Here is a 57,671-nt window from a genome sequence, read left to right on the forward strand (position 1 = left end):
ATCGATGATGGGATAAAGTCCAGATTTGAACTATAGCGAATTACGGTCAGGCTTGCCATCCGGGGCATCAAAACGCCCCTATATAGACAGTGGGCAGGCGCGCAGCCTTGGGCTAGAATAGGCCCCCAGTTCGCCGGGTCAGCCCGGCCACCCTTAAACCGAAAAGCCAAGGAGCCCGGCCCCCATGACCTACGTGGTGACTGAATCTTGTATCAAATGTAAATACACGGACTGTGTGGATGTGTGTCCGGTAGACTGTTTTCGTGAAGGTCCTAATTTTCTGGTGATTGACCCTGACGAATGTATTGACTGCACACTTTGTGAGCCAGAATGTCCGGCCGGAGCCATTTTCCGCGACGATGACCTGCCCGAAGGCCAGGAAGAATATGAAGAAATCAATGCACGTCTCGCCAAGGTCTGGCCGGCCATTATTCAGAAAAAACCGGCGCCGGAAGATGCCGATGCCTGGCTGGAAGTGAAAGACAAACGAGGCCTGCTCGAAGAGTGAGCGCGGATAGCGCTTCTGCTGCACTGCGTTCGCAAAGCTTTCACCGTCTTCTCGGTCTGGTGCGCCCCCACCGGGGACGTGTCGCCGTAGCCATGTTCTTTATGGTGATATCTGGTGCGGCCATGGGTGCCATGGCTTACATCATCAAACCCGTGCTGGATCGGATATTCATTGATCACCAGGTCAGCATGCTGGTCTGGCTGCCCTTAGGGGTCATCCTGATCTACGCGGTCAAGGGTATTGCCGATTATCTCCAGGCCATCAATCTGGCCCGGGTGGAGGAAGAGGTTTTACGCGGTCTGCGGGAAAACCTCTTCGGCCACACCCTGCGTCTTCCCCTGGAAGTCCTCATTGATCACAGTCATGGCAGCACCCTGTCACGGATGAGTCTGGATCTGACCCTGCTCCAGCAGGGTCTCTCGGTGCTGGCGCGCTTTTTTCTTTCCAGCTTCCAGATTGTCGCCCTGCTTTTCGTGGTGTTTTACATGAGCTGGAAGCTGGCGCTCATCAGTCTCATAACTCTGCCCATCGCCTTTTATCCCCTGATTCGCTTTGGTCAGAAACTGCGCCAGAGAGGCAACTCCCAGCAGGAACAGATGGGTGAAATCATGGATCAATTTTCGCAGAGCCTGCGCGGTGTGGAAGTCATTAAAAGCCAGGGGGGTGAGCCTTTCGAGGCCAGACGCTTTGGTCAGCAGGCCCGGCACTATTTCGAATTGATGATGCAAATCGCCCGAATTCAGAAAGCCACCGTGCCGGTCATGGAAATGATCGCTGCTCTGGGGATTGCCGCCATCATCTACCTGGGCGGCAGTCAGGTCGTCAATGGCAACATGAGCACCGGCGCCTTTTTCAGTTTTTTTACGGCCTTGGGTCTGATTTACGAACCTCTGCGACAACTCTCTTCCGCCAACAATCAGTTACAGCAAGGGTTGTCAGCCGCAGACCGGCTTTTTGCCTGGCTGGATCAACCTTCGGAACAGACTGTCAGCACCACTGAACCACGTCCCTGGGGGACCTGGCAATGTCACGACCTACGCCTGCAACTGGGCCAGGAATCCATCCTTCAGGGACTGGATATTTGCATTCCACCGCTCAGCACCACCGCCTTTGTGGGCCCCAGTGGCAGCGGCAAAACCAGCCTGATACGGGTGATTCTGGGCCTGCTACCGGCCAGCAGTGGCCGCATTACAGTGGCGGGAATGGATAAAAACCAGATCCCTGCGGGAGACTATCGGAGTTATTTCAGCTTTGTAGCGCAAGAGCCGGTTTTGTTCAGTGGCAGCGCCCTCAGCAATATTGCTTACGGTGAGGACACTCCCGATCCTCATCGCGCCGAAATTGCTGCCCGGCAGGCGCATGCCTGGGATTTTCTGGCCCTGAGTGGCGGACTGGACAGTCCCATCCAGGGGAATGGCGCGAATTTTTCCGGAGGTCAGCGGCAGCGTCTGGCCATTGCCCGCGCACTGTATCTGGATCGCTCCGTGCTGGTACTGGATGAAGCGACCAGCAATCTCGACAGCGAAAGCGAAGAACGCATTGCTGAAACTCTCGCAGAATTGCACGGCAAAAAAACCATTCTGATTGTCGCCCATCGACCCCGCACCACCCGTCTGGCGGATCAGATCATTCGGCTGGAACGGGGAAAAGTGATTTCCTAAGATTGATCCGTCTGAAATCTGTGGTGAAGGGTGCATATTTTCAGCTCCCTTGTCCCTCGCCTGTTGTTCTAGGGCTCATCCTGCTGTCAGGAGAGAACTCGCCCTGCGGGCTCAAACAGCTCTCCTGACGGGCGCAGGATTTCGCCAAGAACAACAACGGCGCAGGCCAAAAGTCGCTGAAAATATGCACCCTTCACCACAGATTTCAGCTTCGCTCGTTCAATCACACCCCCGTACCACGGCTATGACGCATTTGCGCAATAATTGCCTGCAGTTTGGCATCCCCCTCCGCATCAGGATGTGGTCCATAGCGCTGCAGGGAATAGTGCTGCAACAACTGATTACGGAGCGTCGAATCAAACGGTAATGTCCCACAAAAAACGCTTTCCTGGCCAGGACGAGCATCTTTCAAACCGAGACCATGCAGTGCTTCTATGGCCCGGTGGCGCCAGTAATCATGGGCATTTGTATTTCGCGTTGCCTGTCTACGCCGATACCAGACCCATAGCAGGACCAGGCCAAGCAGCGCGAAAATTCCCACTATCACGCGCCAGGCAGGTTGCTGCGCACTAAATCCGGACCAATGTCGTGGAGAATGCAGGATTTTCTGACTGGAAGTCTGGCTGCTTTGGAAAAAGTGCAAAAACTGCAACCCGGCAGAAGTCCAGAGTGATCGTTGTTTGGCCGGGGTCAAATCAATGACGGTGTTAATCCATTCCCACTGCAGCCAGTCCCATACCCGCTGTGCTGCCGGAACTTCATCGGCGGCAAAGGCCCCGCTATTCCCGTTACTATTTAGTCCAGTTGCCGCAGCCGCTGGCGTGGCATCCAGGCGTACCCAGCCTTTTCCGGCAATCCAGGCCTGTACCCAGGCGTGGGCCATACTCTGGCGCACCAGCCAGTAATGACCGACAGGATTATATTCGCCACCATGATAACCGGTAACCACACGTGCAGGGACACCATCCAGACGCAATAAAAGCGCGAGGCCTCCCGCATAATATTCACAAAAGCCGGTATGAGAATGCAGCAGAAAATCCGCCATCGTCTGCCCGTGCGGATAAGCGGCTGGCGCCTTCAGGCTATAATGAAAGGATGGCCCCCGAAACCAATGCATTAAATGTTCAATAGTTTGATTAGGAGTATGACCTGCCAGACTTTTTGCCAAAGTCACAATAGCCGATGGCGTAGTTGCCGGCACCTGCAGAGCGGCTTGATGCACGCCAGATCTGAGGCTTAGAACACGGCTGGCACCTGACCAGACCACGTAGCGCAGTGGCAGAGAGGGAGGCTTCTGCAACTGCATGACGCCATCCCATAGTTCGTGATGCGCCAAAGGAATTTGCCAGCGCCGTGGGGATGACAAGGCGAAAAGATAAGAGCTATCTCCAGGGCTGATTACAATTTCCTGACGGGTGAGCGGCCCCGCTGGTAACTGGTCCGGATTGTCTGATTGCACATCTCTTGTAGAGCGTTTTTCAGCAGGTGGATCGGGCTCCCAGGTGGTCCCTTGGTCATGCCACAAAATCGCGCCCACCCAATATAATTGCTCAGGATTTTCCGGCCTGGGAGTGATCTGGGCACGAAAGGCCACTGCCGGATCCTCGGCCAGACGACTGATCTGATCTGGTGCCAAATCGGGACTGAATCCGGAACGCGCACTCCCCTGGGGCGGAGCCCAGGCCCAGAGCGGTGTCGGCGTACGCGGTAGGAGCAGAAAAAACAGCCCGGTCATGGGTAGCAAAAACACCATGAAAGCCAGACTGAATACCAGCATATAACGAAAATCACGGCCCTGCAGGGCGACACTACCCCTTGCGCTGGCCGCATCGGCCAAGGGCTGCCAAAGTAAACCCAACAGCGCCAGATAAAGGGTAATCAGCAGATAAATACCCAGTAGGACATCGACACGCAACCAGGCCGCCAGCCCCATACCCAGCAGCACCAGCGCTGCTACCTGATAAAAATCCCGCTGGGAACGCATTTCCAGGGCTTTCACAGCCAACAGTACCAATACCGACTGGCTGGCTATGGCCAACCAGTTACCCCAGCCGGAAAGTACAAAAGCCAACAGTAGAAACAGCAAACCTCCAACCAGACGCAGACGACCGGAAAACCAAAGCGGGTGTTGTTTCCAGGAGCCATACAATCCCAGGCCTGTAGCGCTCAACCACAGCACAATGGCCCAGATGGCCACCTCGTGGCCCAGCGCGAGCAGAACCAGCAAGCCCATCAGTGCAGCCAGCAAGGGCCCGACGTTCTGCGCAGAAACCAATGAGGTGGCTTTCCTCATTGCCAGAATCGCCAGTGCCTGAGCCAGCCGCCTCGCTCCTCCGTGGCAGCGCTCGAAGGAGGCAGGGGTAGATGCTGGGCCAGCATGCGCAAGGCATCTTCTCGTTGGGCGGAGCCTTGACCACTTTTACTGCCCGCTGGCATAAGCAACTGCCATGACCAACCCAGATTCCAGGCTTTATCCAGTGCTGCCCGAAAAATTCGCAGGCGTTGCTCCGGTGGAAATGCCAGCCAAAAAGGGGATTCCCAATCCAGCAATACCTGTTCTTGTCCGATTTTTTCCTGCTCTCGGCCGGGAAAATGCATGATCCCGGGAAGATTTCTGGACCAGTCTACGCGTCGCCAGATAATCTGATGCAAACTTTCTCCAGAACGCCAGTTACGGATCCAGAGAAAATCCCCCTGCCCGCCGGCTTGGTCTGAAGACGGGAGCTGTTCGCCCGAATTTTGAGTCATGGCCATGTCTTCTCCACCCGCAGGTGCAACCCAGGGCAGGTCTGCATCGGGAATGTTGACCTGCAGGCCCCGCCACACAAAAGAAAAGGGGAAGGCGGAACCCATCTGCAACAAGGGCAACAGCGGCTGGCCGCGTCGATCCGGACACCAGCGCAGTGCGACCAGTGCTTCCTGACGACCCCCTATGCGGGTTACGGTCTGCCGGGATGCACCCAGTCGCAGTTCCAGCAACCATAATGGCCAGGGTCGACCATTACGCACGCGCAGCAATACATCTCCGCTCTGTTCCGCTGTCAGAATCTGCTGCGGTTGCAGGACCACATCCACGCGCCAGATATTGGCCATAGCCACAAAACCCGACAGCACCATGAGGGACAACATCATCGAAACCAGCAGAAACAAAACATTATTGCCGGTATTGACGGCCGCAAAGCCCAGCGCCAGCGTCAAGCCGACAAATACTTTGCCTGGGCGGGAAAGACGCACCTCCCGGCGTTTACGCTTCATGACCCGCTTAAAAACGAATATCCAGACCCCAGGCTTCTTGTCCCAGTAACACGGCCAGATCATCACCGGCTAAATTCGCCGTGGAAATCAGACGATGTCCCAACACCGCCAGGGCGACAGAACGCAAATCATCGGGCGTCACATAATCCCGTCCCGCCATAAAAGCCCAAGCCTGGGCAGAGGCTTTAAGCGCCAGCAAAGCACGAGGTGAAAGGCCCATCCGCAGACGTTCGTCGTTGCGCGAGCACCGGGCCATGTGCAAAAGCATATCTTCAATTTCCGCGCTGAGAAAAATGGCAGTAACCGCATGTCGCCAGGCTTGCAATACATTGCGATCCGCAACAATCGGCAAATCTTCAGGGCGCTGGTTTTTCCCCTGAAGCAACAGGCGTTCCGCCTCGCGACCGGGATATCCCAGAGAAAACCGCAGGGTAAAACGGTCCAGCTGGCTTTCCGGTAAAGGGAAAACCCCGGCGTGTTCCTGGGGATTCTGGGTGGCTATGACAAAAAATGGATCAGGCAAAGCCATGCTTTGACCATCCGCAGAAACCTGCCCTTCAGCCATAGCCTCCAGCAAGGCCGATTGACTGCGCGGAGAGGCCCTATTGATTTCATCCATGAGCAGCACCCCATGGAAAACCGGGCCGGGATGGAAAACAAAAGTTTGCTGGCGCGGATCAAAAATACTGCTGCCGAGGATGTCTCCCGGCAACATATCAGCGGTCATCTGGACGCGCGCAAAATCCAGACCCAAAAGTCGCGCCAGACCCAAAGCCAGCGTGGTTTTACCCACGCCGGGTACATCCTCGACGAGAATGTGTCCACCCGCCAAAAAGCCCGTAAAGGCAAGGCGTATGGCTCTTTCCTTACCCAACAGAACCTTCGCCAAAGCGGTCAGCAACTGCTCTGGCTGGACTGCTGCCCGCAATACTTCACGGGGATGGGTTGTCATTCCGGTGCTGCCGATACGTCCAGCCTGCGGGCGGCCAGCGCCTCATCCAGTCGACCCACCGGCAAATGATGGGGGGCTTCCCGCAGCAATTCCGGCTGCTCCAGCGCTTCCTGACGAATCTGCGCCATCACCGCGACAAAACGATCCAGCGTCGCCTTGCTTTCGGTTTCGGTCGGCTCTATAAGCAAACATTCGGGCACCAATTGTGGAAAATAAATGGTCGGAGCATGTATCCCAAAGTCCAGCAGCCGTTTTGCCACATCCAGCGCACGAATCCCTGTGGCTTTGTGCAAATCACTCACTGACAGGATAAATTCATGACTGGCACGACGCTCCGGGAAAGCCGCCTGATAACCCAGGCGCTGCAGTTCTTTAAGCAGGTAGTTGGCATTGAGGGCAGCATAGGCGGATACCCGCCCTACACCGCTACGGCCCAGTCGCCGAAGATACGCATGAGCACGCAGCAATACGCCGATATTTCCACCATGTGCACTTAAATGACCAATACTTTGTGGGAGATCTTTGGCACCCATCCAGCGCAAGGCCCCATGCGGCTCTTTCAAAACCGTGGGCAGTGGCAAAAAGGGCTTGAGGCGTTCCTGCACAGCCACAGCACCGGCCCCCGGTCCACCCCCACCATGGGGAGTGGCAAAGGTTTTGTGCAGGTTCAGATGCATCACATCAAAACCCATCTGACCGGGCTGAACCCGGCCAAGAATGGCATTGAGGTTGGCACCATCATAGTAAAGCAGGCCCCCGGCGGCATGCACATGGTGGGCAATTTCTGCAATACGTCTTTCAAAAACCCCCAAAGTCGAGGGATTGGTAAGCATGATTCCCGCGACATCCGGACCCAGGTGAGCATCCAAGGCGGCCATATCCAGATCACCATCGGGCAGGTTGGGGATTTCGATAACCTCAAATCCGGCCATTTGCGCACTGGCTGGATTGGTACCATGGGCCGCCGTAGGAATCAGCATCTTGTTGCGCCCGGCATCGCCCCGTGCTCGATGATAAGCGCGAATCATGGCCACGCCAGCCAGCTCACCCTGGGCGCCTGCCGCCGGAGTCAGACTCACCGCAGCCATGCCCGTTGCCGCAGCCAGCCATTCCTGCAACTCCCAGAGAACCTGCAGCAAACCCTGCATGGCGGGGGCCGGAGTATCAGGATGCAGACGGGCAAAACCAGGTAATGAAGCCATGGCATGGGCAATACGCGGATTATATTTCATGGTACAGGAACCCAGTGGGTAAAACTGGGTATCAATAGAAAAATTTTTCTGCGACAAGCGGGTGTAATGCCGCAAAACATCCAGTTCGGAAGCATTGGGCAAATTCAGCGGTGTTTTGCGGAGTAAATCTTCGGGTATATCAGCGGGCATTTTGGGTACCGGCATATGATGATCATGGGCAAAAATGCTGTCATTCACGGTTTCTGTCACAGCTGGATTCATTGGGCCTCCAGAACGCTTTTCAGCGCATCCCGATAAGTCAACAGGTCGGCTTCTTCCAGTAATTCCGTCGTACACACCAGCAAATCGCCCGGTTCACCCATTTCCCATTCACGCAAAGGAATACCCGCGAGCAGCCCATGGCCCAGCAGAGCATCGCGAACCACCGTGGCGGGCAGCGGCAGGCGCACGACCCATTCATGGAAAAAAGCACCCGCATAGGGGAAACTCACCCCCGGCAGTGCGGCCAACCGCTCGCGTAATTGCCGGGCGCGGGTATGGCAGAGGCTGGCGATTTCCTGAAGACCATGACTGCCGAGCGTCGCCATATGAATGGTGGCAGCAGTGACCATCAAGCCCTGATTGGTGCAGATATTACTGGTAGCCCTACCCCGCCGGATGTGCTGTTCACGCGCCTGCAGCGTCAGACAATATCCTGTACGACCCTGGGCATCGACAGTTTTGGCGACCAGACGACCCGGTAATTGCCGGACATGGGCTTTGCGGCAGGCAAGAAATCCAAAATAGGGCCCCCCTCCAGTCAGCGGAATCCCCATGGGTTGGCCCTCACCCACAGCCATATCAGCGCCCTTCCCGCCCCAGTCGCCGGGAGCCTTCAACATGGCCAAGGCCAGCGGATTGACTACTGCAATGGTTAACAATCCCCGGGCATGTGCCCAGTCTGTCAGCTTGTCCACCGGCTCCAGCATGCCAAAGGCGTTAATCTGCGGAACAATCAAAGCCGCTGCATCGCTCGCATCGCCGGGAATCTGCAACGTGCCGCTGATGGGATCATAAGGCACTGATTGCAGAAGGATATTCTGCATGCCTAGCACCGTATCCAGCACGCTGCGCCAGCCGGGCAGAAGATTCTCCGGCACCAGAATGCTTTTTTCGCTCCCTTGAATGCGTAGGGCCATCAGACAGGCTTCTGCCAAACCGGAGGCGCCGTCGTACAAGGACGCATTACTGACTTCCAGGCCAGTCAGGCGAGTAATGAAACTCTGGTACTCATAAAGTACCTGCAAGGTACCCTGACTGGCTTCCGGCTGATAAGGCGTGTAAGCAGAGTAAAATTCGCCCCGAGCGGCAATTTCCCAGACAATCGCGGGAATATGATGCGCATAGGCACCGCCGCCAGCAAAGCACAATAATGGTGCATTCGCCCGGGCCCGGCCTTCAAGCTCCCGGCCCAGGGCCATTTCGGACAAGCCTTCCGGCAGCACCATGTCATGAACCTGCAAACTGGATGGAATTTCATCAAAAAGCGCATCCAGACTATTCACGCCAACGGCAGCCAACATCGCCGCCGTTTCTTCCGCATCATGGGGAATATAAGGCATTTCCGCTTACGCCTCCGCAATGGTGTCGTAAGCCGTTGCATCCATCAGTTCTGCAAACGCAGCGGATTCAGCAGCCACGACCATTATCCAGCCTGTTCCATAGGGATCTTCGTTGAGCAGTTGCGGACTGTCATTCAGTGCTTCATTACGCTCCAGAACCTTACCGGTAATGGGTGCATACAAATCCGCCGCCGCCTTGACCGACTCCAGAACGCCGCAAACCGTTCCAGATTGCAGGGCTTTTCCGACTTCGGGAACTTCGGCATAAACCAGATCGCCCAGCAGCGCCTGGGCATGATCGGTAATCCCAACCCGGTAACGTCCATCACCCAGATCCTCAACCCATTCGTGGGTGTCACTATAACGTAATGATTGCGGAATTTTGCTCATGCCTTCAACACTCCTTAGCAAAGGTAAAAGTTGCAGCGCCCTGACGCCAGAACGGCGGCTTGACCACCATGGCCGGTTTGCGGGCACCGCGAATGACTAATTGCAAAATGCTTCCTGCGGCAACCGGGGCATTGACTCTGGCCAGAGCAATACCACATTGCAGACTCGGAGAAAAAATACCACTGGTGACCACACCGCAAGGCTTCCCCGCAGCGTCTTCCAGCACATAACCGTGCCGGGGAATGCCAGCAGACAGGGCAATTCCTACCAGGTTTGGACCATCGCCACGCGCCCGTTCCGCTTCCAACCCAGCGCGACCCATAAAGGCGCGATCAGAATCGCGCAAGTCCACGGTCCAGCCCAGATTGCTGGCATAGGGAGAAACCGAGGTATCCATGTCCTGACCGTACAAGTCCAGGCCAGCTTCCAGGCGCAAGCTATCGCGCGCAGCCAGTCCCGCTGGAGCAATTCCTGCTGTCAGCAAACGCTCGGCCAATTCCGGCAAAAGGGTATTTGCCGCGATGATTTCTACGCCATCTTCGCCGGTATATCCCGTCCGGCCAATAAAAAATCCATCCTGTTCCAGCGCAGTAAAAGGTGTCAGTGACTCCAGGGCGGGTATTTGCAGCAAATCGGCCACCCGCTCCCGTGCCCTCGGTCCTTGAACAGCAACAATACCCAGATCTGGGCGTTTGCTTAGCGTCACTCGCCAGGCATGCTGGTCGATGAGCTTTTGAAAATGGGCGGCATCTGGTTCTGCACCCGAAGCATTCAGGACTATCCGATAAGTATCGCCTCCCCGATAATACACAATCAGATCATCAATAATGCCGCCATCCATCTGCAACATGGTGCTGTACAGGGCTTTACCCGGGTGGACATCGAGCTTGGCCACGTCATTGGCCAGGGCATGACGGAGCAGGCTGCGGGCATCCCTGCCTTCAATATCCAAAGGGCGCATGTGGGAAACATCAAAAAAACCCGCTACTTCACGTACTGCCTTATGTTCGGCGAGCTGCGAGGCATATTGCAGGGGCATTTGCCATCCGGCAAAATCCACCATGCGCGCCCCTTGCGCCAGATGCCAGTCATACAGCGCCGTCTGCTTTGTCATTGCCTCAAAACCTTTCGATTAATCGCGGAAGTTATTGAATTGCAGAGGTAATCCAAAATCTTCAGAACGCAAGGCAGCAATGGCGGCCTGCAGTTCGTCGCGGCTTTTACCCGACACCCGCAGCTGGTCGCCCTGAATACTGCCCTGAGCCTTGAATTTACCATCCTTGAGATGTTTGATCATGCGCTTGGACACTTCAGTTTCCAGCCCGACTTTCAGGGTGAGCACCTGACGTTCCATGCCTCCCGCTGCAGCGGCTGTTTTCCCGACATCCAGAGCCTTCAGATCCACCCCGCGCTTTACCAGTCGGGCAGAAAATAAATCGATCATCTGTCCCAGTTTGTATTCATCTTCGGCCAGCAAAATGATTTCTTTATCTTTTCGGTCAATAGACGCCTTACTGCCCTTGAAATCATAGCGGGTAGAAATTTCTTTTTGCGTAGTATGCAGGGCGTTATCTACTTCCTGCATATCCACTTCAGAAACCACATCAAAACTTGGCATAACCTGTTTCCTTAACTTTTCTGCCGTTGGGCAGGTTTTAACTGGAGAGAAGCTGCCGATCCGGGTGGGCTGAAGGTACTGAATGACTGTGCCCCTCCCGACTCCCGGCCCGACAACCCGGGCAATCTGTGACCCAGCGAGATCCTTGCGGGGTGATTTCTTTTTTCCAGAAAGGCGCAGAGGTCTTGAGAACATCTATTAAAAAACGACAAGCATCAAAAGCCGCAGCCCGATGCCGGGACCAGACCGCCACCAGCACAATATTATCCTGAGGCTGCAACAAACCATAACGATGAATAATGAGGCTGTCGAGAATATCGTAAGCGTTTGCGGCCTGCATGCTGACGCGTTCCAGCTCTTTTTCCGTCATACCCGGATAATGCTCAATTTCCAGGGATAAAATGTTGCTGGCGTCGCTGTAGTCCCGCACCGTACCCACAAAAGTCACCAATGCCCCGGCTCCGTTTACCGTAGCCATTTCAGCACAGGCGGCAGACAGCTCGAAATCTTCTTTCTGAACTTTAACGATCATCCATCAACCTCCGGTTACCGGAGGAAAAAAAGCCACCTCATCTTCGTCTTTAACCGACGCGGTAAAGGAAACATGCTGCTGATTCAGAGAAGCCAGCAAATGAGCGTCATGCAATTCTGTCATGGCCTGCCCCTCGACCATGGTCAGGACTTCTTCTACCGTAAATCCACCGGGCGGACAGGCCAGCTGCATTTCAGCCGACCCGACACGCTCACGCACACTGGCAAAAAACTTCACATGAATCATTGACGGAATCCATTTTCAGGAAGATTGCAAATGATAACGCCCCCAAGCCCTGAGCTTCAACCAGAAGCCACAGCCAACCTGCATGAAGCACTTTGGGCCTGGATACATCTGGTATATAGTCGCTGCATGGAAAACTTCTTCAGTCACTACCTCACTTTTCTCGCCGAAACGGCTACCATCGTGGTCGCCATCCTGATTGTCGCCGGAGGCATTGCTGCCATCGCCCTCAGCAAGCGCAGACCCGCACCTGCAGGTCAGGTCCAGGTTACGGATTTACGTCAGCAAATTGAACAAGCGGCTGACCGTATTGAAGCGCTGCGCTTCGACAAGAAACTCCGCAAAGCGCATCAAAAAAACCTCAAGAAAGTGCATAAGGCCCGAAAAGATGAAAAATGTACTTATCTGCTGGACTTTAAAGGTGACATTCGCGCTTCGGCGGTGAGTGCTTTGCGCGAGGAAATTACCGCGATCATTCAGGTTGCCCAGCCTGATGATTCTGTGCTCATCCGCCTCGAAAGCGGCGGCGGCATGGTCAATACCTATGGTTTGGCAGCCGCCCAGCTGTTGCGCCTGCGTGCCGCCAAAATTCATAGCACCATATTGGTAGATGCTGTCGCTGCCAGCGGTGGATACATGATGGCCGTGACCGCTGACCGGATTGTGGCCAGCCCATTTGCGCTGCTCGGCTCTATTGGGGTTGTCGCACAAATTCCCAATTTTCATCGCTGGTTACAAGAACGCAATATCGATTTCGAGCAGTTTACTGCTGGTAAATACAAACGAACCGTCACGCTTTTCGGGGAAAATACCGATAGTGGTCGGGCCAAGCTGCGTGAAGAATTGGAAGAGACCCATGCCCAATTCCGTGACTTCGTGGAGCAGTTTCGCCCTCAGCTTGATCTGGAAAAAGTAGCCACCGGCGAGGCCTGGCTGGGTAATAAGGCTCTGCAACTGGGGCTGGTTGATCAGCTGGCCACCAGTGACGAGATTATTGTTGAAGCTGCCCAAAAAGGGAAGTTACTACAACTGAGTTATCAGCGGCCCAAAAGCCTGCCGCAAAAACTCGGGCTGGCTGCCCAGCAAAGTTGGGACAAGCTCTGGTTTCGCTGATGTTCATAACACAATACCTTGCCATATTCGCTTATTGTCCTATATAACATCATACTTATTTAAGTTATAACGGACACCCTAGTGCCCAACCCGATAAAAAATGCTGCAGCCATTGAGCGTGAACGCAGCGCCCTATTTTCCGCCATGCTCCAAGCCTTAAGTGCGGTTCCTGCCGACGCCGGTGCTTACGGATTTCTGAATGCGCTTTGTCAGAGCATTCTCGACAACAACAGCACCCTGAAATGGGCATGGTATGCCTTCCAGGCGCCTGGAAAGCCACTTAGACCCTACCATGAACTGGGTATTCAGCATCATCCTGACATTCTTGAGAACCCTCAGGATCCCTGCTATCAGGTTCTGAGCAGCAATACAGCAATGACTTATTCCCTGGATAATCCTGATTGCCCGAAATGGCTGCTGCCTCTGCGCAAGCAGCTCTCTGAAATCATCCTGGTCCCCTTTGGTATTGAAGGACAAAAAGCGCTGGGTGTGGTGGGCAGCAGTGAGTCGGGTTACTTTGAACAAGTCGGCACCGAGTTTTTTTCTGCCTTTGCCTATATGGGCGACATGATCATGAGCCTGCAACAACATGCACGCCATGATCCTCTGACCGGTCTGTATAATCGCATGGAGCTGGATGACCGCCTGGAACAGGCGTTACATACGGCTGATCAGCATCAGCGGCTGCTGGCCGTGGCGATGCTTGACCTCGACAATTTCAAGGTAATCAACGAAAAGCTGGGTCGACTGGCAGGCGACCAGATTCTGGTTGAATTCAGTCAACGCATTCAAAAAAGTTTGCGAAGTCATGACATCATCTTCCGGATGGGCGGAGATGAATTTGTATTGTTGATTGAAAACCTGGAGCGCTGGGCTGATCTCGAAGTGGTCATGGAACGCATACGGATGACCTTGGATCGCGCCTTTACAGTCAATCAGTCAGAATTGCGGATTCAAGCCAGCATAGGCGTGACCGTCTATCCCCTGGACGACGGCAAGGCTCGGGATATTATTCATCATGCCGATCTGGCCCTGCATCAGGCCAAAAGACATAAAACTGCGCAGTTTTATACACTCTATGATCCCTCGTCCTTTTATGACCCTAACACGCCGCAAATCATAGCTCGTCAACAACGTTTTCGGGCGCTGCTGGCCGAGCATGTAGTTACTCTTTATCAGCCCATTATCCATACTCCGAGTGGTCGTATCCATGAACTGGAAGCCCTCGCTCGCCTGGAGGAAAACGGCATCCTACTGGAAACCGGCGAGTTTTTGCCCTGGTTGGCTGCAGAAGATCGCCGCAAACTCAGTTGCACGGTTTTGGAACAGGCCGCCCGGCAATGGCGCTTGTGGCAGGATGCCGGGCAAAGCGTTTCCATCGCGGTAAATTTCGAGCCGCAGGATCTGCTGCTTGAAGAGGTCATTCAGTCTATTGAAAATACCTTGCTACGCTTTCAGATGCCTGCCGGACAGTTGATTATTGAGGTGCTGGAAGGTGATGAATTTCTGGATTATGCCTCAGCCAAAGCACAACTGGGCCGCCTCAAGGAGTTGGGAGTACGCATTGCTCTCGACGATCTGGGCACTGCTTACGCCAGTCTGCTGCGCCTCAAGGATTATCCATTTGACGCCGTCAAACTGGACCAGGCGTTCAGCCGTCACCTGGAAAAACGTCCAAGAGATCTGCATTTTCTGGCGAGCATGTTGGAAATGGCCAATGGGCTGGGAGTTGAGCTCATCGTCGAAGGCATTGAAAACGCCGAAGTGTTTTCTGCCGTAACCGCTCTGGGTATTCGTCAGGTACAGGGCTATGCCATCAGTCGACCCATCTCCGCTGGTGAAATCAGTCAGCGCTTCCTGGGGCAGCAAATTTCAATGCAGTCGTCCAGCTCCAGTTTATTGGTCAGCTTTGCCCGTTTTCTGGTACTCGCCAAGGGCTTGCGGGCCGTACTGCAAAGTATGCCGCAAAGCATTAATGTTCAGTTGACCTGTGATAATTTATCCTGTCCTCTTTACCCGCTCATGAACATCATACCTTCCCTGCGTGAACAACGCGCGCAATTACAGCAGGTCATTGCAGATATCGTCGGTAATCATTTATCCAGCGAATACAGCATGGAAATTTATGATCATTTAACGGCAAACATCCTCAACGCGATGGCAGCACATATCACGGCCCAGTCTTGAAATCATTTGCTGAAATTCAGTTACCCGCACTCTCCCGGCCCTCGTCCCTGCGGCAGGTTTTTTTACTGAATGTCGGCTTTTTCGGCGGGCACTTGCTGCTGACTGTTTTTGCGGCGCTGATTTTCAGCCATTCTCTCGCGGGCCATTTCTGGCCCATCTGGCCGGCGGCGGGAATTACCGCCTACGGGCTCCTGGTTTGGGGACCAAGAGTCATACCGGGGCTACTCATTGCGTCATTACTGGGCGGGCACTTTTTTATCGACCTCCGCTGGGGAATCAACATCTGGTTTACCTGCAGCGAGATCATGGGTGCCTGGCTGGGCAGCCTGCTGTTACGTCGATTCTGTCCAGGTTGGGCAGGATTACAAACAGTCCGCCACAGCATCGCCTATTTATTGCTTTTTGCGGGAATCCCCTCCCTGTTCACTGCCGGTCTGACGGGAGCTGGTGGCTGGTTATTTACGAAAGCTACCGGGAATATTCCTCACCTGATTTTGTTTTGGACGATGGCCAAAGCAGCGGCCATCATCAACATAAGTACTTTATTTCTTCTTTTCTTCCATGGGAAGCCTGCGCAAAAAACGTATCTGGACAAGCGTTTTCTCTTGTTGGGAACGGGTACTCTAGGCGCTATTATCCTGCTTTTTTTTCAGACCTATCCGTCAGGAAATCTGGCCGTAGGGGCTGTATTTTTGCTCATATTGCCCTTTCTCTGGATGCTGGCCAATTATCCTGCACGCCTTGTCTATCCTTTGGCTGCCGTAGGGTTTCTGCTTGCTCTGACAGGAACCAGCATGGGTTATGGACCATACGAGCACAGTCATAATTTGTATCCTGAAACCATGGCGCAAATGGTCGGTATTCTGCTGGAATCCATCGGTTTGATAGCTGCTGCCATGATGTATGAACGTAGTCATGCCGCCACTGCACTGGAAACCGCCAACCGTGAACTGGAACAACGCGTATTCGCCCGTTCACAGGATTTACAAATACGCAATCGTGAGCTGCAGATAAGGGATGCCTTTTTGCAATCAGTCACGGAAGTCAACCGACTGTTTGCCGCCATCGACCCGCTCGAATTATCGCTGATTCTCGTCCGCTTTTGTGAGATTCTGGTTACCAGAATGCATTTGGCGGCAGCCTGGATAGGCGTCGTGGACGAGCACACCGGCCAGATAAATATCCCTGCCAAAGCCGGCGAATTAGCCATTCCACTCAGTAAAATACAAATATTCTGCTGGGCTACTCCAGAACACACCCAGTCACCCTCAGGTCGTGCCATCACGGAAAATCGCACGCTACTATTTGGAGCCAGTGACCCGCTATTTGAGCCCTGGCAGGATGTTATCAAAAAACATCGCATGGGTGGCAGCATCTATACACCGTTTAGCTGGCCCGATGGTCGGCGTGGGGTCATTGCCTTATATCGTTATGATGACAGTGTTTTCCCCGGCGCCATTATTGAATTACTAGAGCGTCTTAGTGAAGATCTCACCGCCTTTATGCGGCAAAGAAAAGTGGCACAGCAACTGGATGATGCGCGTATTTTGCAGAAAACCATGCTCATCAGTGGTGATATTGCCCTGCAGGCAAGAGAAGCGCCGCAGATGCTGCAGCAAATATGTGAAGAACTCATTCATAGTGGCCTGTTCAATGCAGCATTTATCATCCGTCCTGACGAACATGGCGTTTTTCAGGCACTTGCCCTGGCTGGTCATCATGTCGAGTGGATCTTGCAACGGCGTTGGAGCATTCATCCTGATGAGGTTCCCGACGGCCAATCTCTGACATCGCGGGCTTGGCGCAACAGAGAAAAACTGATTGTTCAGGATTATCTGCGTGCCCTTGGCCCCGAAACTGACTGGTACGCAGAAGCCAGCCAGAATCAATGGCGATCCGCCGCAACTTTTCCCGTCTATCATCGCCAGGAATGCTGGGCCATGCTCAATGTGATCGGGCCCCGTCCCGATCTGTTCAACCAGGAAATAACGGAAGTATTACAGCAAATTGCCCTGCTGGTGGGCCATGCTCTCGATGAAATCCATCTGAAAAGTGAATTATTGGAAGAACGCCAGCGGCAAAGTCATCTAGCTCGTCATGATGCGCTGACCGGGCTGGCCAATCGCCGGGGTTTCACCGAATTTCTGCATCCCGCCATGGCCAGGGTACGTCGCAATAACCGTCTGCTGGCTGTAGCCATGCTGGATCTGGATGACTTCAAGCCGGTCAATGATCAATATGGTCATGCAACGGGCGACTTATTACTGCAGGAAGTGGCAGCCCGACTGAGTCAGGCTCTGCGCCAAAGTGACCACCTTGCCAGACTCGGAGGTGATGAGTTTGTCCTGGTCTGGGACAATTTGCAAAACCGTGACCAAATCCCGCCGATCCTGACCAAAATTGAAAAAACACTGGCAGAACCTTACTTCCTGGGAGGATTACCGGGCATTCATGTCGGCATCAGCGCTGGACTCACTTTTTATCCGCAGGCTGAAAATGATCAAAGTGATGCCGATCTCCTGCTGCGCCAGGCAGATCACGCACTCTATCAGGCCAAACAGCATAAAGCCCGACGTAACCAGTTCTGGTCCATATTTGCCGAAGCGCAAAATAATGAACATATTCGGATTCAAACGCTCCTGCATGAAGGGCAGATGGTTCTTCAGTATCAGCCCGTACTCGATTTGCGTCAGGAACGTATTGTGGGTGTCGAAGCGCTCGCCCGTCTCAACAACAAAGCGGAGGCTATCTCTCCAGGAGATTTTCTGCCCTACCTTGAACCAGAAGATCAATGGCGGCTGACCGAACTGGTGCTCAATCAAATTGCCGGAGACTGGCGAGCCTGGAAAGAGGCCGGCATTGATCTTTGGATCTCATTGAATATTCTGCCGGGATCCCTGATCAGTTCCGTCACCTTGGAACGCTTGCAGAATCTTCTGGATGGCTGTGCAATTCCTCCCCAGAGCCTGATTTTGGAAATTCTGGAAAGTGAAGAACTCCGCTCGCTGGAATCCAGTGCAGAGTCCATCCGCAGCTTGCAAAAACAGGGTTACCGCATTGGCCTGGATGATGTGGGAGCGGGCTATGCCTCTTTGCTTTATCTCAAGGAACTACCTGTCGATGAAATCAAAATTGATCAGGCCTTTGTGCGTAATCTGGGAGAAAACCCCAATGACCTGCACTTTCTCCGGGCCATACTCGATATAGGCATATCGCAAAATGTGGAAATTATCGTCGAAGGAGTAGAAAACCAGAGCATTTTGAACGTATTGCGATTGATGCAGGCACCCATGCTACAGGGTTATGCCGTGGCCCGTCCCATGTGGGCCAGTGAGCTGCCCGCATGGTTGAGCAGCAGCACTCAGGCAATGAACGCAAATCACGAGATAAAATTCGATCTTCTCCAGTTATATGCTGAAGTCATTGACTACCAGAAAACCATTACCAACTTGTTAACCAGTAATCCAGACTGGTTTTTGCAGCTTTCTCCATGGTCAAGTTGCCACTGCCCGATTCAACAGAGACTCAAGCAACTCAACGCCATGGACCTCAGCGATCTGGAAAAAGCCCATCGTGATTATCATGCAATCCTCGAAGCTCTGGTACCAACCCTTGAAAGCGGTTCCGTTGTGGATATTTACCCCCTGCAGCGTCAGGGCGAGGCGGTTTTGCAGCAAATCACTCTGGCTATGCGTTTACAGCCTCGAAACTGAACAAACCGGGCCGCACCTTGCCACGGGAGCCATGAGAACCTATCTGCCTTTTTTCTGCTAAAATGGGTGGATGACTCATTTACAGAAGTCGAATTACCGGGCTTTCTCAAAGAGAGATCCATAAAATATGTCACTGGATACCACTCTGATTGGGGTTCCCGATGCCGCCCTGGACCCGCCTCATGGGGTGGAGGTCTGTCCGGATTGTGGACTGATTCAGAGGTTGCCGCTTCTACAAGGTCGGGGCAAACTCGCCTGCCCGCGCTGTGGCCATATTATGGAACGCACCTCCGGTCGCAGTATTAACGCGGCCATGGCCATGACCTTATCGGCCCTGTTCCTGCTGATCCCAGCCAATTTTCTACCATTGCTGTCCGTTGATATATTTGGCGTGCATCATCAAAGTGTACTTGCGTCAGGCATCTGGGGAGTGGCTGCCCAAGGCTGGCCCGTGGTGGCGGTGATTCTGGCCCTGGAATTGCTCATCCTCCCCTTTTTACGCTTCAGCACTCTGGCCGTGGTATTGCTCCAACTGGATACCGGGCACTACCCAAGCTGGCTGGGCAGGATGTTTCGCTGGTCTGAATGGCTGGACCAATGGGCCATGCTGGATGTTTTTCTGATTGGTTTTGGCATCGGCTATGAACGGGTCGCGCCCTTTTTACCCATCGAAGTAGGTACCGGAGGCTGGTGCGTGGTGGGGCTGGCCTTTCTCAGCATGCTCACGCGGGCGACTCTGGAAAGACGGGAAATATGGCGGCGCATTGGTCCTAATGTGGAATCTCTGGATCTGGACCAGGAATATATAGGTTGTGGCCATTGCGGGATGCCCGTTGCCGCCCATCAGGAAGGGCAAGCCTGCCCACGCTGCGGAGCAAAAGTCTGGCGCTATAAACCACAATCGACAATGCGTACCATGGCCTTTGCCCTGGCAGGATTTTTTTGTTATCCCTTCGCCTATCTTTATCCTATGGAATATAACTATCAAATAGGAAAAATGGAGGGCTATACGATTATGACCGGCGTCATGAAACTGATTGATGCGCACTTCCTGCTTTTTGCCGCCATCATTTTTATGGCCAGCATTGTGATTCCTTTTTTGAAGCTTTTTTCTTTGAGCTGGTTTTTTATTTCCGTACGGACCCACTCGGTCAAACAGCTCAGATTGAAAACCGCCATCTATCGTCTGATAAAAACCATTGGCCGCTGGTCACATGTCGATGTATTTACCGTTACCGTTTTTCTGCCCTTGATGCACTTATCCGGATTACTGGCGGTTTATGTGGGCGATGCACTTCCCGCTTTTCTCGCGGTAGTCGTCCTGACCATGATTGCGACAGAAATCTTTGATCCCCGCGCACTCTGGGCCGCTTATCTAATGGAACCTCATGAATAATCCTTTGCCAACTGCAAAAATTCGACGCTCCCGCTGGCCCGGTCTGATCTGGGCCGTGCCTGTCGCGGCCCTTGCCATTGTCGCCTGGCTGGCTTTACGCAGCTATATGGAACAGGGTCCGACAGTGACCGTGCAATTTCCGACTATGGGTGGCATCAAAGCTAACCATACCGTAGTGAAATATAGGGGCGTTACGGTTGGACATGTTACCGCTGTCAAGCTGTCAAAATCCCTTGGAGAAATTTCAGTTTCCATGCGTTTTGATAATTACATGGCGCATCATCTGGGCAAAGGTACACGCTACTGGGTTGCCGGTGAAAAAGTCAGTTTTTCCGACCTCAGCTCCCTCAAATCCATTATTGCCGGACCCTATATAGGTATTGACCCGCATAGTGGCCCCACACGCCATCATGTCATCGGACTGGATGAAGAACCTGTACTGAAAAGCGAATCCAAAGGTATCACCCTCATTTTGCACGCCCCGGAAAAAGGCAATATTTCTCGTGGAGCACCCATTTTGTTCCGGGGCGAACAGGTCGGTGAAATTCGCGGCGAAACCTTGCAAAAAAATGGGGAAGGGTTCGATATTTATGCCTTTATTCCCGAAACAAACCAGCATCTGGTCAATGCGCGCAGCCGTTTCTGGAGTTCAGGTAACATCGCTGTCAGTCTGTTTGGCGAGCACCCCGGCGTGCATATACCTGCCATTCCGGCATTAATCAGCGGGGCCATCAGTTTTTCCACCCCCAAAACCGGCAGCAGCGTGGACAATAATGCGCAATTTCCCCTTTATGCCAGTGCTGCTGCGGCTAAAAATGCGCCGGTCGAAAATGCCGTGGCCTATCAAATGCGCATGCCCGGAGGTCCACAGGGCTTGAAAACCGGTGCCGCCGTCATGCTGGAAGGGGCCCGTGTGGGCAGCGTCACGGCTGTGCATATGTTTTTTGATACCAAGCGCCAGGCACTCCTGACGGATATCGATATTAAAATCAACCCCGAGGCGATTCCGCTCCAGGGTGGGCAAGCCTGGGACATGGCCCATCCTTCCGCACAAATGAACGGGATTCTCCGCCACCTGATTGCCCAGGGCTTACGGGCGCAACTGGGGAGCACTGTTCCGATGCTGGGTTCCAGGGTCATTGACCTCAGTCTGGTTCCAGGTGCAAAAGCTGCCCGTTTGCTGCCGGGTCAACCGCCCATCATTCCCATGGTCCATGAAGCAGGCATTCAAAACAGTGTTCGTCAGCTGAATGGCATACTGACCAAAATCCATGCACTTCCTCTGCAGAAAATTGCCGCCAATCTGGATCAACTCAGCCAGAATCTGGCGACCGTAAGCAGCTCTCCGCAAACCCGCGAGACCTTGCAACATGTGCAGCAGACCATGGCCCATCTGGATACGTTGACGCGTACGGCCAACCAGCAATTACCGGCCATCCTGAAATCACTGAAAGGTGCCAGCCAGGAGGCGCATGCCGCCTTGCAGTCAGGCAATGCCCTGCTCCATAGCCAGGGAAGCGCCGCCAATGCGCCAGAATCCACGACGCTCCCACGCGCCTTATATGAATTATCACGTACTGCCCAGTCATTGCGGGAATTGACGGATTATTTGAACAGTCACCCCAATGCCCTGATTTTTGGAAAAAGACCATGACATTGCACAGAAAACTCCTCTTGTTGGGAATGGTGGCGGCGCTCGCTGGCTGCGCTTCCGTACCCACCCAGTATCTGACCCTATCCTCCCCATCTCCTGTTCCGGCCAGACAATCCTTGCAGGGCCATGGACTGCCCATAGTCGTTGCGCATGTGCAGATGCCCGCAGATATTGATCGTCTTTACCTGACCACGCTCCAGGGTAAACATCGTCTGGACGTTGCCGGTCATGTCCGCTGGGCGGCGCCTCTGGGCGGTATGGCGCAAAAAGTGCTGGCCCAGGATCTGGCAAGCGCATTGCCGGATAAAACCGTGCTCATGCCCGGGGATCCCATACCGAATGGCCCTTATCTTCTGGTCAAAATCAACGTCCAGAGTTTCATCCCCAGTGATGATGGCAAGGTCTTTTTGCAGGCCGACTGGTTTATCAGCCGTATGCCCGATGGGCACCTCCAAACCCAGGGACGCAGTCATTTTTATCGGGGCAATATCCCTTCCAGCCCCACCGCGCAAGCTGCTGCCATGAGCCAGTTACTGGAAAGGCTCTCTGGGGAATTGGCGCATCATTTGGGATGAACATCCACAAAAACGGGCATACTTCCACCCGGCATGCGTATTTAAATCCCCTGAAGCTGATTGAAGCACTGCTTCAACAGGAAAAAAACTGGCTGAATGCCATACCCAGACTGCGAGCCATCATTTTACTGGCCCTGACTCAGGGCCTCGCCAGTCTCAATCTGGCCGCTCTGGGTACAGTGGCGCCGGCATTGGAAAGCAGCATGCATATTGGCAACATTGGTTATGGCCTGCTGTCTACCGCCTCCATACTCACCGGCGCTGCAGCAGCTCTGCCCGTGGGTATCCTCGGTGACCGCCAACGCCGTGTTCCATTACTCATAAAACTGATCGTCTTATGGGCAATAGCCATGCTCCTGAGTGGGATCAGTCCCGGCTATTACTGGTTCCTGCTGACGCAAATGCTGGCTGGAGCAGCCGGAGTTTCCGTTGGTCCAGTCATTGCCTCTCTTTCGGGCGATTTATTTCCACCCTCATGGCGTGGACGAGCCTTCGGATTGATTGTCGGTGGAGAATTATTGGGAGCAGGTATCGGCATGATTCTGGCTGGCACCGTCAACACACTCAGCAACTGGCGCACGGTTTTTTTTGTACTGGCCATTATGGCGATTCTGCTTGCCTATTTATTATGGAAAGGCATGCGCGAACCCCAACGCAACAACATGGAGAAACTCGCTTTAGAACTGACCCAAAAAAATCCTACCAGGCAGACCCACGCCCAAGTAACAACCAACAGGCGCTATTTGCTCGAAGATATTCGCAAAAAATCCATTCAACCGGTCAGCAAAAGGATATTGCAGGAAGACCCCACCCAATGGCACTGGTTTCGGGCCGCAAAAACCATTCTCAGTATTCCCAGCAATGTGGTACTGATTTCCGCATCCTCCGCCGGGTATTTTTATTTTACCGGACTGCTGGCTTTCGGCATTCTTTATCTGACTCAACGCTTCCATATTAATACGATGGCGGCCAGCAGCCTTTTTGTTGGTGCGGGTTTAGGCGGCATTGGCGGGGTTATCGCCAGCGGCTGGATAGCCGACTGGTTATTACGCAAAGGACTGATTACGGCAAGAGTATGGGTTACTGGAATGGCCTTCCTGCTCACCATTCCGTTTTTTCTGCTGGCCCTGAATACCAACAATCAGGTTCTCGAATTTATCTGGCTGTTTTGGGGGTCTGCCGCATTGGGAGCCACCAACCCCACGCTGGATGCCGCGCGCCTGGATATTATGCACTCACGGCTCTGGGGGCGTGCAGAAGGGATTCGAATATCCTTGCGGTATATTCTTGAAGCCGCCGCACCCTTTGCCTTTGGTTGGGTATCCACCCACTTTTCTGAAAGCCATTGCCAACTCCAACATTGTGGAAATGGTTATGGCCTGCGCATTACTTTTGGACTTTTTACGATTTTGCTATTGGTAGCCACCATTCTCATGCTTTCTGCCATCTTCACCTATCCACGCGATGTGGCAACCGCGCTGTTTTCCCAACAGGCACGGAAAACACCAGAGAATTCCTGAAAACCACCTGACACTACCGATTCTCCAGCAATAATCAGGAGGACTCTTTGCGTGAACGCCGGGGACGACGGGATTTACCACCCGTGGCCTGCCCTTCTGGCACGGCTCGTTCAAAGTCAATTTTGCGATCATCCAGGTTGACATTCATCACCCGGATTTCAATGGCGTCGCCCAGCTGGAATGTTTCCTTACTGCGATCACCAATAATACGGTAATGCTGCGCATCAAAATGGAAATAATCTTCACCCAGGGTGCTGATATGAATCAGACCTTCCACATAGACCTCGCGCAGGGCGACAAACAGGCCAAAACCAGTTACGCCGGTAATAATACCGGTAAATGTTTCGCCAATTTTATCCATCATGAATTCACATTTGAGCCAGTTCACGGCCTCACGACTGGCTTCATCTGCACGGCGCTCGGTCATGGAACAATGCTGCCCCAACTCCTGCAGTTCCTTTTTGGCCAACCAGCGTGGTTCCTGAGTACCCGCATCCAGCAATGCCTGGATGCCGCGATGAACCACCAGATCGGGATAGCGGCGAATAGGTGAGGTGAAGTGGGTATAAGCCGGGAAAGCCAAACCAAAGTGCATTCCGGTATCCACCGTATAAAATGCTTGCGACAGGCTCCGTAAAATCACAGTCTGAATCAGACTGGAATCACTACGGTCCCGGGTTTCTTCAATAATCTTCGCCAGATCGGCACTACGCGGACGCTCCGGCAAACGCAAGGGTACTCCAAGCTCTCCCAGAAAACGACGCAAATCCTCCAGCTTATCAGCGGAAGGCTCTGGATGAACCCGGTACAACATGGGCAGGTCATGAATCCGGAAATACTGGGCAGCACACACATTGGCCGCGAGCATACATTCTTCGATAATACGATGCGCTACATTACGGGTAACGGCGACAATTTTTTCAATGCGTAACTGGTCATTGTAGATGATGCGCGTTTCCTGGGAATCGAACTCAATGGTCCCTCTTCGCTCCCTGGCCCCGGCAAAACTTTGATACAGGCGGTGTAACGCCTCCAGATGCGGCACCATAGCTGCATCCTGGGTACGCAACGCCTCATCCCCATCAAGAATGGCGGCCACTTCGTCGTAGGTAAAGCGGCGCTGGGAGCGCATGACCCCCCGGGCAAAACGAAAACGCTGAACCTCACCGGCCACGTTCATCTCCATTTCGCAAAGCATACACAGCCGATCCACATGGGGATTCAGGGAGCACAAGCCGTTCGAAAGGATTTCCGGCAGCATCGGAATGACCCGACGCGGGAAATACACGGAATTACCCCGGGCAACCGCCTCTTTATCCAGAGCGGAGCCCGACTGAACATAACTGGCCACATCGGCAATGGCGACAATAAGGCGAAAACCGTCGGCAATTTCTTCCGCAAAAACCGCATCATCAAAGTCTTTGGCATCGGCACCATCAATGGTAACCAGGGGAAGATCACGCAAATCGCGGCGACCTGCTTTCATATCCTCGGGTACCACTTCGGAAAAACGCGCAGCCTCGTCCAGAACCGCCTGCGACCATTGATAAGGAAGGCCGTAATTACGCACCGCAATTTCCACTTCCATACCGGGTGCCATGTGTTCGCCAAGAATTTCCACAACCGATCCCTGGGGCATATTGCGACCATCCGGATACTGGGTAATATTTAGCGTCACAATCTGCCCATGCACCGGCGCCAGTTCACCTCCCTCCACCACCCCGAATTCATGGGAAATCCGCCGATCTTCAGGCACCACGTAATGGCTGCCACCATCGGCAAAATAACGGCCCACAATCTGTTTCAGAGCCCGCTCCAGGATGCGGACAACTGTACCTTCAATCCGTCCTCGCCGATCTTCGCCCACCGCCCGGCCAAGAATAGTATCTCCATGAAAAACTTTGCGCATTTCCCGGGGTGATAAAAAAAGATCTTTGCCCCCGGCTTCAGGAATCAAAAAGCCAAAACCATCGGGATGGGCGCTGACACTCCCCCGAATCAATTCCATGGCTTCGACAATACCGTAGGCTCCGCGTCGGTTGCGGACCAACTGACCATCTCTTTCCATGGCACGCAGGCGGCGACGCAAGGCTTCCTGGTCTTCTTCCTCGATTTCGAGCTCGGCAAAAAAATCTTCCAGCGTCAGAGGCTGTCCCGCTTCTTCCAGATACTGAAGAATGTATTCCCGACTGACGATAGGGCGTTCATATTTTTCTTTTTCCCGCTCGAACATGGGATCACGTTCACTCAGTGCTGCGGGCTCCTGGTTTTCAGGCATTGACAACTACTCCTTAATCAAAGATCATTCCGTCCACGCCGAGGTGGCGGAATTGGTAGACGCGCTAGGTTCAGGTCCTAGTGAGCGAAAGCTTGTGCTGGTTCGAATCCAGTCCCCGGTACCAAAAGCAAAGGGCAGACTTCAGGGTCTGCCCTTTTTTATATTTCCTATTCACAACACCCCGGACAGGAGAATGGTATCCTCACGGTCAGGACCCGTTGAAATGATCGCCAGAGGCCGTCCGGCACGCTCAGCAATAGCCTCCAGATACTGACGTGCGGTCTGGGGCAGATCTTCCCAGCGTCGGACTCCAGCAGTAGATTCCTGCCAGCCGGGAAAAGTCTCGTAAACCGGTTCACAGGCCGCCAGTGCTTCAGCACCGGAAGGAAGTTCATCCTGAACCACGCCCTTAACCCGGTAACCCACGGCGACCCGGATTTCCGCCAGACCGTCCAGGACATCCAGCTTGGTCATGCACAAGCCGGTCACTCCGTTGACGCGACAGGCAGCGCGCAAGGCCACCGCATCAAACCAGCCACAACGCCGGGCCCGCCCTGTGGTCGCACCCACTTCTGCCCCTCGTTCCGCCAGAAATACCCCGGTTTGGTCAAACAGCTCGGTGGGAAAAGGACCCGCGCCTACGCGGGTGGTATAGGCCTTGGTAATACCCAGAACATAACCCAGTTCAGCCGGCCCGACGCCACTTCCGGCGGATGCCGCGCCCGCAATCGTATTGGAAGAAGTCACATAGGGATAAGTACCATGATCCACATCCAGCATGGTCCCCTGCGCACCTTCAAACAAAATTCTTGCGCCTTCTGACTGCAACTGTGCAAGACGCACGGATACATCAACTACCATGGGAGCCAGCCGCTCTGCCAGACTCAGATATTGATCGAGAATGGCATCAAAATTCTCTGCTTTCTGCTTGAAATAATGCTGAAGCACAAAATTATGGTAATCCAGCGCTTCACCCAGCTTTGCGGCAAAACGCTCGCGGTGGAAAAGATCACCCACCCGCAAGGCGCGACGCGCGACCTTATCTTCATACGCAGGACCAATCCCACGACCGGTCGTACCAATTTTTGCATCTCCTTTGGCATGCTCACGAGCCAGATCCAGGCTTTTGTGATAAGGCATAATCAACGGACAGGCATCCGAAACAAAAAGGCGCGCATGCGCATCGGGCATCACGGGCAGCAATTCATCCAGCTCGGCAAAAAGCGCCAGCGGATCCAGAACCACGCCATTACCAATAAAGCAGGACACACCGGGTCGCAAAATGCCTGAAGGAATAAGATGCAGCACGGTTTTGCGGTTGCCGATCACCAGCGTATGTCCGGCGTTATGCCCGCCCTGAAAACGCACAACCGCCTGGCAACGTTCTGTAAGCCAGTCCACAATTTTGCCTTTTCCTTCATCACCCCACTGCGTACCGATGATGACCACATTTGACTTATCAGACACGGAGCACTCCGCCAATAAAATGGAAAATAGTTTTAACGTGCATTCAGGGAGCGCAGCACCCAACCCGCAGAAGAATGCTCCAGGAGGGCATCAAAACCCCGGTTTTTCAACTGCACTTCATCCGGCAATTCACCCGCCAGAAAGTCTTGCGCCACCACATGCCCCTGCTGACGTTGCTCGGCAATAGCCTTCCATAAAGCCTGATCACTGCCGGCAGGCGCCCAGATACGTTGGTTCCTGCGCGATTCTGGAAGATCCCGCAGCAGAGGTTTCAGGTCCAGACTGAAACCGGTTGCCGGGCGACGCCGTCCAAATGCCGCACCGATATCATCATAGCGTCCACCACGAGCCAATGCTTCTCCACGTTGCGGCCCGAATAAAGAGAACAGCAGACCAGTATGGTAGAGATGACCACGAATTTCCGAAAGATCACATTGAATGTCTAGATCCGGGTAGCGCAGGCGCAGTGCTTCCCAAACAAAATGGAGATCATCCAGGGCCTTGCAAATGGCCGGGTGATGACCCAACTGCTGTCGCGCACGACTCAATACATCATGATCCCCTTGCAAACGGGCCAGGGCATCAAAATCAGCACAAAGGCTTTGTCCTGCGCCATGAATTTGCAGCCAGTGCCGGACATCCGGCCAGGCCTTGCGTTCTACATGCCGCAACAAATCATTGCGCTGGGTAGTGGCAAGGCCGGCCGCATCTGCCAGGGCCCGGGGAATACTGACATGACCAATATCCAGCAAGAGGTTGGGGACCTGGCAGTGGCGTAAACTTTCCACCATCAGGGACAACACTTCGAGATCCCCTTCCGATCCTGCGACGCCAAACAACTCAGCACCCACCTGAAAAGGTGCGCGGCTACCACCCAGCAAGTCAGGACGCGCTCGCAATACGGTTCCGGCATAAGCCAGACGGCGGATTTCTCCGGAGGCTGAAGTCTGGGCGTCAATGCGCGCCATCTGCGGAGTCATATCCGAGCGCAGGCCTACCAGACGACCACTATCCTGATCCAACAGTTTCCAGGTTTGCAGGTCCAGGTCAGCGCCACTACCGGTAAGCAAACTTTCCAGATGCTCCACCAAAGGGGGCGTTACCTGACGATAGCCCCACAGCGCATAGCGATCCAGAAGACTGCGTCGACAATGTTCAAGAGCATCTGTCCGTGCGGGCAGAACATCCTCGAAGCCGCTGGGCAAAAGCCAGGTCGGATGGTTTTCGCTGCGCATTATTTTCCCGCCTCATTCAAGGAATGCCGAAAATATTTGAAAAATGGAGAATCCGGGTTGAGTACCAGCACGGTTTTATCACTCAAAGCGTGACGATACGCTTCAAGACTGCGATAAAAGGCAAAAAATTTCGGATCCTTACCATAAGCATCCCCGTAAATGGAGGCCGCTTCGGCATCACCCTGCCCCTTGATCTGCTCCTGTTGACGATAAGCATCAGCCAGAATGCTGGTTTTTTCTTTCTCGGCGCTGGCACGAATTTGCTCCGCATCAGCTTTACCTTGGGAATGGTAGGTATTGGCCTGCTGAGTTTGCTCCGCCTCCATGCGCTTGTAAGTTGCCTGCAGCAGTTCCGGGGGCAAGCCTACCTGCAAAATCCGCAAGTCCACCAGGCGGATGCCAAAAGTTGACAAGTGCTGGTCTGCCGCCTGCATGACCGGGGTGGAAATTTCCTGCTGCCGGGCAGCAATGAGTGCCTCCATGGACATCGTCGCAATCTGACTGCGCAAAGCCGCGCGCAGAACATCGCCAATTTGGGTCTGGGCATTCGCCTGATCATGCAGCCGCGCATAATAAACTCCAGGATTCACCACCTGCCATTCAGCGAAATAACTCAGCAGTAAGGGCTTTTTGTCCTGGGTCAGAAAGGACTCCGGTTGCGGACTGTAATTTTGCAAGCGTTTATCCACATATTCCACATTTTGCAAAACCGGCCATTTCAAATAAAGACCGGGGGCCTTCTGCACACTGATTTGCTTGCCAAATTGCATGAGCAAGGCATTTTGTGACTGATTGACCGTATAAAAACTGGCAGAGGCCAGCAGCAGCACCGCGAGAAAAACAATCAGTACAGCCCATATCCAGTTTTTCATGAGCGCGCTCCTGAAACCGGCAGCACCGGTTGGCTGGCAGCACTGTCGGTATTAGCGACCGGAGCCGTACTGCGATCTGCAGCGGTGGCCGACGCTACCGAGCGTGTGCTCGCACTGGGCTGAGCGGCAGTTTTTTCGGGCATATGCAAATAAATCACTGCTTTTCCATGACTATCCATAATGACTTTTTGCGTGCTGCCAAGAATATCCTGCATGGTATGCAAATACATACGCTCACTCACCACCTGGGGGTTCTTCTGATAAGCCTGCAGCAAATCCGTAAAGCGGGCAGCATCGCCCTTGGCACGATCTACCACCTGCAACTTGTAGGCTTCGGCCGCTGTCACCATAGTGGCGGCTTCACCCTTGGCCTTGGGAATAATGCTGCTGGCATAGGCTTCCGCCTCACGCCGGGATCGGGCCATATCCTCGCGGGCAGTCATCACGTCGGTGTAGGAAGCCTGCACCGATTTGGGAAGATGAATGCTGAGAATCTGCACTGCGTTGATCGTCACGCCAGCATGTAATCCCGTCAGCAGATTCTGGCTACTTTGCTGGATCTGCTGGGCCATGGCGCTTTGATCCACATGCATCAAGGCTTTCAACTGGCTTTTCCCCACGGCATTGCGCATGGCAGACAAAGCCGCATAGCGAATCAACTGCTCTGGATTGGTGCTGGAAAACAGGTAATGACTGGCATTGCTGATACGGTAATCCACGGCAAAGTGAACATCCACCACGTCACCATTGGCCGTCAGCATCATTCCTGGATTCAGGGTATCCACGGCGCCACTGTAACCCAAAACAATCCGCTGATTCTCGGCGGTTCTGAGTAAGGAAACGCTTTCAAAAGGCACGGGCAAGTGATAATGAAGGCCCGGCTGGGTAATGCCGACTTCCTTGCCAAAACGCAGCACCACGCCTTCCGCATTGGGTCCGACAATATAAATACCCGATGCAATCCAGAATAAAATCAGTATGCCAATAATAATAATGGGCAAACGGTGCAGCCAGCGCGGATCCCACTTGGGACCTCCAGAACCCCGACCTTTGCCGGAACCCAACAAAGCACCCAGTTTTTTCAACTCCTGGGTAATTTTCTGAATGTCAAAAGCAGGCTTTTGTGGGTTGGGACGCCGTCCCCAGGGGTTGTTATTATTATTGTTGTTGTTTCCGTTTCCGCCCGGATCACTCCACGGCATACCAATCTCCTTCCTTGATTATTTCGGGTATTGTAGAGGTCGGGTCCTGCGCCTGACAACCATTGTCACGCATTTGCGCGCGCAGACGACGCCATGCCAGATCATCAATATCAAAAACCATCCGGGTTTTACCTTCCTCGTCAAAATCTTCGTCAATGACACTGGCCAGACGATGCAAACAGGCACGCAAAGCGCCTTCCTCAGGACTCAGCAGCAGCTCGACGCGCAAAATAGAGCGACCAACCCGTTCGAGAATAGCTTGCAGCAACGCATCAAGACCTGCACCGCTCCGGGCACTGACATTCACCGCAATCAATGTTCCCGAAGCATCATACAGCCCTCCACTCGCTTCACCCGTCATGTCGACCTTGTTGAAAACCACCAGCACCGGCAGAGAATCCGCTGCAATTTCTTTAAGGACAGATTCGACTGCAGCCATTTGCGTATCACGATCCACTGCGCTGCCATCGACGACATGCAAGAGCAATTGCGCCTGATTCACCTCTTCCAGCGTTGCCCGAAATGCAGCAATCAGATCCGTCGGCAAGTCACGCATGAAGCCCACCGTATCCGCAAGCAACACCGCATCCTGCCCGGCAACCTGCAAACGGCCAATAGCCGGGTCCAGCGTCGCGAACAAACGATTTGCCGCATAATTACTGCGCTCGGTCAGGGCATTGAACAAAGTGGATTTACCCGCATTGGTATAGCCCACCAAAGCCACAGTTGGCAACGGAGCGCGCTGCCGGGCCCGGCGCTGGGTCGCCCGATGGGCAGCTACCTTGACCAGCTTGTGCCGCAGGGACTGAATACGATCTCCAATCAGGCGGCGGTCTGTCTCCAGCTGTGTTTCACCCGGACCACGCAAGCCAATGCCTCCGCGTTGCCGCTCCAGATGGGTCCAGCCGCGAATCAGGCGCGTCCGCAAGCGGGTCAATTGAGCAAGCTCGACCTGTAATTTACCCTCATGTGTACGGGCACGCCGCGCAAAAATATCCAGAATCAACCCGACCCGATCAATCACCCGGCACTGCAAGGCCCGTTCCAGGTTGCGCTCCTGCACCGGACTTAACGATCGGTCAAACAAAACCAGATCCGCTGCCACTTCCCGCACTTTTTCGGCCAGTTCCTTCACTTTGCCACTGCCAATAAAAGTTGCCGGATCAGGGCGATTGCGGGTCACAGGGATTAATTCGAGAACATCCGCGTCGCTGTCGGTAGCCAGATGAAAAAATTCGGCCCCGTCGTCAAGATCCACTTCGCCATGTAATATCACATGGACCAGAAGGACCCGCTCACGGGGCGCGTCTACTGCAACTGCACTATGGGTCAGGATCAGGCCTCTTCTTCTGTCGCCGTCACCTCACCTTCGCCCTCAGGCAAAGGCAAGCGCACATCACGACCGGGAACCACCGTAGAAATGGCATGTTTGTAAATCATTTGGCTGACATTATTCCGCAACAAAACAACGAACTGGTCGAAGGATTCGACAAATCCCTGCAACTTGATCCCGTTGACTAGATAGATGGCGACGGGAACGTGTTCCTTACGCAGCAAATTAAGAAAAGGATCCTGAAGAATTTGTCCTTTTTGTTGACCGGCCATTTTTTATCTCCTTGACTATGCTTCATGGCGCTTTTAGGGTAGTGAAAAGCCTGCGGGACAGATTTCACTGCATGGAACTTAGACTAGCTCAAAATAGACGGGAAAGCCATGCTTATAAGGTCCACTAATTGATCCATATTGATGATGGACTGAAGCCACTGCGGCCAGCGATCCAGCCGTGAACGATTGACCTGCAGCCTGCTTGCCATTAGCTTAGAATTAAAATCCGCCTGTCATCCAGATGGTCCTGACAGTGGAGGGTTCACAAATTCAAGGAGAAGCAATTAGTGGATAAAACGGCCATCGATGATAAGGCGCTCCGTAGCCGCGTGAAATTACTGGGTAATCTGCTTGGTGAAGTATTACGCGAACAGGCCGGAACCCGGGTGTTCAACGCCGTGGAACAGCTTCGCCAAGGCTACATCCGCCTCCATAAAAAAGAAGATTCCCGCCTACGGGAACGCCTTGCCCGTTTCATAGACGCCTTACCCCAGGATGATCTGGTGCTGGTGATTCGCGCCTTCAACACCTATTTCAGTCTGGCCAACATTGCCGAAGAAGAATCCCAGCATCTGCAACGCCGTCGCCTTTTACAGAAGGGCTACGGACTGTGGACGGGATCCTTTGAAGAAACTTTCCGTTCCCTCCAGCAACAGGGCATCACCTCCGGCCAAATTCAGTACCTGCTCGATCAGACCCGCTATTTACCTGTCTTTACCGCACACCCTACTGAATCCAAACGGCGCACGGTGCTGCATGGTCTGCGCCGCATTTTCGTGGTCAGCCAAACACTCGATGACCCCAGCCTGAACGATGAAGAAGAAAAAGAAGTCATCGACAATTTGCGGGCACAAATCCAGATCCTCTGGGAAACCGAAGAAGTCCGGACCAACAAACCCCAGGTTCAGGATGAAGTGGAGAACGGTTTATTCTTCTTTCGCGACAGCCTGTTCAAAGCCGTACCCATGACCTATCGCGCCGCCCGTCGGGCGGCGCGACGGGTATTTGCCAACGATGACATCGACATTCCCGCGTTTATTCGTTTTGGTTCATGGATTGGCGGAGATCGGGATGGCAATCCCAACGTCACCGCCGCCATTACCAGCTGGGCCTTGCGCACCCAGAGCGTCGAGGTCCTCAAGGAATATCAGCAACGGCTCAGCGGACTTTATCAACTGTTAGGTCATTCCAGCCGATTCTGTGGCATTTCGCCGGTTCTGCTCGCCTCTCTGGAACGCGACGCCGATGATTTTCCGGAACTGGCCGAGTGGGTGGATCAACGCTTTCCCAGTGAACCCTATCGCCGCAAGCTGCGCTACATGATGACCCGCCTGGATTTGCGCCTGAGACAACTGGAAAACGGCCAGATCATGAATGAATCCGCTGGCCCGGCTTATGGATCAGCCGAAGCCTTTCTGGATGACCTGCTCCTCGTGCGTGACTCCTTGCGCGGTCACAATGATGATTACATCGCTGATCATGATATTCAGGATATAGTCTGGCTGGTACAGACTTTCGGTTTTCATCTGGCCAATCTCGATATTCGCCAGGAATCTACCGTGCATTCCCGAACTATTTCAGAACTGTACGCAGATGTCCCGGGTTTTGCTGGTTACCTTGAAATGTCTGAAGAAGCCAGACTGATAACTCTGACGGAAGCCCTCAAACGTCCCGGCCCGTTAGTTGAACACCACCCTGAACTTTCGCCGCTGGCTGCCGAAACCTGCGCCATGTTTCGTTGTATCGCCCAGCTTCGCCGCGAGATCAGCGCTTCCGGATTTGGAAATTACGTGATTTCCATGACCCACGAAGCCAGTCATATCCTCGAAGTACTGGTGCTGGCCAAGGAATTCGGGCTGGCAGGCTGGTCTCGACAGGGACTTTACAGTGAAATTGCCGTCACCCCACTGTTTGAGACCATTCACGATCTGGAGCGTATGGATGCTGTCATGTCCACGCTGCTCGATAACCCGGTTTATACCGAAATCCTCAGCAGCCAGGAAAACACCCAGGAGGTCATGCTTGGATACTCCGATTCCTGCAAGGATGGCGGCATTTTATCGTCCAGTTGGTCGCTGTATCAGGCCCAGCTGCGCCTGGCTGCCATAGCTGACAAACGTAATATTCAAATTCGCGTGTTTCATGGCCGTGGCGGCAGCGTCGGTCGCGGTGGGGGTCCCACCTATGAAGCCATTCTGGCGCAACCGCCGGACACGGTTCGTGGACAAATCAAAATTACCGAACAGGGTGAAGTCCTGTCCTTCAAATATGCCAATCTCGAAACTGCCATATATGAGTTGACTGTCGGCACCGCCGGCCTCATCAAAGCCAGCATCGGTCTGGTCCGTCCGGTTACTCCCGACAACCCGGCTTATCTCAAGGTAATGACGGAGCTCACCCATTTGGGCGAAAAGGCCTATCGCGACCTTACGGAAAACACCCCGGGTTTTCTGGATTATTTTTATGAAGCAACCCCGCTGAATGAAATAGCGCACATGAACATTGGCTCACGCCCCTCACACCGGCAGCGCAGTGACCGTTCCATGAGCTCGATTCGGGCGATTCCCTGGATATTTGCCTGGGCACAGTCCCGCCATATTCTCCCGGCCTGGTTCGGGCTGGGTTCTGCTATTGCCCAATGGCGGGTGGAAAAACCCGAACGGCTAGAAATTCTTCAGGACATGTATCAGCACTGGCCTTTTTTCCGTGCACTGATGGGCAACGTCAGCATGGCTATGGCTAAAACCGACATGGCGCTGGCGGGAGAATATGCCGGCTTACCACTTGATCAGGAGCTCGCCAAGTCGGTTTTCCAGAAAATCCGCCAGGAGTTTGAACTGAGTCTTGGAGAAATGCTGGCCATGGCTGGAACCGAGCAACTGCTTTCCGATAATCCTGGCCTCGCTTTTTCTTTGCAGCGTCGTAACGTATACATGGAACCCCTGAATCATATTCAGCTCGCCCTGCTCCGCCGTTACCGCAATGATGATGCACCGCCGGAATTCCGGGAAATATGGCTGGATCCCCTGCTGCGCACCATCAACGCCATCGCCGCCGGACAACGCAATACAGGCTGAAAAAACTTTTCATGTTGCTACCTGAACTGATTCTGGCCTCCACCAGCCCGTATCGAAAGGCATTGCTGCAGCGTCTGCAAATTCCCTTTCGCTGCGTAGCTTCCCAGGTTGATGAAAGCCCACTTCCGGATGAAACCCCGGAACAGCTTGTGGCGCGTCTGGCTCTGGCCAAGGCGCAAGCCGTATTAGCCAGCCACCCCGAAGCATTGGTTATCGGCGCTGATCAAATGGCTTACTGTGCAGGTCGGGTTCTGGGAAAGCCAGAATCCGTTGCCAGGGCCGAAGAGCAACTGCAATGGATGCAAGGTCGTCGGGTCGAATATCTCAATGGTATTGCCATAGCGGATGCCAGCGGCGCGGAGCAGTTCATCGTACCCTACTCTCTAACCTTACGCGCACTAAGCCCGAAGGATATCCGTCGCTATATTGAAAAAGATCAGCCCCTCGACTGTGCCGGAAGTTTACGTTCTGAAGGTCTGGGGATCAGTCTGCTGGAAAAAATGGAAGGCGCAGACCCCAACGCCCTGATGGGAATGCCGCTGCTGACCATTTCCGAAGTGTTGCGCCGCCGGGGATATGCGCTCCCCTGAGATCAGGCATCGACAATCAGGATGGATGCATTACAGCAGGTCCGACCAGCCAGGAAGCAAAAAGGGCGACTTATCCATTCGCCCTTTCTTTTTAAGCAAATAACAAAAGGTCAGCCCCAGCCATCGCCGCCATCATCCATCCCGAAATCATCATTACTGGCTAGCTGGTCATTACCCCAGGAATCATCGGTCAGGCCTAGATCGTCATTGCCTGATGCATTGGCTTGTGTTCCGGCAGCTTCGTGACCACCGAACAAACTTCCGGCAAGCGCCTGTCCGGCAGCCAGCCCGGCACCCACTCCGACACCGGTAGCAATTCCCGATGCGAGATTAGAACCCAAGCCACCACCCTGTTGGGGCATTCCCCCCATCGGACCACCAGGATATCCCGGACCATTAGGTCCATAGCCACCATTCATGCTGCCAAACGGCCCTGGGGTCGGCCCACCCCGATACATCAGTTGTGCACTCTGCCGGCGCCGCCGTAAAAACATGGAGATCGCCACAATCAACACAATCAGGCCCAGAAAAAAGACCAAAGCGGAGCCCCAGGGACTCTTTTTTTCAGCCGCCGGCCTGGTCACAGCCTTGCTATGACTCTGCACGGATTTTTTGAATTTCTGCAAGACTTCCGGCTTGACGAAAGGCATGGTCGGAGCCAGTTGTTCAGATTTCTGCAGGGCCGCTGCAGCTTCTGACCATTTGCCCTGACGTGCGAGAATTCTCGACTCCAGGTATTGCGCCTCCGCAGAATTAGGATGCGTAGTCAGCACTTCCTGCATCATGCTTTGTGCCTGGTCCAGATGACCACTGTGAATGGCTTGCGTCACCTGAGTGACAGAAGGTTCGGCCCATGCTAATGGTGCCGTGACTAAACTGACAAGCAGGATGCTTGTTCCCAAAAATTTTTTATTCATTCGCTCCCCCAATAAAAATTGTTGCACAGTTAATATGGGGTGAAATTCTACAAGAATCAAGCGTACTGTAGCATTTTGTAACTCTCTATATTCATGCGACAATTTAGCTTGAATGACTGGACAGGGGTGACCGTAGAGGATGCCCGTCATGGTTCTATAGCTTGAACAGGCCCGAGTTTGACAGAATTGCCAATAATAGCCATTATACTGACCGGTCGGTTCAGACCTCTGAGAGGTAATTTTTAGTGCACAAACCACTACCCAAACCCGTTGCGGCCCTCTTGGCCCTAGGTGTTGCCAGCAGTCTGGCAGCTTGTAGCTTTGAACCCAAGCTACGGGTGCCGCCCGCGCCTTCCGACAAAATGGCTTATACGGCGGGCAAAAGTCCGGTAAAAACCGTTACGCCCGGCGGTATGGCCGGAGCAGCGCAGGAAATCCAGTATGGCACCGAGCTACATGAACAATGGTGGAAACTGTTCCACTCCAAAGCTCTGGATACCCTCATCAGCGTGGGCCTGAAAAACAGTCCGACCATTGCGGCTGCCCAGGCCCAAATGCGTGAAGCACAAGCCACAGCGCGTGCCAATGCCAGCATTTTTTATCCGCAGGTAACTGGCACCCTGCAGGCCAATCGCAGCAAAAGCACGGCCGCCACTTTTGGTGGCAGTGGGGGTATCCATTACTCATTGATCAACGGGTCGCTGGGGGTGTCTTATTACCCTGACATTTTTGGTGTTAATCGCCTGGTCTATCGCAACAGCGAAGAGTTGGTGAAATACCAACAGTGGCAGTTGGAAGCCGCGAAACTGACCCTGACCGGCAATATTGTCACCACCGCCATTGATGAAGCGGCTACCGCAGAACAAATCCAGGCTACCAGGGCCATCATCGCCCACGAAAAAAAGCTGCTGGAACTGACCGAAAATCAGTATCGTGCCGGTGCCATCGACTACAGCACGGTCATGACCCAAAAAAGTCAGATGGCCAGTGAAGCCGCCACCCTGCCGCCGCTGGAACAGCAATTGGCCGTCTATCGCCATGAACTCGCCATTCTCGTTGGGGCATTTCCTGCGAATGCCAAACGCCAGAATTTTACGCTGACCGATCTGAAACTGCCGGAAAAACTGCCCGTCAGCTTACCGTCGCAACTCCTCCAGCAAAGACCGGATATCCGCGCCGTAATGGCCCAGATGAAAGCGGCAAATGCGCAGATAGGGGAAGCGCGCGCGCAGTTTTATCCGACCGTCAAGCTGACGGCCGCATTCGGCAATGCCGCCAGCAACCCCAACATATTTTTTGACCCCGTCAGCAGCATCTGGAGCCTGGTCGGGTCCATGTCCCAGCCTTTGTTTGAAGGTGGCAAACTGGAAGCCCAGAAAGCCGAGGCACATGCTGCCTATGACGCACTCTACGCCAACTACCGCAGCACCGTGCTCAATGCTTTTGATCAGGTGGCCAACGGGTTGCGGGCGGTGGAGCATGATGCCCAGGCCCTCGCCGCCCAGCGTGAGGCGCTGTCCGCTTCCCGGGAAGCACTTAAACTGGCGCAGGCCAGTTACCGCGCCGGTGCCAGTGATTATCTGACCCTGCTGACGGCTGAAGTCCAGTACAACACCGCCAAAATTGCCGAGATCAAGGCTCAATCCCAGCGTTATCAGGATAGTGCCGCATTACTCGTGGCTTTGGGGGGTGGCTGGTGGAACAAGCCGGATCAGAAGTCAACGACTACGCCTACCCATTCTTAAACCTTTTTATTGATCGCAGCCATCCTCTGCGGAGACTGAAATATGAAAAAAGCATTTGTGATTGTCATTATTGGCCTGCTGATTGTTTTTGGCGGAATTTTTGGGTTTAAAGCCTTCGTCAACAGCAAAATTGCCGAAGCGATGGCGCACATGCCCAAGCCGGTAGTCACCGTGAGTGCCGCAACAGCAGAAATTGCCCACTGGCACCCGCAACTGCGCGCCGTTGCCTCGCTGGCAGCCGTTCAGGGTGTGGAGGTCTCTCCACAAATTGCTGGCAATGTGACCGCGATTCATTTTCACTCCGGTCAGTATGTGCAGGCAGGGACGCCGCTGGTGCAGATTGACAATTCTACGCAATTGGCCCAACTGGCCAGTGACCAGGCGCAACTGCGACTGGCTTCCAGCAATTTGCAGCGTACCAAAGAGTTAATCGCCACCAAGGCCGCCAGCCAGGCCCAGCTGGATTCAGCCCAGGCGACCTATCAGACGGATCAGGCTGCCATCAAGGATATTCAGGCGACGCTGAACAAACTGACCATTAGCGCGCCCTTCAGTGGTTATCTCGGCATCCGCCAGGTGAATGTGGGTCAGTATCTGACTCCCGGCACCAAAATAGTGGACCTGCAGTCCTGGAGCCCGCTCTACGCCAACTTCACGTTGCCGCAAAGCGATCTCCAGAATATTCAGGCCGGGACTCCGGTGCAGATCCAAACCGACGCTCTGCCCGGTCAAACCTTTTCCGGAAAAGTGACGGCTCTGGGTTCTGCCGTCAACAGCACTACCCGGCAGATAGAAGTACAAGCCACCATCGATAATCCCAAAAATCAGCTCCGGCCAGGACTGTTCGGGGAGTTGACGGTGGTGCGCGATACCACTGAAAAAGTCCTGGTCATTCCAGTATCTGCCATTTCCTATAACACCTTTGGCGATTATGTTTACGTCATTCATAAAGAGAAAAAGGATGGCAAAACCCAGGAAACCGCCGTGCAACAGGTCATCAAACCCGGCAAGCAGCGCGACGGCATGGTGGAAATACTCTCTGGATTGAAGCAAGGCGACAGAATCGTTACCGCCGGTCAGGTCAAACTGGTCAATGGCAGCCTTGTTACCATCAGCCACAACGCGTAAGGCTAGCTCATGAAATTTACGGATATTTTTGTTCGTCGCCCGGTACTCGCCACGGCGTTGAGTCTGGTAATTTTCCTGCTGGGTCTGCACGCCTACACCATGATGACCGTCCGCGAATATCCGGCCCTGGTCAACACCGTCGTCACCGTTACCACGGCTTACCCCGGTGCCAGTCCCAGCACCGTGCAGGGCTTTATTACCGCACGTCTTGAAAAGGTCATTGCCAGCGCTCCTGACATCAACTACATGACCTCCAACAGTGCGGAGGGGTCCTCCACCATTACGGTGTACATGAAGCTGAATTACAGCCCCAGTGCCGCAGTGGCCAACATTCAGTCTAAAGTCCAGCAGGTGACTGATCAGTTGCCCACGGGTAGCCAGTTGCCCGTGATCAACGTCACAGTGGGCGATACAACAGATTTGATGTATATCGCTTTTTACGGAAATCAACTCAGCCAGCAACAAATTACTGATTATTTGCTGCGCGTGGCGCAACCGCGTCTTGCCTCGGTACATGGTGTTGGTGAGGCCCAGATTTTGCCCCCTGGTGCTGGCAACGGGAATACCTATGCCATGCGCGTCTGGCTGAACCCGCAGAAAATGGCCGCACTTAATGTGACCGCTGCCCAGGTTTCTCAAGCGTTGACAGCCAATGACTTCATCTCGGCCGTGGGGCGGACCCGGGGCAAAACCGTACAAAACACCATTGTGGCCACTACCAGCCTGCACAATGTCAGTGAATTCCGTGACCTAGTCATCAAACAGTCGGGCAACACCCTGATTCGCCTGAAAGATGTCGCCCATGTTGAGCTTGGTGCCCAGAATTATGACTCCCAGGCATTTTTTGACGGCAAACCGGCAGCATTTATCGGCATTCAGGAATCTCCCTCTGCCAATTCTCTGGATGTAGCTGCAGGGGTAAAAAGCTCGCTGGCAAAGCTTGAAAAGAGCCTGCCACCCGGCATGCATGCGGCGATTCCTTATGATGCCAGCACCTTTATTCAGGCCTCCATTGATGAAGTAATGATGACTATTGGGATCACCCTGGCGGTGGTCGTGCTGGTTATCTTCCTCTTCCTGGGTTCGTTCCGGGCGGTGGTCATACCAGCTGTAGCCATACCGCTGTCCATTGTCGGTGCGGGCCTGATCATGTGGTCATTGGGCTTCACCATCAATCTGCTGACTCTGCTGGCAGTGGTGCTGGCCATTGGGCTGGTGGTGGATGACGCCATTATCGTTGTAGAAAACGTGCATCGGCATATTGATGAAGGCAAAAGCCCTTTTGATGCCGCCTTGCTGACCGGGCGCGAACTGGGTGGTCCCATTATCGTCATGTCCACCACATTGATTGCGGTGTTTGCGCCGATTGGCTTTATGGGTGGACTGACCGGCAGTCTGTTTGGAGAATTTGCCTTTACCCTGGTAGCAGCGGTGCTGATCTCCATGATTGTGGCTTTGACGCTGTCGCCCATGCTCTCCAGCAAGGTCTTGAAGCCCACCAAGGAACACGGCTTTGAACACTTCATCGATCAGCGCTTTGTCGGTTTAAGAGGTTTTTATGATCGACTTCTGCACGGTGTCCTGAATTTTGTGCCCGTAGTCATGCTCTTTGCCATAGTCGTTTTCGGCAGCATTTACTTCCTGTTCGCCACTTCCAAATCGGAACTGGCGCCACAGGAAGATCAGGGCATTATTTTCAATGCCGGCACTGGTGGTCCAACTATCACCCCGGACCGGCTGGCTCACTACGGCAAGCAGATTTTGAAGGTGTTCAATAAGTATCCGGAAAAAAAGGCGACCTTCATGGTCACTGGAATTTCCGTCGGCAGTGGTGGTGGAACCAATAGCCTTTTTGCAGGCATGCGTTTAACCAACTGGTCTGATCGTTCGGTTACAGCCATGCAGATTCAGCCCAAATTGCAGCAGCAATTGCAAAGCGTGCCAGGGCTGCAGGTGGCCTCTTTCTTGCCGCCACCATTACCCGGATCTGCAGGCGGCCTGCCGGTACAATTTGTTCTGCAGAGTCCCGGCAGTTACGACAAAATCGATCAGGTAGCTGATCAGGTCATAGCCAAGGCTTACCAGAGTGGCATGTTCTTCTATGTGACCAAGGACCTGCGCATTGACAATCCGGAACTGGTGCTGAAAATCCATCGCAATATTGCCGCCAATCTGGGTTTGACCATGGCGGAAATTGCCCAGGATCTGCAACCTTTGCTGGGCGGCAACTATGTCAACCGCTTTGACATGGAGGGACGCAGCTACAAGGTTATTCCCCAGGTGCCGGACAAGTTCCGTACGGACCCGGAGGCCCTCAAGGACTATTATATTGCCACGGCAACGGGTCAAATGGTGCCCCTGTCAACAGTCGTATCCATCGAAACCAAGGTTGAACCGCAGTTCCTGCCGCAGTTTCAACAGCTTAACTCGGTCACCATTCAGGCGGTTCCCAAGCCGGGAGTAACCATGGGACAGTCTCTGAACTTCTTCCGGAGCACGGCTGAAAAAATCATGCCCAAGGACTTTTCGGTCAATTACGCCAGCCAGTCGCGCGAGTACATGCAGGAAAGTGGTGGATTGCTGACCACTTTTGCACTGGCTATCATCCTGATTTACCTGCTGTTGGCGGCTCAGTTTGAAAGTTTCCGGGACCCCTTGATTGTGCTGATCACCGTTCCCATGTCCATCAGTGGTGCACTGATATTTGTCAGCCTGGGCCTGGCCTCCATCAATATTTACACGGAGGTGGGGCTGATCACCCTGATCGGTTTGATTGCCAAGCAGGGTATTCTGATTGTGCAGTTTGCCAATGAAATCCAGCGTCATGAAGGCTTGGGCAAACGCGATGCGGTGGAAAAGGCGTCGAGTATTCGTCTGCGTCCGATTCTGATGACCACCGGAGCCATGGTACTCGGGGTTCTCCCCCTGCTCCTCATGAATGGACCCGGTGCCGTCAGTCGTTTCCAGATGGGCCTGGTCATTTTCACCGGCTTGGGCATTGGCGCGCTATTCTCGCTATTCGTGGTACCTGCCATGTATATGGTGCTGGCCAAAGATTTGCGTGGGGGCGAAACCCCGTCTGTGCCTGCTTCCTGAAGCGGGTCTTCTAAGGGAGCAGACCGGATACTGGTCACCTGAGCACGGCGGGTGGCCGGGAGGGCCTGCGTCCGGTTTTTACTTGACAAAAAATCGAGGGAACAGAAGAATGTTGGGATATTAGAGTATTTAAAACGACGCAGCTTATTCATAAGGTTAATTTCATGATAAAGAGGGTTTCCCCAGGCCATTCAGCTTCTGCGCAGGGGAAGCAATGACTGCGCAACGTATTGATGGCAAGGCCATTGCCAAAAAACTGCAGGCAGAAACCGCCGAAAAAAGTAGGGCTTTTCTCAAAAACCATGGTCGGCCCCCAGGCCTGGCAGTGGTGCTGGTAGGCAACAATCCGGCCTCCGAAGTGTATGTCCAGAAAAAACGCGACACCTGCAAAAGCGTGGGTATCCATTCTCTGGCGGTAAATCTCCCGGCCGCAAGCAGTCCTGAACAATTACTCCAGAAAATAGCCGAGTTAAATGCTGACGACAGCATCGATGGCATTCTCGTGCAATTACCCCTCCCCCCCCAGTTTGACCCTGAAGTCATCATTGAAGCCATAGCCGTTGAAAAAGATGTGGATGGCTTTCATCCCTACAACGTCGGGCGTCTCGCCCTCCGCGCGCCCCTGCTGCGTTCCTGCACACCAGCCGGGATCATGACCCTGCTTGATGAAATTGACCTGGATGTTCGCGGCAAGGAAGCGGTGATTGTTGGTGCGTCCAACATTGTCGGACGGCCCATGGCTATGGAGCTCTTACTGGCTGGAGCCACCGTCACGGTCTGTCATCGCTTTACCCGCAACCTTCAGGCCCATGTGGAGCGGGCAGAACTCCTGATTGCTGCCGCTGGCAAGCCGGGTTTGATTTCTGGTCAGTGGGTTCGCGACGGTGCTGTGGTCATTGATGTCGGGATCAATCGCTTACCTGATGGTCGCCTGACCGGCGATGTAGACTTTGCCGAAGCCGAAAAAAGGGCAGCCTGGATTACCCCGGTTCCCGGCGGGGTCGGGCCCATGACCGTAGCCACCCTCCTGCAAAACACCATGACGGCCGCCGAACAAAGAGTGCGCCAACGCCATGACTGAAAGCGAGCAGTCAGAATCCGCAGAAAATCCGGTCTCTCTGGATAATGCAGAGCTCTACTTCAATCGTGATCTGAGTATTCTCGCTTTTAACCAACGCGTACTGGCGCTGGCCGATGATCCCCGCGTGCCCTTACTGGAGCGCTTGCGCTTTCTGACCATTGTTTCCAGCAATCTCGATGAATTTTTTGAAGTACGCATGGCCGGATTACTGCAAAGGCGCAAATTTGGTGCCGGACCCTTGGGGCCTGACATGCTGGGTCCGGATCGGGAAATTGCCGCCGTTGCACAAATGGCCCATGAAATCATTCAGGAACAATATCTCTGCCTGAACCAGCGTCTGCTCCCGGCTCTGGCCAAAGAAGGCATTAGGCTGCTGCGCCGTAAGGAATGGCGCGCTGCACAAAAGCGCTGGATCAGCAATTATTTTCAGACTGAAGTCATGCCCTTGTTGACCCCTCTCAGCCTGGACCCGGCACATCCCTTTCCGAAAGTGCAAAACAAAGGTCTGAATTTTGCCATTGTTCTGGAAGGACAGGATGCTTATGGACGACGCAGTCCCATTGCCATCGTTCAGGCCCCCAGGATTCTTCCCCGAATCATCCAGATCCCTCCCCATCTGGCGGGTCCCAGTGATTTTGTGTTTCTTTCCTCCGTCATTCACGAACACGTCACCGCACTGTTTCCCGGCCTGAAAATTCTCGGTTTTTATCAGTTCAGGGTCACCCGTAACAGCGAACTGTTTGTGGATGAGGAAGAAGTGGATAACCTCCTGGACGCATTAGTAGACGAACTGCCCATGCGTCCTTTCGGAGAAGCTGTACGCCTGGAAGTCGCCAATAATTGTCCTCGCGAAGTCGTCGATTATCTGCTCAAACACTTTGAACTGGTGGATGACAATCTCTATTCACTGGCCGGGCCGGTGAACCTGTCCAGGCTGGCGGCCATTATTGACATGGTGCCGCGCCAGGACCTGCTTTTTCCCCCTTTCGTACCGGGACTACCCAGCGTCTGTTCCCGGCCGGAAAATATTTTTGCGCGCCTGCGTGAAGCACCTATTTTGCTGCATCACCCTTACCAGAGCTTTAATCCGGTGCTTGATTTTCTGCGTCAGGCGGCGAGTGATCCCCAGGTCATCGGCATCAAACAGACCCTGTATCGTACCACCCCTGACTCGCCCCTTATTGATGCGCTGATTGAGGCGGCTCTGGCGGGCAAGCAGGTCACAGCCGTGGTTGAACTCAAGGCACGCTTTGATGAAGCCAACAACATCCGCATGGCCGAGCGTCTGGAAGAAGTGGGCGTACAGGTCGTGTACGGGGTCGTCAACCACAAAGTCCATGCCAAAATGATTCTGATATTGCGCCGCGAGGATGAAGGTATCCGCCTTTACGGACATCTCGGCACAGGCAACTACCACCCCCGCAACGCCCGGATTTATACAGACCTGAGCCTGTTGACCGCCGATTCAGATATTACCGCCGACATGAATGATCTGTTCATGCACATCACCGGCATGGGCAGGGTGCCCCAGTTGCGGCGCCTGCTGCAAAGCCCCTTTACGCTGTTCAACGCGCTCATTCAGGCCATTGAAGCAGAAACCCGCAGGGGTAGCGAAGGACGTATTCTGGCACGGGTAAACGCGCTGGTGGAGCCGGAGTTGATTCGTGCCCTGTACCGGGCCTCTCAGGCGGGCGTCGAAATTGATCTGGTAGTGCGCGGTGCCTGCGCCCTGCGTCCTGGCATTGCCGGCGTTTCCGAGCATATTCGGGTGCGCTCCATTGTCGGTCGTTTTCTGGAACACAGCCGGGTTTATTATTTCGGCAACGGACGGCATCCCAAGCTGTGGATTTCCAGCGCGGACTGGATGGGACGCAACCTGTTTAGACGCCTGGAGGTTGCCGTTCCAATACAGGACCCGGACCTCCGCGCCCGGGTTCTCGAGGAAACCCTGCAGCTTTATCTGCAGGATGACTGCAACGCCTGGCTCATGAAGGCGGACGGCAGCTATGAACAACTGCGCCGAAGCCCGGAAGATGACTGTCAATCCGCCCAGGAGATCCTGCTGCGGCACTATGATCGCAGCAGTCAACATGGCTAGATAGGAATACCAGGCATGATTAGAACGCTGGTCCTCAACAGCAAGGGAGGTGCAGGCAAAACCACTGTAGCCACCAATCTGGCCAGCCTTCTGGCGCTGCGTGGTACGGTTCTCCTTGCCGATCTGGACCCCCAACAGTCGTCTTCCCACTGGGTCAAGCGCCGCTCGCCCCTGCTCCCCAAGCTGAATGTGGTGGAAGATGCCGAACGCGACTTCCGTGATTATCCCACCAGTGACTATGTGGTCATGGATGCCCCTGCAGGGCTCAAAAAGAAACGCCTTGAAGACATGCTGGGTGAAGTAGAAGTTCTGCTGGTCCCCATCGGTCCCTCTCTTTTTGATCTGGATGCCAGCCAGCTTTTTCTGCAAAAACTTGAAGAAATCAAGCGCTACCGTAAAGGTAAAGTGCGGATGGGGGTGATTGCCAATCGGGTAAATGCACGTACCCGGGGTGCCCAGCATCTGCAAAGTGTCCTGAGTGAATGGAATCTGTCCGTGGTGGCGACCTTGCGGGATAGTCAGATTTACGTCCGTGCCGCCCAATGTGGTGCTGGAATTGCCGACCTGCGTGCCGCAGAAAATCGCAATGAATTACCGCAATGGGTACGCATACTGAATTTTGTCATGGAGGATGGTGGTGGAAGAGGAACTTAAATTACAGATTATGGACGATACGGCTCCAGTCTGGAAACGTATTGCCGAACATCCTCTACTGGCCATCAGCAAAGAACCTCCGCTTCAGCTTCATGCGTTTTATTTTGATAGTCGTGATGGCGCCCTGCAACGTGCGCGTCTGGCTTACCGCGTTCGCCGCGAAGAAGATGCCTGGATAGCCACACTCAAGGCCGGCGGTCAATCAGCGGGCGGGCTGCACCAACGTCCGGAGTGGAATGTTCCGGTCGCTAGTAACCAGCCCGACCTGAGCGTCTTCACCGATAGTGAAGCCGCCGCCATGCTTGCACCCTTCACGGAACTGGACTTGCAGGTCATCCTGGAAACCCGTTTCGAACGCCACGAGAGCAGGGTTACCCATACCGATGGCAGTGAAATCATTGTAGCGCTTGATCGCGGGGAAATTCTGGCCAGAGGCCAGAGCGAATCTATCCGCGAGGTGGAGTTGGAACTCGCCAAAGGGAATGCAGCAGCAGTACTCGAAATGGGCGCATCCCTCTGTCAGGATCTTCCTCTGATTCCCGACCAGGAAAGCAAATTGTTTCGCGGTTTGCGCCTGGCCGGACTGGTTTCCGATGAAAAACCGCGCGACACGGCATGGCCCCTGCACCGCCGGGAAAATGCCGGCACCGCATTCAGCCAGATACTAACCTGGCAACTCCAGCAAATTATTCACGACACACGCAAACACTGGGCTAAAACTTCTCCGGAGAGTTTTCACGACCTGCGCAAAAGTGTGCGCAGCCTCAGAGCAACCTTGCGCTTTTGCCGTGCGCTCGACCCGGACAATCTATTGCAACCCTTCCGCCTCGCGCTTCAGGAATGGTTTCACCAGCAAAATCAAAAACGTGATTATGAAGCCCTGCTGGGATACTGGACCGAAATTGCCGCGACCATGACCCTGGACCCCGCCCCCTTGCAGGGCATTTTATCCGCGCAAGCACCTCAGCAAGCCGAACAATTACCGCAGTTGGTCGCCATCCTGCTCAAACTCTGGGCCAGTTTAATGCGACATCCATTGACCCACGCCAAAAACCTGCAGGATTTCAGCGAAACCCAATTACATCGCGAAGACCGCAAACTGATGGCTGCCGGCAAAATGCTGCTGGATCATCCCGAAGCCTTACACAGCCTGCGTATCCGTATCAAAAATACCCGTTATGTGATGATCACCCTGGCGCCGCTATGGCCCGGAAAAGATAGCAAAGCATTACTGAAATTACTGGCGACTCTGCAGGGTATTGCTGGAGAAATCCACGATGCGGACATGGCAGGCCAATATCTGAATCCCCTGACCAACAATCTTAAAGCAGGTGTGGCTTTTCAGGCAGGCGCGTTATTGGGGTTCCTGCAGGGCCGCGAGGCCCGACAGCGTAAAAAATTCCAGAAATTCTGGTTGAGACTGGAATCCACGGCCCGGCCATGGGATAGCTAAGCGGTAGGATACGACCGCTGGATGACCTCGGCCAGATCGCGGGACAGGTTGGTTTTTGCTGCCAACAGTTGCAGGGCATTCATCATGCCTTGCTGGCGGACCTTGTCATAACGTTGCCAACGGCTGAGTGGTGTGGCCAGGCGAGCGGCGGTTTGCGGGTTGATATCATCCAGCCTACGGATTTGCTCGGCAAAAAAAGCATAACCTGATCCATCAGCCGCATGAAATAAGGTCGGATTCATGGAAAAAGCACCCAACACCGCACGCACCCTATTGGGCACTTTCCAGTCAAAAGCCGGATGCACCAAAAGATGCTGCACATGACGCAAGGTATCGGGACGCGGTGCCATGGCCTGAATAGCGAACCATTTGTCGATTACCAGCGGATAATCCTGCCATTTCTGATAAAAATCCAGAAGGATGTCTTCAGCATCATGTTTGGGATGCTGCACCAGCAATTGAAAAGCCGCCAGACGGTCTGTCATGTTATCGGCCTGCACATATTGCTGACGCGCATGCAGGGTCATGTCCTCGTGACGACTGTGGTCACTATGAATCAGATAACTCAATGCCATGTTACGAAGACGGCGACGACCAATGGAAGCCCCTTCCCGCTCATAAGCGCCGGCAAGATCTTGATAAAGACCTAACCATTCATCATGAAAATGTGCACCAATTGTATCGAGCAGGGTCTCCCGCGCTTGATGAATGGCATCCACCGCAATGACCTGCATCTTTTCACCGATATAATCCTCACTGGGCAAAGTCAGCAACTCCGCGCGAAAAGCCGGGTCCATCTGGCTTTGTTTCAATGTGGCAGACAGCGCCTGCTTGAGGGCAGCAGGCAACACCTCAAGTTTCTTATGATTTTCTACCCCTTCCAGCAAAGATTTGAGGGCCAACTCCTGGGTGCTCTCCCAGCGATTGAAAGGGTCATCATCGACACCGGCCAGAAAACTGCGGGCCTGATCATCGAGAGCAATATCCAGCCGCACCGGCGCGGAAAAACCCCGCAACAGGGAGGGGATTACCGGATCGGGCAAGCCCTCAAAAGTCCAGCTTTGACTGGCCTGCTCCAATAAAATTACTTTTTCGGTTGCGCCTGTTTTATCCAGAACCGCTTTATCTCCCCGGGTGTTCAGCAAAGCCATACGCACCGGAACAGGTACCGGCTCCTTGTTTGACTGTCCGGGCGTGGCGGGAGTGGACTGCTGCAAGGTCAGCGTGTAGGAACGACTCGCGGGATCATAACTTCCTTCTGCCTTTACTTGTGGTGTTCCGGCCTGGGAATACCAACGCCGAAAACCGGAAAGATCGTAGTGGTTGGCCTCTTCCATGGCTGCCACAAAATCTTCAATGGTCACCGCATGACCATCATGTCGCTCAAAATACAAATCCGTGCCGCGCCGAAAGCCTTCCTTGCCCAGCAAGGTGTGGATCATACGCACCAGTTCCGCGCCCTTTTCATACACCGTCGCCGTGTAAAAATTATTAATTTCCGAATAGGCATCGGGACGCACCGGATGCGCCAGCGGGCCAGCATCTTCAGGAAACTGGGCGGAGCGCAGGCGGCGCACATCGCCAATCCGTTGCACCCCGCGTGAGTTCATGTCGGCACTGAATTCCTGATCCCGAAATACCGTCAAACCTTCTTTGAGGCTCAGTTGAAACCAGTCCCGCAAGGTTACCCGGTTACCCGTCCAGTTATGAAAATATTCATGGGCGATAACCGATTCAACGCCCTGATAATCCGTATCGGTGGCGGTTTCAGGACTGGCCAGCACATATTTGGAGTTGAAAATGTTGAGGCCCTTGTTTTCCATGGCGCCCATGTTGAAGCTGTCGGTCGCCACAATCATGTAGCGATCCAGATCATATTCGCGCCCGTAAACCTCTTCATCCCAGCGCATGGCCCGCTTCAGGCTTTCCATGGCTTGATCGCAAGATCCAAGATCCCTTTCAGCCACATAAATTTCCAGCGTCACCGACCGACCGGATTGCGTCACAAAAACATCGCGCTGTACGGCCAGATCACCGGCCACCATGGCAAATAAGTACGCGGGCTTGGGATAAGGATCTTCCCAGCGCGCCCAATGCCAATTGTTGTCTTCATCTCCCTGGGCAATGCAGTTGCCATTGGCCAGCAGCACCGGACAGGTTTTTCGGGAAGCGTGCAAAGTCACCGTAAATTTGGCCAGACAATCCGGACGATCCAGATAATAGGTAATCCGGCGGAAACCCTCCGCCTCGCATTGCGTCAAAAACTGTCCACCGGCAAAATACAAACCGGACAGGGTCAAATTGGCAGCGGGGTGAATCCGAACCCGGGTTTCCAACACAAACTCCGGCTCTGGGTTCAACAGGGTCAAACCCGTCGCATCAGAACGAAACAAATTTTCCGCCAGGGGCTGACCATCTTGTAAAACACTCAGCAATTCGAGGGATTCGCCGTCCAGGTGCAACTCGGCTACCGGCTCTGAAACCAGTCTCTGAAAATGCAGGCAGGCCTCCACTTCGGTATTTTCCGGGTCCAGATGAACATTCAGCGCGACCTCGGTAATCCGATAGAGGGGCGGCTGATAATCTTCGCGATGAATAACCGCGTTATTATCTTGAGCAATCATCAATGGCAAGCTCCATTTTCCAGGCTGCTGATATGATCAACAAAATCGGCCAGACTGGAGCGATCCAAACCATGTGCCAGAACGGCCTGATTCTGGGCATTACAGTAAATAAGGGTCGGGGTCGCCACTTCTCCGCTTTCACTCAGCAGCTTGGTATTGTTTTCTACCGCAGCCAGGGTCGCGGGCGAAGGATTTTTAGCAGGAGTAATACCGCCCTCTTCCGTTGCCTCATCAAAGCCTTTTTCATTTTCCGCCATGGCGGTAGCAGGGTCACTGGCCCCCAAAATAGCCGCCGCTTTACCGGCGCTGCTGGGCTTCAGGAAAGCCACGACCACATAGCGGACACGCAATTTACCTGCGGCAATAAGCGGTTTGGCTTCTTCGTAAAACTTGTGACAGTAAATGCAGTTAGGGTCCACAAAAGCCGTGAGTTCCGGCCCCTTGTTTCCCAGCACAAAACTGTCTGCATGCGCGGCTTTTTCGGCCAAAACCGCAGCCGATGCCGGTTTGGGAATGAGCCCCAGCTTGATCATGTCAGCATGGGCGGCATCCTGACCTTGCTGATTGAGCACCGGTCCGGCCACCAGATATTGTCCATCTGCCGTCGCATAAGCAATGGTCGGATGACCTTCCATACTGACTTCAATACCCGTCAAACCACCAGGCCCAGGAAAAACCTTTTCAGCACTGGCCTGGCCATGGGTAACATCATTCAGCAGCTTCTTGGCGCCATTCAGACTCAACGGACTGCTGCTCGTGGCGGAATCAGGATTAATGGCAAAGCGTTCGATAACTGCCCCCGTTAAGCCGCCAATAATTAGAAGACCCACTGCCAGAGCGATAGATGATTTGTCCATGTATGAATGTTAATCCTGTAAATTCTGAAAAAAGTGATAACGTATGATTGTAAACCGCTGAGCGCATCAAGACCAGAAACGACAAGAACCGAAAAACCATTGATACACGCGGCAAGCTCTTGAAAGAAGACCTTCAACGCCGGAGATGGTTCCAGTAATGGATTTTTTAGAGGCGGTTACCAATCCGCAGCAGGCCTACAACCTGCCCTTCAATCAGCAAATCATCACGGGACAAGTCCACCTCAATGGGAGAAAAATCCGGATTTTCGGGTAACAGGCTGACTTTGCCCTGCTTTCGTTGCCAACGCTTGACCGTAACCTCTCCGTTGACTCGAGCCACGACAATCTGGCCATTTTGCGGCGTAAAGCCAGCCTCATGGCGCACCGCCAGAATATCGCCATCCAGAATACCCGCATCGCGCATACTCATACCCTGCACCCTCAACAAATAATCAGCCCCCGGCGAAAATAGTTTAGGGTCCACCGGCAACTGCCCCTCGCGAAACTCCTCAGCCAGCATCGGTTGCCCGGCGGCTACCCGACCCACCAAAGGCAAGCCCATGGTCGCGCCCAAATCTTCGTGCAGGCGAATCCCCCGTGCGGTACCATTTTGCAGTTCCAGATAACCTTTGCGCGCCAACATGCGCAAATGGGTTTCCGCCGCATTGGGTGAACGAAAGTCAAAGGCTTTCATCAATTCCGCACGCGTGGGTGGCAAATTGTCTTCCAGCATCCGAGCGCGAATCCAGGCCAGAATCTCGGCCTGACGCGGCGTCAGTTTATCCATGCCATGACTCCAGAATGTGTACATAGGATTCTGTATTTTTATACAGTACGCAGAAAAACGCAAGACCGCTGCAAACTCAACAAAATGCTGAAAGCATCCGAATCACACCCGTTCAAGTTCCTGCCGGTTTTTTGACAACTGTGGTCGTAAGAATAAGACTTAGTTACAGATTCAGCATGGTACCGAATTTGCGTCTGATGAGTAGAGGATTGTCAATGACTAATTTATAACTGCTTGATTTAATTGGTGGGCCCGCACGGACTCGAACCGTGGACCAAGGGATTATGAGTCCCCTGCTCTAACCAACTGAGCTACAGGCCCTGAAGAGAGGGCGCGAAATCGCTCTCGCGCCCGCATTTTTACCACATTTACCCTTCAGGAAGGAATGGTGACTTCTCCGTCCACAAAACTCTTTAAACGCTCAGAGCGGGAAGGATGGCGCAGCTTCCGCAGCGCCTTGGCTTCAATCTGACGGATACGCTCACGGGTCACATCAAACTGTTTACCCACTTCTTCAAGGGTGTGATCCGTGTTCATGCCGATTCCAAAGCGCATACGCAACACTTTGGCCTCTCGGGCTGTCAGACCATTGTCCAGAAGTTCTTCGACAACCTCGCGAATAGCCGCGTTGACTGCTGATTCGGCCGGCGCTGTGACATTACGATCTTCAATAAAGTCACCCAGATGGGAGTCTTCGTCGTCACCAATGGGAGTTTCCATGGAAATCGGTTCCTTGGCAATTTTCAGCACCTTGCGAATCTTGTCCTCGGGCATTTCCATGCGCTCTGCCAGCTCTTCCGGTGATGGCTCACGACCCATTTCCTGCAGCATTTGCCGACTAATCCGGTTCAGCTTGTTGATGGTTTCAATCATGTGCACCGGAATACGAATGGTGCGCGCCTGATCGGCAATACTGCGGGTAATGGCCTGTCTAATCCACCATGTAGCGTAGGTAGAAAACTTGTAGCCACGCCGGTATTCAAACTTGTCCACCGCTTTCATCAAGCCGATATTGCCTTCCTGAATCAAATCCAGAAATTGCAGACCACGATTGGTGTACTTCTTGGCAATGGAAATGACCAGACGCAGGTTGGCTTCGACCATTTCTTTTTTGGCCCGCCGGGCTTTTGCCTCACCAATAGACATCAAACGGCTGGCTTCCTTGATTTCTGCAACCGGCAAGCCCGCCCGTTTTTCAATGTCTGCCAGACGCTTCATGATGGCGAGAATATCATCCCGATATTCCACTAACCGCGCGCTATAAGTAAAGCCACCATTAATCTGTTGGTCTATCCAGCCCAGATCACTTTCATGACCCGGATAACTGCGCACAAATTCCTTCCGGGGAAAACGCGCCCGCTCAATACAAATCTCCATGAGCTCACGCTCACATTGGCGCACGCCGTCAGTTAAAGCCCGCAAGGCATCGGCCATCACATCAATCTGGCGACCATTCAGCTTGATTTCCAGAAAGCGTTCTGCCAGCTCGCGTCTTTTTTCCTGATAGCTTTCGTCATGCATTTCACCTTCGGCATGACTGGCAAGCAGATTCAGATAGGCTTCGCGAATGACGGCAAAGCGCTCCAGGGCTTCTTCCAGCTGGGGACCCTTATCCGCTTCAAGAGTGCCTTCTTCACCTTCTTCATCTTCATCATCCGTGTCTTCAGGCTCTTCGCCTTCCAGCAAAACAGACTCTTCGTCTTCACTGACAGCTTCTGCATCCAGAGCATTGGGATCAATAAATGCATCCACCACTTCATCCAGGCGCGTTTCTCCGCGCTCAACCCGATCAGCAGCATCCAGCAACAGCGAGATGGTGGTCGGGCAGGTGGAAACCGCACGCAAAACCTGCATCAGACCATCTTCAATGCGGCGGGCTATTTCAATTTCGCCTTCCCGGGTTAAAAGCTCAACCGTGCCCATCTCACGCATGTACATACGTACCGGGTCACTGGTACGGCCAATATCCGCTTCGACGACAGCCAGGGCTTCCTCAGCAGCTTCTTCGGCTTCCTGGGCAGCCACGCCGACATTACCTTCACCATCCAGAAGAGTATCGCCATCCGGCGCTTCTTCAAAAACTTCGATGCCCATGTCATTAATCATGGAAATGACATTTTCCATCTGCTCAGGATCAAAAACTTCTTCAGGCAGATGATCGTTAATCTCCCCGTAGGTCAGGTATCCCTGCTCTTTTCCGCGCGCGATCAGACGCTTCAGCTCAGACCGCTGAGACTCATTGTCCACTACACTCTCACCGTCTCTCATAACCATCCTGCACTCGCGGAAAGCCGCATATTATATAAGAAAAACCACCAGGATGAAAAGCTAAATTCATTGACAGCATTCATCCATCCTTTTTGTCTGGACCCTTCAGGATTCGGGACGCTTGTGGCGACCACGTCTGGTCAACAACACGATCTCGGTGCGTTCCTGCTCTGTCAGCGCGCCCAATCCCGAGCGATCTGCCGTAAGTGCTATATAGTCCCCCCGGGCGGTGCTCAGGCGCCGATTTACCCTGTGCACACATTCAGGTATTTCATTGCGCAACAATGCGCCCCCCTGGCTCTCATCCGCCTCGGACATGACCAGGGCATAACAAAACTCTGCCAAGTCAGTGCCAGCCAGTCTCGCCAAAAGCTCGTGAGAACTTAAATGGGTCATGTTTGCCAAAATATCAAGGGTAGCATCGAGTTTTTTTGCAATGGGGTCAGACGCAAAAGGGAGCAGATCCTTTTCCAGTTGCTGCCAGACAGGGTCATCAGGATGATTCAAGAGCAGGCGCATCGCGTTCTTGAAGAGGGAGGGCCCGTCTTTGCTCCGCGACGGTTGCGCTGACGCTGTAACTCGAGCATCCCGACGACGCGTTTTGGAAGGTATGGCAAAGGTCAGACCACATAACTCCTGGAGTTTATGGAGATAAACTTCCCGCAAAGTGGCATCATTTATACGCTGTAAAAATTCCCGCGCTTCCCGCAGAAACTGGGCTTTTTCATCTTCTGCGGCAATATTATGGCGACGCTGCAGTTCATCGAGAAAAAAATCGATGGCCGGCTGGGCCGTCGGGAATAAAGCTTCCAGCGCTGCTGCGCCCTGCTCGCGCACCAGCGAATCCGGGTCCTGGCCATCCGGCAAAAACAGTACCCGCAGCAGACGCCCCTCGCGCAACAATTCAGGCGCCATTTGCACCGCCCGCCAGGCCGCCTTACGGCCGGCAGCATCCCCATCAAAGCACAGCAAAATCTCTGCAGCCGCACGAAACAGCATCTGTAGCTGACTTTCCCCGAGTGCCGTACCACTGGCGGCAACGGCATAATCCAGTCCGGCCTGATGCAGGGTGATGACATCCAGATAGCCTTCCACCAGCACGGCACGATTCATTCGACGCAGGCCATCCCGGGCCTGATGCAGGCCGTAAAGCACCTGCCCCTTATGGTACAGCGGACCTTCGGGAGAGTTCAGATACTTGGGCTCCCGGCCATCGAGACTGCGTCCCCCCAATCCGACCAGATGGCCGCGACCATCACGAATCGGAAAAATGACCCTGTCCCGAAAACGATCATAAACAGAATGGTCCTCGCGGCTACTCACCAACCCTGCACCAATCAGTGCGCGTCGGGTATTTTCATCCTTACCCAGTTGCTGACTCAGAAAATTCGCGGCAGGAGGAGCATAACCCAATTCAAAGCGGGTAATGATTTCCGGATGGAGACCCCGGCTCTGCCAGTACTGCTGGGCCGCCGGATTTTTTACCAGTGCATCACGGTACAGGCTGACCGCCTTGTCCAGAATCTGCCGAAAAGGGCGGAGATCTTCCTGAACAGACTGACCAACAGCCTCTTCAGGTAAGGCCACCCCGGCATCTTCCGCCAGCAAGGCTACCGCCTCAGGGAAGGAAAGACGATCATGGGCCATCAGAAACCCGATGGCGTTACCATGGGCATGACATCCAAAACAATAGTAAATCTGTTTTTCCTGACTCACTGAAAATGAGGGACTTTTTTCCTGATGAAAAGGACAGCAGGCCCAAAAATCCTTGCCTTTTTTCTTCAGGGGAACACGACCCTCCACCAGACGGATCAAATCGGTCCGTTCGAGGAGCGCATCTATGAATGCGGGAGAAAATTTGACCATGTTTCAGCGTAGCTCCAACTCACTAACACCGCCACCCCCCTGCTCGGGACGGGCCATACGCCACTGGATGATGCGCGGATCCTGATGGGCAAATTCCCTGACCATTTCAGCCAGGACGCCATTGCCTTTACCATGCAGCACCTCAATGTGCTGGCGACCGGAAGCCATGGCGCCATCCACATGGCGGCACAAAGCCTGCCAGGCATCTTCGCGCAGCTGACCACGCAGATCGAGACGCCACGGATGGTTTTCTGGTGAAGCATACTGAGTACTCCCTTTTTCCTTGGGTATTTCCAGTGCGGAATCCGCGCGGAACTGCTCCAGGGGAATCCACACCTGCTTGCCGCGCAACTGAATTTGCAGACGTTGCCGGGCAGCATCGACACGGACAATCTGGGTAACCTGGCGCAGGGGCAGAAACAAGCCTTTGCTGCCGACTGCGGGCAAATCAACTGACACGGCTTCGGCCATCTGAAAAGGCGTACCCAACTGTTCCAGTGCCGCACTGGCCGCCTGGGTATCCCGTCCAGATTTGAGCGCAGCGATGGTTTTACGCACTTCACTGCGCGCATTCTGCAGCAATTGTGTCCACTCATTGCGAGCCTGTTCAGCGGCCCGCTCCCGATCCTGACGTGCCGCATCCAGTTCACGCTGCAAACG

At 53.8% G+C, this 57,671-nt stretch carries 42 protein-coding genes and 2 tRNA genes (1 of these 44 running past the window's edge); 19 read left to right on the top strand and 25 right to left on the bottom strand.

The genetic code is table 11. The annotated features are described in order from the left end of the window. Positions 1–184 precede the first annotated feature (184 nt). Positions 185–508, top strand: coding sequence for a ferredoxin FdxA (gene fdxA / locus H7F08_RS04600; RefSeq protein WP_010639763.1), 324 nt, complete (start codon positions 185–187; stop codon positions 506–508). Then, positions 505–2,169, top strand: a complete 1,665-nt coding sequence (locus H7F08_RS04605) for an ABC transporter ATP-binding protein (protein WP_075322515.1) — start codon at positions 505–507, stop codon at positions 2,167–2,169. The genes fdxA and H7F08_RS04605 overlap by 4 nt, the downstream gene beginning before the upstream one ends. 223 nt (positions 2,170–2,392) lie before the next feature. On the opposite strand, the gene H7F08_RS04610 is transcribed toward H7F08_RS04605, so the two are convergent. Genes H7F08_RS04610 through H7F08_RS04655 form a run of 10 tightly spaced genes read right to left on the bottom strand, consistent with a single transcriptional unit; the run spans position 2,393 to position 11,956 of the window. Continuing rightward, positions 2,393–4,462 carry a transglutaminaseTgpA domain-containing protein gene (locus tag H7F08_RS04610; RefSeq protein ID WP_193639987.1) on the bottom strand — a complete coding sequence of 690 codons (2,070 nt, stop codon included), beginning with the start codon at positions 4,460–4,462 and terminating at the stop codon, positions 2,393–2,395. After that, positions 4,459–5,424 (bottom strand): hypothetical protein, encoded by a 966-nt coding sequence (locus H7F08_RS04615; RefSeq protein ID WP_142088465.1) that lies wholly within the window; start codon positions 5,422–5,424, stop codon positions 4,459–4,461. Before H7F08_RS04615 ends, H7F08_RS04610 begins: the two co-directional genes overlap by 4 nt. 7 nt (positions 5,425–5,431) lie before the next feature. Next, positions 5,432–6,376 (bottom strand): AAA family ATPase, encoded by a 945-nt coding sequence (locus H7F08_RS04620; RefSeq protein ID WP_142088463.1) that lies wholly within the window; start codon positions 6,374–6,376, stop codon positions 5,432–5,434. Further along, complete coding sequence (gcvPB, locus tag H7F08_RS04625) at positions 6,373–7,830, bottom strand: aminomethyl-transferring glycine dehydrogenase subunit GcvPB (RefSeq protein WP_202806228.1); 1,458 nt, start codon at positions 7,828–7,830, stop codon at positions 6,373–6,375. The genes H7F08_RS04620 and gcvPB overlap by 4 nt, the downstream gene beginning before the upstream one ends. Next, the gene (gene gcvPA, locus H7F08_RS04630) at positions 7,827–9,170 is read right to left on the bottom strand and encodes an aminomethyl-transferring glycine dehydrogenase subunit GcvPA (protein WP_193639988.1); all 1,344 of its coding nucleotides are present in this window, start codon (positions 9,168–9,170) and stop codon (positions 7,827–7,829) included. The genes gcvPB and gcvPA overlap by 4 nt, the downstream gene beginning before the upstream one ends. A gap of 6 nt (positions 9,171–9,176) precedes the next feature. Continuing rightward, positions 9,177–9,560, bottom strand: coding sequence for a glycine cleavage system protein GcvH (gcvH, locus tag H7F08_RS04635; RefSeq protein ID WP_010639751.1), 384 nt, complete (start codon positions 9,558–9,560; stop codon positions 9,177–9,179). 4 nt (positions 9,561–9,564) lie between these two features. After that, the gene (gene gcvT / locus H7F08_RS04640) at positions 9,565–10,674 is read right to left on the bottom strand and encodes a glycine cleavage system aminomethyltransferase GcvT (protein WP_193639989.1); all 1,110 of its coding nucleotides are present in this window, start codon (positions 10,672–10,674) and stop codon (positions 9,565–9,567) included. Between the two features lie 18 nt (positions 10,675–10,692). Continuing rightward, positions 10,693–11,178, bottom strand: a complete 486-nt coding sequence (locus H7F08_RS04645; RefSeq protein ID WP_010639747.1) for a YajQ family cyclic di-GMP-binding protein — start codon at positions 11,176–11,178, stop codon at positions 10,693–10,695. Between the two features lie 37 nt (positions 11,179–11,215). After that, positions 11,216–11,710 carry a molybdenum cofactor biosynthesis protein MoaE gene (locus H7F08_RS04650; protein WP_075322508.1) on the bottom strand — a complete coding sequence of 165 codons (495 nt, stop codon included), beginning with the start codon at positions 11,708–11,710 and terminating at the stop codon, positions 11,216–11,218. A 3-nt stretch (positions 11,711–11,713) separates the two neighbouring features. Further along, positions 11,714–11,956, bottom strand: coding sequence for a MoaD/ThiS family protein (locus tag H7F08_RS04655; protein ID WP_075322507.1), 243 nt, complete (start codon positions 11,954–11,956; stop codon positions 11,714–11,716). A 30-nt stretch (positions 11,957–11,986) separates the two neighbouring features. Here H7F08_RS04655 and sohB point away from each other — a divergent pair, with 30 nt between their 5' ends. The 7 genes from sohB to H7F08_RS04690 all read left to right on the top strand — a co-directional run bounded on the left by sohB (position 11,987) and on the right by H7F08_RS04690 (position 24,111). Beyond that, positions 11,987–13,066: a protease SohB gene (gene sohB / locus H7F08_RS04660; protein WP_010639741.1), complete on the top strand. Its 1,080-nt coding sequence runs from the start codon at positions 11,987–11,989 to the stop codon at positions 13,064–13,066. 81 nt (positions 13,067–13,147) lie between these two features. Continuing rightward, positions 13,148–15,253, top strand: a complete 2,106-nt coding sequence (locus H7F08_RS04665; RefSeq protein ID WP_193639990.1) for a putative bifunctional diguanylate cyclase/phosphodiesterase — start codon at positions 13,148–13,150, stop codon at positions 15,251–15,253. Continuing rightward, positions 15,250–18,966, top strand: coding sequence for an EAL domain-containing protein (locus H7F08_RS04670; RefSeq protein ID WP_075322505.1), 3,717 nt, complete (start codon positions 15,250–15,252; stop codon positions 18,964–18,966). Before H7F08_RS04665 ends, H7F08_RS04670 begins: the two co-directional genes overlap by 4 nt. A 127-nt stretch (positions 18,967–19,093) precedes the next feature. Beyond that, the gene (locus tag H7F08_RS04675; protein ID WP_193639991.1) at positions 19,094–20,362 is read left to right on the top strand and encodes a paraquat-inducible protein A; all 1,269 of its coding nucleotides are present in this window, start codon (positions 19,094–19,096) and stop codon (positions 20,360–20,362) included. Next, a complete protein-coding gene (locus H7F08_RS04680; protein WP_075322503.1) occupies positions 20,355–22,016 on the top strand; it encodes an intermembrane transport protein PqiB in 1,662 nt (553 codons plus the stop codon). The genes H7F08_RS04675 and H7F08_RS04680 overlap by 8 nt, the downstream gene beginning before the upstream one ends. Then, the gene (locus H7F08_RS04685) at positions 22,013–22,591 is read left to right on the top strand and encodes a membrane integrity-associated transporter subunit PqiC (protein ID WP_193639992.1); all 579 of its coding nucleotides are present in this window, start codon (positions 22,013–22,015) and stop codon (positions 22,589–22,591) included. The genes H7F08_RS04680 and H7F08_RS04685 overlap by 4 nt, the downstream gene beginning before the upstream one ends. After that, on the top strand, positions 22,588–24,111 hold the full coding sequence (locus tag H7F08_RS04690; protein WP_193639993.1) for an MFS transporter: 1,524 nt from the start codon (positions 22,588–22,590) through the stop codon (positions 24,109–24,111). The genes H7F08_RS04685 and H7F08_RS04690 overlap by 4 nt, the downstream gene beginning before the upstream one ends. A 34-nt stretch (positions 24,112–24,145) precedes the next feature. Here the strand turns inward: H7F08_RS04690 and rnr are convergent, their stop codons facing one another. Next, positions 24,146–26,389 (bottom strand): ribonuclease R, encoded by a 2,244-nt coding sequence (gene rnr / locus H7F08_RS04695; protein ID WP_024893801.1) that lies wholly within the window; start codon positions 26,387–26,389, stop codon positions 24,146–24,148. Positions 26,390–26,426: 37 nt separating this feature from the next. On the opposite strand from rnr, the gene H7F08_RS04700 reads away from it, so the two are divergent. After that, positions 26,427–26,513, top strand: a tRNA-Leu gene (locus H7F08_RS04700). Positions 26,514–26,560: 47 nt separating this feature from the next. Here H7F08_RS04700 and H7F08_RS04705 read toward each other — a convergent pair. Genes H7F08_RS04705 through hfq form a run of 6 tightly spaced genes read right to left on the bottom strand, consistent with a single transcriptional unit; the run spans position 26,561 to position 32,770 of the window. Beyond that, positions 26,561–27,856, bottom strand: a complete 1,296-nt coding sequence (locus H7F08_RS04705) for an adenylosuccinate synthase (protein WP_075322500.1) — start codon at positions 27,854–27,856, stop codon at positions 26,561–26,563. Between the two features lie 32 nt (positions 27,857–27,888). After that, positions 27,889–29,091 carry an ATP phosphoribosyltransferase regulatory subunit gene (locus H7F08_RS04710; protein ID WP_193639994.1) on the bottom strand — a complete coding sequence of 401 codons (1,203 nt, stop codon included), beginning with the start codon at positions 29,089–29,091 and terminating at the stop codon, positions 27,889–27,891. Continuing rightward, positions 29,091–29,963, bottom strand: coding sequence for a protease modulator HflC (gene hflC / locus H7F08_RS04715; protein ID WP_024893798.1), 873 nt, complete (start codon positions 29,961–29,963; stop codon positions 29,091–29,093). The genes H7F08_RS04710 and hflC overlap by 1 nt, the downstream gene beginning before the upstream one ends. Continuing rightward, positions 29,960–31,165 (bottom strand): FtsH protease activity modulator HflK, encoded by a 1,206-nt coding sequence (gene hflK / locus H7F08_RS04720; protein WP_142089767.1) that lies wholly within the window; start codon positions 31,163–31,165, stop codon positions 29,960–29,962. Before hflK ends, hflC begins: the two co-directional genes overlap by 4 nt. After that, positions 31,152–32,504: a ribosome rescue GTPase HflX gene (gene hflX, locus H7F08_RS04725; RefSeq protein WP_227487810.1), complete on the bottom strand. Its 1,353-nt coding sequence runs from the start codon at positions 32,502–32,504 to the stop codon at positions 31,152–31,154. The genes hflK and hflX overlap by 14 nt, the downstream gene beginning before the upstream one ends. After that, positions 32,501–32,770: an RNA chaperone Hfq gene (gene hfq / locus H7F08_RS04730; protein WP_010636787.1), complete on the bottom strand. Its 270-nt coding sequence runs from the start codon at positions 32,768–32,770 to the stop codon at positions 32,501–32,503. The genes hflX and hfq overlap by 4 nt, the downstream gene beginning before the upstream one ends. 287 nt (positions 32,771–33,057) lie before the next feature. Between hfq and ppc the strand changes: the two genes are divergently transcribed. After that, on the top strand, positions 33,058–35,847 hold the full coding sequence (ppc, locus tag H7F08_RS04735) for a phosphoenolpyruvate carboxylase (protein ID WP_142089766.1): 2,790 nt from the start codon (positions 33,058–33,060) through the stop codon (positions 35,845–35,847). An 11-nt stretch (positions 35,848–35,858) separates the two neighbouring features. Next, positions 35,859–36,437 carry a Maf family protein gene (locus H7F08_RS04740; protein ID WP_142089764.1) on the top strand — a complete coding sequence of 193 codons (579 nt, stop codon included), beginning with the start codon at positions 35,859–35,861 and terminating at the stop codon, positions 36,435–36,437. Between the two features lie 110 nt (positions 36,438–36,547). Here H7F08_RS04740 and H7F08_RS04745 read toward each other — a convergent pair whose 3' ends face one another. Further along, the gene (locus tag H7F08_RS04745; RefSeq protein ID WP_031572359.1) at positions 36,548–37,354 is read right to left on the bottom strand and encodes a tetratricopeptide repeat protein; all 807 of its coding nucleotides are present in this window, start codon (positions 37,352–37,354) and stop codon (positions 36,548–36,550) included. A 245-nt stretch (positions 37,355–37,599) separates the two neighbouring features. On the opposite strand from H7F08_RS04745, the gene H7F08_RS04750 reads away from it, so the two are divergent. From H7F08_RS04750 to H7F08_RS04780, 7 genes are all read left to right on the top strand, one after another. Then, positions 37,600–39,099, top strand: coding sequence for an efflux transporter outer membrane subunit (locus tag H7F08_RS04750; RefSeq protein ID WP_010636795.1), 1,500 nt, complete (start codon positions 37,600–37,602; stop codon positions 39,097–39,099). 42 nt (positions 39,100–39,141) lie between these two features. Beyond that, a complete protein-coding gene (locus H7F08_RS04755) occupies positions 39,142–40,227 on the top strand; it encodes an efflux RND transporter periplasmic adaptor subunit (protein ID WP_075322493.1) in 1,086 nt (361 codons plus the stop codon). Between the two features lie 9 nt (positions 40,228–40,236). Further along, positions 40,237–43,323 (top strand): efflux RND transporter permease subunit, encoded by a 3,087-nt coding sequence (locus tag H7F08_RS04760; protein WP_024893790.1) that lies wholly within the window; start codon positions 40,237–40,239, stop codon positions 43,321–43,323. A gap of 214 nt (positions 43,324–43,537) precedes the next feature. Next, positions 43,538–44,404, top strand: a complete 867-nt coding sequence (gene folD / locus H7F08_RS04765) for a bifunctional methylenetetrahydrofolate dehydrogenase/methenyltetrahydrofolate cyclohydrolase FolD (RefSeq protein WP_010636806.1) — start codon at positions 43,538–43,540, stop codon at positions 44,402–44,404. Beyond that, a complete protein-coding gene (gene ppk1, locus H7F08_RS04770) occupies positions 44,397–46,502 on the top strand; it encodes a polyphosphate kinase 1 (protein ID WP_142089762.1) in 2,106 nt (701 codons plus the stop codon). Before folD ends, ppk1 begins: the two co-directional genes overlap by 8 nt. 15 nt (positions 46,503–46,517) lie before the next feature. Beyond that, the gene (locus H7F08_RS04775; protein WP_010636811.1) at positions 46,518–47,156 is read left to right on the top strand and encodes a ParA family protein; all 639 of its coding nucleotides are present in this window, start codon (positions 46,518–46,520) and stop codon (positions 47,154–47,156) included. Next, complete coding sequence (locus tag H7F08_RS04780) at positions 47,134–48,609, top strand: CYTH and CHAD domain-containing protein (RefSeq protein WP_193639995.1); 1,476 nt, start codon at positions 47,134–47,136, stop codon at positions 48,607–48,609. Before H7F08_RS04775 ends, H7F08_RS04780 begins: the two co-directional genes overlap by 23 nt. On the opposite strand, the gene pepN is transcribed toward H7F08_RS04780, so the two are convergent. The 7 genes from pepN to H7F08_RS04815 form a co-directional block, all read right to left on the bottom strand. Then, positions 48,606–51,233 carry an aminopeptidase N gene (pepN, locus tag H7F08_RS04785; RefSeq protein WP_142089759.1) on the bottom strand — a complete coding sequence of 876 codons (2,628 nt, stop codon included), beginning with the start codon at positions 51,231–51,233 and terminating at the stop codon, positions 48,606–48,608. The genes H7F08_RS04780 and pepN overlap by 4 nt on opposite strands. Next, entirely contained in the window at positions 51,233–52,090 is an 858-nt protein-coding gene (gene dsbG, locus H7F08_RS04790) for a thiol:disulfide interchange protein DsbG (RefSeq protein WP_142089757.1), read from the bottom strand. The genes pepN and dsbG overlap by 1 nt, the downstream gene beginning before the upstream one ends. 166 nt (positions 52,091–52,256) lie before the next feature. Then, entirely contained in the window at positions 52,257–52,877 is a 621-nt protein-coding gene (gene lexA, locus H7F08_RS04795) for a transcriptional repressor LexA (protein ID WP_142089755.1), read from the bottom strand. 244 nt (positions 52,878–53,121) lie between these two features. Further along, a tRNA-Ile gene (locus tag H7F08_RS04800) sits at positions 53,122–53,198 on the bottom strand. Positions 53,199–53,252: 54 nt separating this feature from the next. Beyond that, positions 53,253–55,151: an RNA polymerase sigma factor RpoD gene (gene rpoD / locus H7F08_RS04805; RefSeq protein ID WP_319025808.1), complete on the bottom strand. Its 1,899-nt coding sequence runs from the start codon at positions 55,149–55,151 to the stop codon at positions 53,253–53,255. A gap of 99 nt (positions 55,152–55,250) precedes the next feature. Continuing rightward, positions 55,251–57,011, bottom strand: coding sequence for a DNA primase (gene dnaG, locus H7F08_RS04810; protein WP_193639996.1), 1,761 nt, complete (start codon positions 57,009–57,011; stop codon positions 55,251–55,253). Between the two features lie 3 nt (positions 57,012–57,014). Continuing rightward, a protein-coding gene (locus H7F08_RS04815) for an endonuclease MutS2 (protein ID WP_193639997.1) crosses the window boundary here: on the bottom strand, positions 57,015–57,671 show its end. 1,674 nt of this gene lie beyond the right edge of the window; only the last 657 of its 2,331 coding nucleotides appear in the window; the start codon falls outside the window, past its right edge; it ends in the stop codon at positions 57,015–57,017.

The organism is Acidithiobacillus sp. HP-11, from assembly GCF_015100075.1.
GTDB lineage: Bacteria > Pseudomonadota > Gammaproteobacteria > Acidithiobacillales > Acidithiobacillaceae > Acidithiobacillus > Acidithiobacillus thiooxidans.

Coding starts and splice junctions, on each gene's coding strand:
- H7F08_RS04645 (WP_010639747.1), bottom strand. CDS start 11,178: ATGCCAAGTTTTGATGTGGTTTCTGAAGTGGATATGCAGGAAGTAGAT.
- H7F08_RS04655 (WP_075322507.1), bottom strand. CDS start 11,956: ATGATTCATGTGAAGTTTTTTGCCAGTGTGCGTGAGCGTGTCGGGTCG.
- hflC (WP_024893798.1), bottom strand. CDS start 29,963: ATGAAAAACTGGATATGGGCTGTACTGATTGTTTTTCTCGCGGTGCTG.
- folD (WP_010636806.1), top strand. CDS start 43,538: ATGACTGCGCAACGTATTGATGGCAAGGCCATTGCCAAAAAACTGCAG.
- H7F08_RS04620 (WP_142088463.1), bottom strand. CDS start 6,376: ATGACAACCCATCCCCGTGAAGTATTGCGGGCAGCAGTCCAGCCAGAG.
- gcvT (WP_193639989.1), bottom strand. CDS start 10,674: ATGACAAAGCAGACGGCGCTGTATGACTGGCATCTGGCGCAAGGGGCG.
- H7F08_RS04710 (WP_193639994.1), bottom strand. CDS start 29,091: ATGCGCAGCGAAAACCATCCGACCTGGCTTTTGCCCAGCGGCTTCGAG.
- dnaG (WP_193639996.1), bottom strand. CDS start 57,011: ATGGTCAAATTTTCTCCCGCATTCATAGATGCGCTCCTCGAACGGACC.
- H7F08_RS04745 (WP_031572359.1), bottom strand. CDS start 37,354: ATGAATAAAAAATTTTTGGGAACAAGCATCCTGCTTGTCAGTTTAGTC.
- H7F08_RS04780 (WP_193639995.1), top strand. CDS start 47,134: ATGGTGGTGGAAGAGGAACTTAAATTACAGATTATGGACGATACGGCT.
- H7F08_RS04680 (WP_075322503.1), top strand. CDS start 20,355: ATGAATAATCCTTTGCCAACTGCAAAAATTCGACGCTCCCGCTGGCCC.
- H7F08_RS04650 (WP_075322508.1), bottom strand. CDS start 11,710: ATGATCGTTAAAGTTCAGAAAGAAGATTTCGAGCTGTCTGCCGCCTGT.
- dsbG (WP_142089757.1), bottom strand. CDS start 52,090: ATGGACAAATCATCTATCGCTCTGGCAGTGGGTCTTCTAATTATTGGC.
- hfq (WP_010636787.1), bottom strand. CDS start 32,770: ATGGCCGGTCAACAAAAAGGACAAATTCTTCAGGATCCTTTTCTTAAT.
- rpoD (WP_319025808.1), bottom strand. CDS start 55,151: ATGGTTATGAGAGACGGTGAGAGTGTAGTGGACAATGAGTCTCAGCGG.
- H7F08_RS04760 (WP_024893790.1), top strand. CDS start 40,237: ATGAAATTTACGGATATTTTTGTTCGTCGCCCGGTACTCGCCACGGCG.
- sohB (WP_010639741.1), top strand. CDS start 11,987: ATGATAACGCCCCCAAGCCCTGAGCTTCAACCAGAAGCCACAGCCAAC.
- gcvH (WP_010639751.1), bottom strand. CDS start 9,560: ATGAGCAAAATTCCGCAATCATTACGTTATAGTGACACCCACGAATGG.
- ppk1 (WP_142089762.1), top strand. CDS start 44,397: ATGACTGAAAGCGAGCAGTCAGAATCCGCAGAAAATCCGGTCTCTCTG.
- gcvPB (WP_202806228.1), bottom strand. CDS start 7,830: ATGAATCCAGCTGTGACAGAAACCGTGAATGACAGCATTTTTGCCCAT.
- hflK (WP_142089767.1), bottom strand. CDS start 31,165: ATGCCGTGGAGTGATCCGGGCGGAAACGGAAACAACAACAATAATAAT.
- H7F08_RS04615 (WP_142088465.1), bottom strand. CDS start 5,424: ATGAAGCGTAAACGCCGGGAGGTGCGTCTTTCCCGCCCAGGCAAAGTA.
- H7F08_RS04675 (WP_193639991.1), top strand. CDS start 19,094: ATGTCACTGGATACCACTCTGATTGGGGTTCCCGATGCCGCCCTGGAC.
- gcvPA (WP_193639988.1), bottom strand. CDS start 9,170: ATGCCTTATATTCCCCATGATGCGGAAGAAACGGCGGCGATGTTGGCT.
- lexA (WP_142089755.1), bottom strand. CDS start 52,877: ATGGATAAACTGACGCCGCGTCAGGCCGAGATTCTGGCCTGGATTCGC.
- H7F08_RS04755 (WP_075322493.1), top strand. CDS start 39,142: ATGAAAAAAGCATTTGTGATTGTCATTATTGGCCTGCTGATTGTTTTT.
- H7F08_RS04685 (WP_193639992.1), top strand. CDS start 22,013: ATGACATTGCACAGAAAACTCCTCTTGTTGGGAATGGTGGCGGCGCTC.
- fdxA (WP_010639763.1), top strand. CDS start 185: ATGACCTACGTGGTGACTGAATCTTGTATCAAATGTAAATACACGGAC.
- rnr (WP_024893801.1), bottom strand. CDS start 26,389: ATGCCTGAAAACCAGGAGCCCGCAGCACTGAGTGAACGTGATCCCATG.
- H7F08_RS04775 (WP_010636811.1), top strand. CDS start 46,518: ATGATTAGAACGCTGGTCCTCAACAGCAAGGGAGGTGCAGGCAAAACC.
- H7F08_RS04610 (WP_193639987.1), bottom strand. CDS start 4,462: ATGAGGAAAGCCACCTCATTGGTTTCTGCGCAGAACGTCGGGCCCTTG.
- H7F08_RS04690 (WP_193639993.1), top strand. CDS start 22,588: ATGAACATCCACAAAAACGGGCATACTTCCACCCGGCATGCGTATTTA.
- H7F08_RS04740 (WP_142089764.1), top strand. CDS start 35,859: ATGTTGCTACCTGAACTGATTCTGGCCTCCACCAGCCCGTATCGAAAG.
- pepN (WP_142089759.1), bottom strand. CDS start 51,233: ATGATTGCTCAAGATAATAACGCGGTTATTCATCGCGAAGATTATCAG.